The 54,649-nt window shown below is 56.1% G+C and carries 60 protein-coding genes (2 of these 60 running past the window's edge); 40 read left to right on the top strand and 20 right to left on the bottom strand.

Annotated features, from left to right (window positions below):
* From MKI83_RS00825 to MKI83_RS00805, 5 genes are all read left to right on the top strand, one after another.
* Positions 1 to 791, top strand: partial view of a zinc transporter ZntB gene (locus MKI83_RS00825; protein ID WP_241582762.1) — the 3' portion only. It extends 202 nt beyond the left edge of the window; the window shows 791 of its 993 coding nt (coding positions 203-993); its start codon lies off the left edge, out of view; the stop codon is at positions 789 to 791.
* 79 nt (positions 792 to 870) lie between these two features.
* Complete coding sequence (locus tag MKI83_RS00820; RefSeq protein ID WP_241582760.1) at positions 871 to 1,113, top strand: CrfX protein; 243 nt, start codon at positions 871 to 873, stop codon at positions 1,111 to 1,113.
* A 6-nt stretch (positions 1,114 to 1,119) separates the two neighbouring features.
* Positions 1,120 to 1,944: a mechanosensitive ion channel family protein gene (locus MKI83_RS00815; RefSeq protein ID WP_241582758.1), complete on the top strand. Its 825-nt coding sequence runs from the start codon at positions 1,120 to 1,122 to the stop codon at positions 1,942 to 1,944.
* Between the two features lie 100 nt (positions 1,945 to 2,044).
* Entirely contained in the window at positions 2,045 to 2,638 is a 594-nt protein-coding gene (sigX, locus tag MKI83_RS00810) for an RNA polymerase sigma factor SigX (protein WP_241582757.1), read from the top strand.
* 79 nt (positions 2,639 to 2,717) lie between these two features.
* Positions 2,718 to 3,767 carry an OmpA family protein gene (locus MKI83_RS00805; protein WP_241582756.1) on the top strand — a complete coding sequence of 350 codons (1,050 nt, stop codon included), beginning with the start codon at positions 2,718 to 2,720 and terminating at the stop codon, positions 3,765 to 3,767.
* 87 nt (positions 3,768 to 3,854) lie between these two features.
* Here the strand turns inward: MKI83_RS00805 and MKI83_RS00800 are convergent, their stop codons facing one another.
* The gene (locus MKI83_RS00800) at positions 3,855 to 4,436 is read right to left on the bottom strand and encodes a heme-binding beta-barrel domain-containing protein (protein ID WP_241582755.1); all 582 of its coding nucleotides are present in this window, start codon (positions 4,434 to 4,436) and stop codon (positions 3,855 to 3,857) included.
* Between the two features lie 17 nt (positions 4,437 to 4,453).
* The gene (locus MKI83_RS00795) at positions 4,454 to 5,782 is read right to left on the bottom strand and encodes a deoxyguanosinetriphosphate triphosphohydrolase (RefSeq protein WP_241582754.1); all 1,329 of its coding nucleotides are present in this window, start codon (positions 5,780 to 5,782) and stop codon (positions 4,454 to 4,456) included.
* A gap of 379 nt (positions 5,783 to 6,161) precedes the next feature.
* Between MKI83_RS00795 and MKI83_RS00790 the strand changes: the two genes are divergently transcribed.
* Positions 6,162 to 7,370, top strand: a complete 1,209-nt coding sequence (locus tag MKI83_RS00790; RefSeq protein ID WP_241582753.1) for an ammonium transporter — start codon at positions 6,162 to 6,164, stop codon at positions 7,368 to 7,370.
* A gap of 60 nt (positions 7,371 to 7,430) precedes the next feature.
* On the opposite strand, the gene MKI83_RS00785 is transcribed toward MKI83_RS00790, so the two are convergent.
* Both MKI83_RS00785 and MKI83_RS00780 read right to left on the bottom strand, forming a co-directional pair.
* On the bottom strand, positions 7,431 to 8,678 hold the full coding sequence (locus MKI83_RS00785) for an OprD family porin (protein ID WP_241582752.1): 1,248 nt from the start codon (positions 8,676 to 8,678) through the stop codon (positions 7,431 to 7,433).
* A gap of 137 nt (positions 8,679 to 8,815) precedes the next feature.
* Positions 8,816 to 9,646: a TatD family hydrolase gene (locus MKI83_RS00780; RefSeq protein WP_241582751.1), complete on the bottom strand. Its 831-nt coding sequence runs from the start codon at positions 9,644 to 9,646 to the stop codon at positions 8,816 to 8,818.
* Positions 9,647 to 9,755: 109 nt separating this feature from the next.
* Here MKI83_RS00780 and MKI83_RS00775 point away from each other — a divergent pair, with 109 nt between their 5' ends.
* Positions 9,756 to 11,159, top strand: a complete 1,404-nt coding sequence (locus MKI83_RS00775; protein ID WP_241582750.1) for an MltF family protein — start codon at positions 9,756 to 9,758, stop codon at positions 11,157 to 11,159.
* A gap of 20 nt (positions 11,160 to 11,179) precedes the next feature.
* On the opposite strand, the gene MKI83_RS00770 is transcribed toward MKI83_RS00775, so the two are convergent.
* Positions 11,180 to 12,571: a phosphate ABC transporter substrate-binding/OmpA family protein gene (locus MKI83_RS00770; RefSeq protein WP_241582748.1), complete on the bottom strand. Its 1,392-nt coding sequence runs from the start codon at positions 12,569 to 12,571 to the stop codon at positions 11,180 to 11,182.
* A gap of 154 nt (positions 12,572 to 12,725) precedes the next feature.
* Positions 12,726 to 13,007 (bottom strand): pyrimidine/purine nucleoside phosphorylase, encoded by a 282-nt coding sequence (gene ppnP, locus MKI83_RS00765; protein ID WP_241582746.1) that lies wholly within the window; start codon positions 13,005 to 13,007, stop codon positions 12,726 to 12,728.
* A 24-nt stretch (positions 13,008 to 13,031) separates the two neighbouring features.
* Between ppnP and MKI83_RS00760 the strand changes: the two genes are divergently transcribed.
* Complete coding sequence (locus MKI83_RS00760) at positions 13,032 to 14,033, top strand: NAD(P)-dependent oxidoreductase (RefSeq protein WP_306423215.1); 1,002 nt, start codon at positions 13,032 to 13,034, stop codon at positions 14,031 to 14,033.
* A 77-nt stretch (positions 14,034 to 14,110) separates the two neighbouring features.
* Here MKI83_RS00760 and MKI83_RS00755 read toward each other — a convergent pair whose 3' ends face one another.
* Complete coding sequence (locus MKI83_RS00755; protein WP_241582742.1) at positions 14,111 to 14,449, bottom strand: DMT family protein; 339 nt, start codon at positions 14,447 to 14,449, stop codon at positions 14,111 to 14,113.
* Between the two features lie 102 nt (positions 14,450 to 14,551).
* Between MKI83_RS00755 and MKI83_RS00750 the strand changes: the two genes are divergently transcribed.
* Genes MKI83_RS00750 through MKI83_RS00735 form a run of 4 tightly spaced genes read left to right on the top strand, consistent with a single transcriptional unit; the run spans position 14,552 to position 18,097 of the window.
* Complete coding sequence (locus tag MKI83_RS00750; RefSeq protein WP_241582740.1) at positions 14,552 to 16,798, top strand: alpha-glucosidase; 2,247 nt, start codon at positions 14,552 to 14,554, stop codon at positions 16,796 to 16,798.
* Positions 16,799 to 16,814: 16 nt separating this feature from the next.
* On the top strand, positions 16,815 to 17,069 hold the full coding sequence (locus MKI83_RS00745; protein WP_241582739.1) for a YkgJ family cysteine cluster protein: 255 nt from the start codon (positions 16,815 to 16,817) through the stop codon (positions 17,067 to 17,069).
* Positions 17,069 to 17,443, top strand: coding sequence for a DUF4345 family protein (locus MKI83_RS00740; protein WP_241582738.1), 375 nt, complete (start codon positions 17,069 to 17,071; stop codon positions 17,441 to 17,443). Before MKI83_RS00745 ends, MKI83_RS00740 begins: the two co-directional genes overlap by 1 nt.
* A 39-nt stretch (positions 17,444 to 17,482) precedes the next feature.
* Positions 17,483 to 18,097, top strand: coding sequence for an START domain-containing protein (locus MKI83_RS00735; protein WP_241582737.1), 615 nt, complete (start codon positions 17,483 to 17,485; stop codon positions 18,095 to 18,097).
* Between the two features lie 59 nt (positions 18,098 to 18,156).
* Here MKI83_RS00735 and MKI83_RS00730 read toward each other — a convergent pair whose 3' ends face one another.
* Together MKI83_RS00730 and MKI83_RS00725 are read right to left on the bottom strand one after the other, a co-directional pair.
* Positions 18,157 to 19,236, bottom strand: coding sequence for a 3-deoxy-7-phosphoheptulonate synthase (locus MKI83_RS00730; RefSeq protein ID WP_241582736.1), 1,080 nt, complete (start codon positions 19,234 to 19,236; stop codon positions 18,157 to 18,159).
* 124 nt (positions 19,237 to 19,360) lie between these two features.
* Positions 19,361 to 19,786 carry a PilZ domain-containing protein gene (locus MKI83_RS00725; RefSeq protein ID WP_241582735.1) on the bottom strand — a complete coding sequence of 142 codons (426 nt, stop codon included), beginning with the start codon at positions 19,784 to 19,786 and terminating at the stop codon, positions 19,361 to 19,363.
* A gap of 159 nt (positions 19,787 to 19,945) precedes the next feature.
* Here MKI83_RS00725 and MKI83_RS00720 point away from each other — a divergent pair, with 159 nt between their 5' ends.
* The 4 genes from MKI83_RS00720 (at position 19,946) to cysB (ending at position 23,432) form a co-directional block, all read left to right on the top strand.
* On the top strand, positions 19,946 to 20,899 hold the full coding sequence (locus tag MKI83_RS00720) for a putative 2-dehydropantoate 2-reductase (RefSeq protein ID WP_241582734.1): 954 nt from the start codon (positions 19,946 to 19,948) through the stop codon (positions 20,897 to 20,899).
* Between the two features lie 2 nt (positions 20,900 to 20,901).
* Positions 20,902 to 21,801 (top strand): 5'-nucleotidase, encoded by a 900-nt coding sequence (locus MKI83_RS00715; protein WP_241582733.1) that lies wholly within the window; start codon positions 20,902 to 20,904, stop codon positions 21,799 to 21,801.
* Positions 21,802 to 21,862: 61 nt separating this feature from the next.
* A complete protein-coding gene (locus MKI83_RS00710) occupies positions 21,863 to 22,354 on the top strand; it encodes a universal stress protein (protein ID WP_241582732.1) in 492 nt (163 codons plus the stop codon).
* A gap of 103 nt (positions 22,355 to 22,457) precedes the next feature.
* Positions 22,458 to 23,432, top strand: coding sequence for an HTH-type transcriptional regulator CysB (gene cysB, locus MKI83_RS00705; RefSeq protein WP_241582731.1), 975 nt, complete (start codon positions 22,458 to 22,460; stop codon positions 23,430 to 23,432).
* Here the strand turns inward: cysB and MKI83_RS00700 are convergent.
* Positions 23,426 to 24,205 carry a substrate-binding periplasmic protein gene (locus MKI83_RS00700; protein WP_370867329.1) on the bottom strand — a complete coding sequence of 260 codons (780 nt, stop codon included), beginning with the start codon at positions 24,203 to 24,205 and terminating at the stop codon, positions 23,426 to 23,428. The genes cysB and MKI83_RS00700 overlap by 7 nt on opposite strands.
* A gap of 256 nt (positions 24,206 to 24,461) precedes the next feature.
* Between MKI83_RS00700 and MKI83_RS00695 the strand changes: the two genes are divergently transcribed.
* On the top strand, positions 24,462 to 25,283 hold the full coding sequence (locus MKI83_RS00695; protein WP_241582729.1) for a nitrate- and nitrite sensing domain-containing protein: 822 nt from the start codon (positions 24,462 to 24,464) through the stop codon (positions 25,281 to 25,283).
* A gap of 73 nt (positions 25,284 to 25,356) precedes the next feature.
* Here the strand turns inward: MKI83_RS00695 and MKI83_RS00690 are convergent, their stop codons facing one another.
* Entirely contained in the window at positions 25,357 to 25,935 is a 579-nt protein-coding gene (locus tag MKI83_RS00690) for a Maf family protein (RefSeq protein ID WP_241582728.1), read from the bottom strand.
* 110 nt (positions 25,936 to 26,045) lie between these two features.
* On the opposite strand from MKI83_RS00690, the gene MKI83_RS00685 reads away from it, so the two are divergent.
* From MKI83_RS00685 to MKI83_RS00625, 13 genes are all read left to right on the top strand, one after another.
* Positions 26,046 to 26,576: a YceD family protein gene (locus MKI83_RS00685; RefSeq protein WP_241582727.1), complete on the top strand. Its 531-nt coding sequence runs from the start codon at positions 26,046 to 26,048 to the stop codon at positions 26,574 to 26,576.
* A 12-nt stretch (positions 26,577 to 26,588) separates the two neighbouring features.
* The gene (gene rpmF, locus MKI83_RS00680; RefSeq protein ID WP_241582726.1) at positions 26,589 to 26,771 is read left to right on the top strand and encodes a 50S ribosomal protein L32; all 183 of its coding nucleotides are present in this window, start codon (positions 26,589 to 26,591) and stop codon (positions 26,769 to 26,771) included.
* Between the two features lie 3 nt (positions 26,772 to 26,774).
* Entirely contained in the window at positions 26,775 to 27,782 is a 1,008-nt protein-coding gene (gene plsX, locus MKI83_RS00675; RefSeq protein ID WP_241582725.1) for a phosphate acyltransferase PlsX, read from the top strand.
* A 103-nt stretch (positions 27,783 to 27,885) separates the two neighbouring features.
* Positions 27,886 to 28,827, top strand: a complete 942-nt coding sequence (gene fabD, locus MKI83_RS00670; RefSeq protein WP_241582724.1) for an ACP S-malonyltransferase — start codon at positions 27,886 to 27,888, stop codon at positions 28,825 to 28,827.
* A gap of 14 nt (positions 28,828 to 28,841) precedes the next feature.
* On the top strand, positions 28,842 to 29,585 hold the full coding sequence (gene fabG, locus MKI83_RS00665) for a 3-oxoacyl-ACP reductase FabG (RefSeq protein WP_241582723.1): 744 nt from the start codon (positions 28,842 to 28,844) through the stop codon (positions 29,583 to 29,585).
* Between the two features lie 196 nt (positions 29,586 to 29,781).
* Positions 29,782 to 30,021, top strand: coding sequence for an acyl carrier protein (gene acpP / locus MKI83_RS00660; protein WP_071871718.1), 240 nt, complete (start codon positions 29,782 to 29,784; stop codon positions 30,019 to 30,021).
* Positions 30,022 to 30,126: 105 nt separating this feature from the next.
* Positions 30,127 to 31,368 (top strand): beta-ketoacyl-ACP synthase II, encoded by a 1,242-nt coding sequence (gene fabF, locus MKI83_RS00655; RefSeq protein WP_241582722.1) that lies wholly within the window; start codon positions 30,127 to 30,129, stop codon positions 31,366 to 31,368.
* Positions 31,365 to 32,183 (top strand): aminodeoxychorismate lyase, encoded by an 819-nt coding sequence (pabC, locus tag MKI83_RS00650; RefSeq protein WP_241582721.1) that lies wholly within the window; start codon positions 31,365 to 31,367, stop codon positions 32,181 to 32,183. The genes fabF and pabC overlap by 4 nt, the downstream gene beginning before the upstream one ends.
* A gap of 9 nt (positions 32,184 to 32,192) precedes the next feature.
* On the top strand, positions 32,193 to 33,221 hold the full coding sequence (mltG, locus tag MKI83_RS00645) for an endolytic transglycosylase MltG (protein ID WP_241583136.1): 1,029 nt from the start codon (positions 32,193 to 32,195) through the stop codon (positions 33,219 to 33,221).
* Positions 33,222 to 33,223: 2 nt separating this feature from the next.
* Positions 33,224 to 33,859 (top strand): dTMP kinase, encoded by a 636-nt coding sequence (gene tmk / locus MKI83_RS00640; protein WP_241582719.1) that lies wholly within the window; start codon positions 33,224 to 33,226, stop codon positions 33,857 to 33,859.
* The gene (locus MKI83_RS00635) at positions 33,859 to 34,839 is read left to right on the top strand and encodes a DNA polymerase III subunit delta' (RefSeq protein WP_241582717.1); all 981 of its coding nucleotides are present in this window, start codon (positions 33,859 to 33,861) and stop codon (positions 34,837 to 34,839) included. Before tmk ends, MKI83_RS00635 begins: the two co-directional genes overlap by 1 nt.
* Before the next feature lie 71 nt (positions 34,840 to 34,910).
* A complete protein-coding gene (locus MKI83_RS00630; RefSeq protein WP_241582715.1) occupies positions 34,911 to 35,267 on the top strand; it encodes a PilZ domain-containing protein in 357 nt (118 codons plus the stop codon).
* A 9-nt stretch (positions 35,268 to 35,276) separates the two neighbouring features.
* Entirely contained in the window at positions 35,277 to 36,056 is a 780-nt protein-coding gene (locus MKI83_RS00625) for a TatD family hydrolase (protein WP_241582714.1), read from the top strand.
* An 18-nt stretch (positions 36,057 to 36,074) separates the two neighbouring features.
* On the opposite strand, the gene MKI83_RS16965 is transcribed toward MKI83_RS00625, so the two are convergent.
* The 4 genes from MKI83_RS16965 to flgA form a co-directional block, all read right to left on the bottom strand.
* Positions 36,075 to 36,818 (bottom strand): flagellar brake protein, encoded by a 744-nt coding sequence (locus tag MKI83_RS16965; protein WP_241582713.1) that lies wholly within the window; start codon positions 36,816 to 36,818, stop codon positions 36,075 to 36,077.
* A gap of 71 nt (positions 36,819 to 36,889) precedes the next feature.
* Positions 36,890 to 37,351 (bottom strand): flagella synthesis protein FlgN, encoded by a 462-nt coding sequence (locus MKI83_RS00615; protein ID WP_241582712.1) that lies wholly within the window; start codon positions 37,349 to 37,351, stop codon positions 36,890 to 36,892.
* Between the two features lie 25 nt (positions 37,352 to 37,376).
* Entirely contained in the window at positions 37,377 to 37,700 is a 324-nt protein-coding gene (flgM, locus tag MKI83_RS00610; protein WP_241582711.1) for a flagellar biosynthesis anti-sigma factor FlgM, read from the bottom strand.
* 151 nt (positions 37,701 to 37,851) lie between these two features.
* The gene (flgA, locus tag MKI83_RS00605; protein ID WP_241582710.1) at positions 37,852 to 38,556 is read right to left on the bottom strand and encodes a flagellar basal body P-ring formation chaperone FlgA; all 705 of its coding nucleotides are present in this window, start codon (positions 38,554 to 38,556) and stop codon (positions 37,852 to 37,854) included.
* Between the two features lie 120 nt (positions 38,557 to 38,676).
* On the opposite strand from flgA, the gene MKI83_RS00600 reads away from it, so the two are divergent.
* A complete protein-coding gene (locus MKI83_RS00600; protein WP_241582709.1) occupies positions 38,677 to 39,609 on the top strand; it encodes a chemotaxis protein CheV in 933 nt (310 codons plus the stop codon).
* A gap of 39 nt (positions 39,610 to 39,648) precedes the next feature.
* A complete protein-coding gene (locus MKI83_RS00595) occupies positions 39,649 to 40,482 on the top strand; it encodes a CheR family methyltransferase (protein WP_241582707.1) in 834 nt (277 codons plus the stop codon).
* A 76-nt stretch (positions 40,483 to 40,558) separates the two neighbouring features.
* On the opposite strand, the gene fabB is transcribed toward MKI83_RS00595, so the two are convergent.
* The 5 genes from fabB to MKI83_RS00570 form a co-directional block, all read right to left on the bottom strand.
* Positions 40,559 to 41,776, bottom strand: a complete 1,218-nt coding sequence (gene fabB, locus MKI83_RS00590) for a beta-ketoacyl-ACP synthase I (protein ID WP_241582704.1) — start codon at positions 41,774 to 41,776, stop codon at positions 40,559 to 40,561.
* A gap of 10 nt (positions 41,777 to 41,786) precedes the next feature.
* Positions 41,787 to 42,302, bottom strand: coding sequence for a 3-hydroxyacyl-[acyl-carrier-protein] dehydratase FabA (gene fabA, locus MKI83_RS00585; protein ID WP_241582703.1), 516 nt, complete (start codon positions 42,300 to 42,302; stop codon positions 41,787 to 41,789).
* A gap of 115 nt (positions 42,303 to 42,417) precedes the next feature.
* Positions 42,418 to 44,358 carry an ATP-binding protein gene (locus tag MKI83_RS00580; protein ID WP_241582701.1) on the bottom strand — a complete coding sequence of 647 codons (1,941 nt, stop codon included), beginning with the start codon at positions 44,356 to 44,358 and terminating at the stop codon, positions 42,418 to 42,420.
* Positions 44,355 to 45,272, bottom strand: a complete 918-nt coding sequence (locus MKI83_RS00575; protein ID WP_241582699.1) for an ABC transporter substrate-binding protein — start codon at positions 45,270 to 45,272, stop codon at positions 44,355 to 44,357. Before MKI83_RS00575 ends, MKI83_RS00580 begins: the two co-directional genes overlap by 4 nt.
* A 2-nt stretch (positions 45,273 to 45,274) precedes the next feature.
* Positions 45,275 to 47,392, bottom strand: coding sequence for a TonB-dependent receptor plug domain-containing protein (locus tag MKI83_RS00570; RefSeq protein WP_241582697.1), 2,118 nt, complete (start codon positions 47,390 to 47,392; stop codon positions 45,275 to 45,277).
* Positions 47,393 to 47,635: 243 nt separating this feature from the next.
* Between MKI83_RS00570 and MKI83_RS00565 the strand changes: the two genes are divergently transcribed.
* The 8 genes from MKI83_RS00565 to MKI83_RS00530 form a co-directional block, all read left to right on the top strand.
* Entirely contained in the window at positions 47,636 to 48,664 is a 1,029-nt protein-coding gene (locus MKI83_RS00565; RefSeq protein WP_241582695.1) for an NAD(P)H-dependent glycerol-3-phosphate dehydrogenase, read from the top strand.
* Positions 48,665 to 48,679: 15 nt separating this feature from the next.
* Positions 48,680 to 49,027 carry a DUF4389 domain-containing protein gene (locus MKI83_RS00560; protein ID WP_241582694.1) on the top strand — a complete coding sequence of 116 codons (348 nt, stop codon included), beginning with the start codon at positions 48,680 to 48,682 and terminating at the stop codon, positions 49,025 to 49,027.
* Entirely contained in the window at positions 49,024 to 49,497 is a 474-nt protein-coding gene (gene sixA / locus MKI83_RS00555; RefSeq protein ID WP_241582693.1) for a phosphohistidine phosphatase SixA, read from the top strand. Before MKI83_RS00560 ends, sixA begins: the two co-directional genes overlap by 4 nt.
* 170 nt (positions 49,498 to 49,667) lie before the next feature.
* Positions 49,668 to 51,344, top strand: a complete 1,677-nt coding sequence (locus MKI83_RS00550) for an AMP-binding protein (protein WP_241582692.1) — start codon at positions 49,668 to 49,670, stop codon at positions 51,342 to 51,344.
* Positions 51,345 to 51,460: 116 nt separating this feature from the next.
* Positions 51,461 to 52,273 carry an alpha/beta fold hydrolase gene (locus tag MKI83_RS00545; protein WP_241582691.1) on the top strand — a complete coding sequence of 271 codons (813 nt, stop codon included), beginning with the start codon at positions 51,461 to 51,463 and terminating at the stop codon, positions 52,271 to 52,273.
* Positions 52,263 to 53,141: an alpha/beta hydrolase gene (locus tag MKI83_RS00540; RefSeq protein ID WP_241582690.1), complete on the top strand. Its 879-nt coding sequence runs from the start codon at positions 52,263 to 52,265 to the stop codon at positions 53,139 to 53,141. The genes MKI83_RS00545 and MKI83_RS00540 overlap by 11 nt, the downstream gene beginning before the upstream one ends.
* A gap of 56 nt (positions 53,142 to 53,197) precedes the next feature.
* Positions 53,198 to 53,860, top strand: a complete 663-nt coding sequence (locus MKI83_RS00535; RefSeq protein ID WP_241582689.1) for a glutathione S-transferase family protein — start codon at positions 53,198 to 53,200, stop codon at positions 53,858 to 53,860.
* Positions 53,861 to 53,910: 50 nt separating this feature from the next.
* On the top strand, positions 53,911 to 54,649 hold the 5' portion of the coding sequence (locus MKI83_RS00530) for a DUF4892 domain-containing protein (RefSeq protein ID WP_241582688.1). 59 nt of this gene lie beyond the right edge of the window; only the first 739 of its 798 coding nucleotides appear in the window; its start codon is at positions 53,911 to 53,913; its stop codon lies beyond the right edge, outside the window.

Raw genomic sequence — 54,649 nt, 5'->3', positions numbered from 1 at the left:
GTGATCTGTTGTTGGAAGAAAACACCCGCCCGCGCTTGGTGCGGGTGGGCAGTGATGCGCTGTTGGTGTTTTTGCGTGGGGTCAATCTAAACCCAGGCGCTGACATGGAAGACATGGTCAGCTTGCGCATTTATGTGGATCGCCACCGCTTGCTGACGCTGCGCCATCGTCCGTTAAAAGCGGCGGTCGATACGCGCGAAATGCTATTGGCGGGCAAAGGCGCGCGCTCATTGGCTGAGTTGTTGCTGGATTTGGCTGAAAACCTCAATCAGCGCATCGATCAAAGCTTGCTCGAGGTCTCGGATCAGGTGGATGAACTCGAGGCGCGAGCTGATGAGGAGGCGGTCAGTTTTCATCAGTGCTCCTTAGCGCTGCATCGTCGGCGAGTCGCGGCGTTACGCCGCTTTTTGGGCCCGCAGCGCGATATCTTCAATCAACTGCACGAGCTAGGTGCCGATTGGTTTGATAGCACTCAGAGTAAACGCTGGAATGAGCTGCACAACGACTTAACCCGTCATGTGGAGGAGCTCGACCTGCTGCGCGAACGCATCGGCTTTCTGCAGGAGCTGCAACAGCGCTTCATGGCCGAGAAGATGAACCGCACGTTATATGTGCTAGGGATCGTTACCGCGCTGTTCTTGCCGCTCGGTTTTGTCACGGGTCTGCTGGGGATTAACGTTGGCGGTATGCCTGGCGCACAAAGTCCGTGGGGCTTTTGGATTGCACTGGGCATCATGCTGACGCTCAGTACCGTACAGCTGTTGGTGTTTAGGCGCTTACGCTGGATTTGATCGCTGCAAAAACCGTTAAAGGTGTGACGCGCTAGGCGTTAGCTGCGTCAGAATCGCGGATTTAAACGAGGAAAACTGGGTGGATCCTTTCGAATCATCGCTGCGCGAATTACTGGGCAAGGACACTGAGTCGGTCGAAGTTGAAGACCGCCGCCTTGATCGCGTGTTGCGAAAAGCCAACCGTCAGAGTGGCTTTGCGGATTTGTTGGAAATGCTAGGTCATGCGATTGAGGCTTTGTTTATCGGCTTCTCGCGTGCCTCGACCCAAATGAACACTGCGCGCGAGCAAAAGAATCGCGCCGAACAAGCTTCTAAGGAGTAAGCGGCAATGCCGTTGGATATCTGGACGCAAGGCCTTGTATCAGCCATGACCACCCTGTGGGGCAAGATTGCCGCCTTTATCCCTAACTTGCTGGGCGCTGTGGTGCTGGTGATTTTGGGCTTTGTGGTGGCCAAGTTGCTGGATGCCTTAATCACCAAAGTGCTGGCAAAGTTAGGCTTAGATCGCCTGATGACTGGCTCCGGTGTGGATAAGCTGCTCAAGCGCATTGGCGTAGGTATTCCGGTTTCAGCACTAACGGGCAAAGTGATTTACTGGTTTATCGTGCTGGTGTTTGCGGTTTCTGCGGTCGAAGTGCTGGGGCTTGATCGTGTCTCCAATATGCTGGACAGCGTGGTGCTGTACCTGCCCAAGCTGTTTTCCGCGGTGTTGCTGATGCTGGGCGGTACCTTATTGGCACATTTTGCTTACAACGTCTCTAAAGGTGCCGCTGAGGGGATAGGCCTAGATTACGCCCATGCGATGGGGCGGTTGTCCCAAGGCTTAGTACTAATCATCACAATCTCCGTGGCCATCAGCCAGTTACAAATTAAAACCGAACTGCTGAATTTGGTGATTGCGATCGTCTTGGTCACCTTCGGTCTGGCAGCCGCTTTGTCGATCGGTTTGGGCAGTCGCCAAGTGGCCAGTCAAATCCTTGCCGGTATCTATATTCGTGAGCTGTATGAGGTCGGTGAAGAAATTACCTTGGATGCAGTTTGCGGTGAAATTGAAGAAATCGGCACAGTAAAAACCGTGTTGTTGTTGGCCTCAGGAGAGCGACTAACTATACCCAACCGCCTGTTGTTAGAAGGTTGTGTAAAAAGCCGCTGAAGTGTGTTGCAAAAGCAGCCATAATTCCCTAATTTACGCCGCCAATAACACCCAAGGTGCTTTTGGTGGCGCTAATTCGCCAGCAGACAAGTAGAGCGTCTTGAAGAAGTCTCACCCACTTTCTCTGCGATACAACCCTCGTGATCTTACCGATGAGGAGTTGGTCGAGCGGGCCAACGCAGAGCTTGTCCATGTGACAACCGCTTATGAAGAGTTGATGCGTCGTTACCAGCGTGTCCTTTTCAGTGTCTGTGTGCGCTATCTTGGCAATGAGCGCGATGCTGACGACGTGTGTCAAGAAGTCATGCTGAAGGTGTTTCATGGCTTGAAGCACTTTGAAGGCAAGTCCAAATTCAAGACTTGGCTGTACAGCATCACGTACAACGAGTGCATCACCCAGTACCGCAAAGAGCGGCGTAAAAAACGTTTGGTGGAAGCGCTGACCTTAGAGGTCACTGACGATGAGCCAACAGAAGAAAGCGCCCCGTTATCCATGGAGCGCGGCGGACTGGATAGATGGTTAGATCAGGTCAACCCGATTGACCGCGAGATTTTAGTGTTGCGTTTTGTCGCTGAGCTCGAGTTCCAAGAGATCGCAGACATTATGCACATGGGGTTAAGTGCCACTAAAATGCGCTACAAGCGCGCACTTGACCGCTTACGCGATAAGTTTGCAACGCAAACGGCCAGCTAGGAGCTGCGCCCGCTGAGCAAGCTTAAGTGTGATGGCCTTACATGTGGTGAGGCTGTTTTTTACTTGAGAGGGGATACACATGAAACTGAAAAGCACCCTTGGCCTGGTAATCGGCTCGCTGATCGCCATGTCTACTTTGCCGGCTCTGGCTCAGGGCCAGGGCGCAGTGGAGATGGACGTTTTTGCTAAGCGTTACTTCACCGACAGTTCACGCGATACCACTGACGGTAACCTGTACGGCGGCAGCATTGGCTACTTCCTGACCGAAGACCTGTCTCTGAACCTGAGCCACGGCGTTTACAAGAGCCTGGACTCTAACGACAGCCTGGTTGGCGAGTCGGACAAAGAGAAAGTCAACGGCCACCTGACCGGTCTGGATGCGGTTTACCACTTTGGTACTCCGGGCCCGCGCGCCCTGCGTCCTTACGTTTCTACCGGCTTTGCCCACCAAGAGCTGGATAACACCTACACTCGCGGTCAAGACACCACCACCATGTTCAACTTGGGTGCTGGCGTTAAGTACTACCTGAGCGAAAACGTACTGCTGAAGACCGGCGTGGACGTGATGCACGGTCTGGACAACGGTCAGACTGAGTGGATGGCTGGCGTAGGTCTGGGTGTTAACCTGGGCGGCAGCAAGCCAGCTCCGGCGCCAGCACCGGTTGAAGTGTGCAGCGACTCGGACAACGATGGCGTGTGTGACAGCGTTGATAAGTGCCCTGACACCCCGGCTAACGTGACTGTGGACGCCGATGGCTGCCCAGCCGTTGCTGAAGTGATCCGTGTTGAGCTGGACGTTAAGTTCGACTTCGACAAGTCTGTGGTTAAGCCGGAAAGCTACGAAGACATCCAGAGCCTGGCTGACTTCATGAAGCAGTACCCGCAAACCACTACCACTGTTGAAGGTCACACTGACGCCGTGGGTAGCGATGCTTACAACCAGCAGCTGTCTGAAAGCCGCGCTAATGCTGTGCGTGATGTTCTGGTTAACCAGTACGGCGTAGAAGCTGAGCGTGTAGGCGCTGTCGGTCACGGCGAAGCACAACCTGTTGCGGATAACGCTAGCAACGAAGGTCGTGCGCTGAACCGTCGTGTTGAAGCTGAGGTAGAAGCTCAAGCCAAGCAGTAATGGCCTGAGTCGCGGCGGGCGTTAAGCCGCCGCAACAAAAAACCCGCAGCCTGAGCTGCGGGTTTTTTTATGCTTTGTATTTATTGTTTAGTCTTCGGCGCGCGTTAGCCGATTGATGTCGGTGTGCTCAAAGGTGCGGCCATAAATTTCTAGCACGGTGGTTTGTTTGTAGATCAGGCTGTCGCCCTGCAGGGTGAATGTGCGCTCAAACGATACCGTACGCGCCTTATCGCGCAGAAAGGGCGACTGAGCGATTGGCCAGTCGGCATCTCCAAGCGCAGCCTTAACGTGCAAAATGGTGCTGTCTTGCCCGTCGCTTGAGCCTTCCTCGGCGCTTCCGCCGGCGGTGATGCTAATGCCGCGTGGAATGGCAAAGCAGTTCATCAGCAGTTGATTGTCGTCGTCCCAGATCCAGTAGCCTGATTCATCGTGGAAGATTTTGTCGTTGCTTTTGCGGCTGACGAGCTGCCGATAATGCACGGCGACCAGTTCCTGCTCTTCGGCGTTATCAACATCATCGGCGCTGCTGAAGGTGATGATTTCGTAATACGGGCTGCGCTCTTCGCCGTCCGGCTCGGGGGATTTATCAACGCCTTTGTCGCCAATCCAAGTGCCGAGTAGGCCGGTTAGGGGGCCAAAGTCGATAGCGTCGGTGGGGGTGTCACTCATTGGCTGTCTCTCTTGAGTTAAAGGGTGTTGTTGCCAACCAGACCTTGCGCCATGTGTGCGGCGTAGCTGTCGGTCATGCCGGCGATGAAGTCAATCACGCGTAGTAGCGCGGTGTAAGGGTCGGCACCTGGCTGAGGGGCATTATTGCCCATTAAGTCGAGGGTGCGGCGATGGCGAAAGCTCAGCTCTTCGCTGCGTGATTGCGCTAGGCTGGCTGTGGTAAAGGCTTCGAGCAATACCTCTAGGGTGCGGTAGGCGCCAATCTCGTGCAGGGTTTTGCGCTTGTCTTGGAAAATTTTCTGGCGGGCTAACTCTTTGGCTTTGAGGACACAGCGCTTGGCGCGTTCATGCATGTGCTCGACTAAGTCGCCTTTAAGTTCGCCGTTGAGTAGAGCGGGTTGTTGCGCCACGAAAGCGTCGGCGGCGGCATTGGTTAAATGCTCGATGGCTTTGCCACGCAGAATCGCCAGTTTGCGGCGGATCGAATCATGCTCGCCGAGTTGACGGTAAGTTTGCGGCAGGTCATCACCGACCAGGTCCAGCAGTAATGCTTCGACTTCGGGATAGTCCAGTAGCTCCATTTCTAGACCATCTTCAAGGTCAATCAGGCCGTAGCAGATGTCATCGGCGGCCTCCATCAAGTACACCAAGGGGTGGCGTGCCCAGCGATTAGGGGCCACTTCGGGTAGGCCTAGGCGTTCAGCAACCTGTTTAAGCAGAGGTAGCTCGGATTGATAGCAGCCGAATTTGTGCTTCTTGTAGCCTTGGGTGTCCGCGTGGCTGGCCGTCCACGGATACTTCAGATACGTGCCGAGGGTGGCGTAAGTCAGGCGCATGCCACCGTCGAACTGGTGGTACTCCAGCTGCGTCAGCACGCGAAAGCCTTGCGCATTGCCTTCGAAGTGCAGCAAGTCATCACGCTCGTGCTCAGCCAGTTGATCGAGCAGGCCTTGGCGGTGCGCCTGCTGGAACCAGTTGCGGATGGCATCTTCGCCCGAGTGGCCATAGGGCGGGTTGCCAATGTCATGGGCCAAACAGGCTGATTGCACGATAACGCCCAGATCAGCCGGCGAGCACCAGCTGGGCATGTCGTTGCGTAAGATCTCACCGACTCGCATGCCCAACGAGCGACCAACGCAGCCCACTTCAAGGCTGTGGGTGAGGCGGGTGTGGATGTGGTCATTGCTGGCCACGGGGTGTACTTGGGTTTTGCGGCCAAGCCGGCGAAATGCGCCGGAGAAAATCACACGGTCGTGGTCTTTATGAAACGGGGTGCGGCCGAGTTCTTCGCTGCCTTGCGAGGCTTTGCCCAAGCGTTCGCGGCAGAGCAGGGTAGTCCAGTCCAAGTGTCCTCCTAAGTTGGCCGAGCTTTACGCAAGCTTAGCGGCTTGTGGCGCGCGGATAAATCATCGAAACCACTTTGTTATTGCGCTAAATAGGTGCGCACTGGCCTTTGCCGGCATGCTTTGTGCTTGATCGTGGTGCTTGCTGTGGAAAAGTGCGTGCACTGAGTCGGTGCTTGATCTGCAGCGAAGTATAGAAAACCTATAAAACAGTTGATTAACAAGGCTTTGTGGGGCTGGAGTGCAGCGCTGACTGTGCTCCAGATAGGCGAAACGCGGGTGTCGCGGTTGCTGGCTTTGCATAATTGATGCACCTAAAGGGTGCTTTGATTGAGTTGGTGATGCTTCCTGGTGCGCAAAGCAATTGCGGGGAACAAACGTAATGGAAAACTTGCACAGTGCTGTGGAAACCCTGGTCCACGGCTCGAACACGCTGTTTATCTTGATGGGCGCGATCATGGTGCTGGCCATGCACGCTGGTTTTGCTTTCTTGGAAGTGGGCACTGTTCGCCTGAAAAACCAAGTGAACGCGCTGTCAAAGATCATCAGTGATTTTGCTGTTTCAACCTTGGCCTACTTCTTTATCGGTTACTGGGTGGCGTATGGCGTGACCTTTATGGCGCCTGCTGCTGAGCTGACCGGTGAAAACGGTTATGCCTTGGTGAAGTTCTTCTTTTTGCTGACCTTTGCGGCGGCAATTCCGGCGATTATCTCCGGCGGCATCGCCGAGCGGGCACGCTTCGTTCCGCAGTTGGTGGCAACGGCGCTGGTGGTGGCTTTTGTTTATCCCTTCTTTGAAGGCATGATTTGGAACGGCAACTACGGCTTCCAAGGCTGGCTTGAAGCGCAGTTTGGTGCCGGCTTCCATGATTTTGCCGGCTCTGTTGTGGTGCATGCGGTGGGTGGCTGGCTGGCCCTTGGCGCGGTGCTGATGCTGGGGCAGCGCAATGGCCGTTATCGCGATGGTCGTGTGGTGGCTTTTGCGCCGTCGAACATTCCGTTCTTGGCGCTGGGCTCATGGATCCTCATTGTCGGCTGGTTTGGCTTTAACGTGATGAGCGCGCAAACCGTTGAGGCAATCAGCGGCTTGGTGGCCGTGAACTCGTTGATGGCCATGGTCGGCGGCACCATTGCCGCGCTGGTGGTGGGCCGTAATGACCCGGGCTTCTTACACAACGGCCCGTTGGCTGGCCTAGTTGCCGTGTGTGCCGGTTCAGACTTAATGCACCCTGTTGGTGCGTTGGCGACAGGTTTGGTGGCCGGTGCCTTGTTTGTGTTTACCTTCACCCTGACTCAGAACCGTTGGAAGATCGACGATGTGCTGGGTGTATGGCCGCTGCATGGCCTGTGCGGCGTGTGGGGCGGCATTGCCTGTGGCATCTTCGGTCAAGAGGCGTTAGGTGGTTTGGGCGGTGTTAGCTTTGCCAGCCAGTTGGTCGGTTCGGCAGCGGGCGTGGCGATTGCTTTGGTCGGTGGTTTGCTGATTTACGGCGGCTTGAAAGCGGTTGTTGGCATTCGCTTGGATCAAGAGCAAGAGTTCAACGGTGCTGATTTGTCGATTCACAAGATCGGTGCGATCAGCGACGACTAATGCCTCATCGCTAACCAAAAGCCCGGCCTTGTGTGCCGGGCTTTTTCTTGGTGTGTCGCTTTACAGTAAGGGCACGGTGTAGGAGACGATCAAGCGGTTTTCATCCAAGTCGCCGGCGGCGTCCGAGCGCACCATAGCGTTGCGCCAACGGAAACCGAGGTTCTTGAAGGTGCCTTCTTGAATGGTGTAGCTCACGTCGATGTCACGCTCCCACTCTTGCGCATCATTCTTCGTGCTGGTGCTGAAGTTGTCACCGCTGACATAGCGCACAAAGGCAGCCAAGCCGGGCACGCCGTAGTTGGCAAAGTTGATGTCGTAACGCGCTTGCCAGGACTGCTCGTCAGCACGGGTGAAATCCAGAATTTGAATGTAGTTGACGATGTAGGGATCGGTTTCTTGCAGAAACGGGAAGGGGTTCTTGCCGTCGCTGTCTTGATAGCCCACGGTGAATTTATGAGCGCCGGTGGCGGCGCTGAGGTTCACTGAGGTCAGTTCGTTATCAATCTTGCCGCCGAGCTTGTTGCCGTTGTCGCTGGAGTCAAACCAAGCGAGGTTTAGGCCAAAGTTCCAGTCGCCCACAGCTTGGTTGTGTATCAGGTTGAGCATGGATTGATCGTAGATGTCTTCCAGCTCGCCGTACCAAGCGCCCACTTTGGTGGTGCTGGTGATGGCGTAATCGCCGCCGGCAAAGTTGTAGCGATCGCTGCCTTTGCTGGTTTTGTAGTTGCTGGCGCGGATGTCTTCTAGGTTGGTCGAGTCGCGGAAGTTGACTTCGCGCAGTTGACCGCCGTTGAGGCTCAGGCCGTCGACTTCCATCGAACTCAGCAGGCCACCGGTAAAAAATTGCGGCAACAGGCGTGAATCACCGGAGGAAACGATGGGTAACTTGGGCATCAAGCCGCCCACTTTGAGTTCGGTTTTCGACAGTTTCGCTTTCACCGCGCCGGTCGCTTCTGAGTAGGCCCCTGGGCCTTCGTCGCCGTAGCTGTTTGGCAGCAGGTTAGAGCCGGCACGTTCGTCACTGCTATCGAGCTTCAAACCGAGCCCTGCGTACACATCCAAGCCAAAGCCAACGGTGCCTTCGGTGTAGCCCGATTCGGCTTTGAAGATAAAGCCTTGCGCCCATTCTTCACGCTTGGATTGCTTGTTAGAGGCTACGTCGCGAAAGTCACGGTTAAAGTAGAAGTTGCGCAGTTGCACGCTGGCTTTGCTGTCTTTAATAAAGTCGGCCTGAGCTAGGCTAGGCAGCAACACGCCTGCACTTAAAGCGCCAAGGACAATAGCGCGTGCCAAGGGGGATCGTTGCATCTTGTTGTTCTCCTCGATCTTGCTGTGCGGTGCGCTCAACGTGAGCGCAGTGATTGGCGCAGCCACTAAAGCATGACTGCTCAGTCACAGGCATTTAGACCTTTGGTTGAGAACAGGGTGGGCAGCGGTCGACCCGCTTAGTGTTCGGGCGTTGCTTCCCTCAGTGGCAAGGCGGCAAAGCCAAACAATTGCTGTGCCGCTTGCGTGGTGTGCGCCGCCAGCGCTGGTGCGGTTTCGCCGCGTAAACGGGCGATTTCCTGAGCAATCCACGTCAGGTACTGCGGCTCGTTGCGGTTGCTTTTGGGTTTGGGCCGCAGGCTACGTGGCAGTAGGTAGGGGGCGTCGGTTTCTAGTAACAAACGGCCGCTGGGGATGTTCTTGACCAAGCCTTGCAGGTTTTGCCCGCGGCGTTCGTCGCAAATCCAGCCGGTGATGCCGATGTGTAAATCCAAATCCAGATAGGCGTATAACGCAGCTTTGTCGCCGGTAAAGCAGTGCACGACGGCACCGTTTAGCGCATCGCGGTATTCGCGGACAATGCCGAGCAATCGTTCGCTGGCGTCGCGTTCATGCAAGAACACCGGCTTGCCGAGCTCGGCGGCCAGTTCCAGTTGCGCGTGTAAGGCGTGCTCTTGCTGCGGACGTGGCGAGAAGTCGCGGTTGAAGTCCAGGCCGCATTCACCCACGGCACGCACGCGGCTGTGCTGATGCAGGGTCTTGAGTTCGCTCAGGGTGGTGCTGTGCCAGCTTTTGGCATCATGCGGATGGGCGCCAGCTGTGCACAGCAAACGCTGCGCTGGCGGGTCGAGTTGCTCGGCCAGCGCCAGCACGGCGGCGCTTTCCGTCAGACTGGTGCCGGTTAATAACCATTGCCCGACACCGGCAGCGATGGCGTCAGCCAGTAAAGTGGCGTGACGATCATCAAACTGGCTGTTGCTAAGATTGACGCCAATGTCGATCAGTTGCATGGTGCGCTCCGGCTGTGCGGTAAAAAAGCGCGCGCAGCTTAGCATGGCTGCTGAACTTGTTTGCGGCACCTGAGTCAGAGCGGGTTAGCTTTCTTCATGGATGTTGATAATGCGGTATTTGGGCTGCGCGTTATTGCTGTTGTGCGTTGGGTTATTGCCGCTCGGGCAGGCCTCGGCACGCGTGGTCGAGCCGTTTGACCCGTGGCAGCGTAATGCCAAATGGCGTTTCCGTGATCTGACGGAAATCCGCAAAAGCGGCGAGTTGCGCGTGCTGATCAATCAAAGCCGCAATAGCTCCGGCAAGGTGCGCGGGCAAACCATTGGCGTGGAAAGCCTGCGTGTTGAAGCGTTCGTGGATTTTCTTAATACCGGGCAACCGGCCGCCAAGCAAGTGCGCCTTCGACTGATTCCACTGCCCAAAGATGAGTTGGTAAAGGCGCTACAGCAGCATCGTGGTGACTTTATCGCCCCGGGCGAGCTGCTTGATTTAAAACGCTTACCCGATGAGTTGCGCCCCAGTCGGCCGTACAAGATTCAAGTGCCCTTGGTGTTGGTGAGCCATTACACGACACGTCGTCATCAGCGCTTAGAGCAGTTGGCCGGCAAGGTGGTGGTGTTGCCGCGCGGCAGTATTGCGCCGGCGGCGGTGTCGAGCTTGAACAAACACCTTGCCGAGCTGCAGTTAGAGCCGGTGTCGGTGGACTGGGGTGATCCCTCGCTGGCGGTTGAGGATGTGTTGGAGTTGGTGCATGCCGGCGTTTTGGCCCACACCTGGGTCGAGCTGCCGATTGCGGAGCGTTGGGCGGGCGTTTTAAAGAAGCTGCGTATTGATCCGCAGCTGGCCTTGCCCGGCAGCTACAACATGGTTTGGGTGGCCCCCGAGGTGGCGACGGGTTTGCAAAGCCAGATCGACCGGTTTTTACGTCAATATCAAGCCGCACCGGCACAAGATCAGGCGTTTCGGCAGGTCTACCAGCGTTTGTATCGAGTGCATTATCCGCTGGGACGGCAAGACCGTGGACGGATTGCCAAGATCAAACCGGCGTTACAAAAGGCGGCCAAAGAAACCGGCGTCGATTGGTTGGCGCTCGTGGCGGTGGCCTATAAAGAGTCGAGCTTAAATCCAGCGGCGCGAGGCCAAGGCGGGGCTACGGGTTTGATGCAGGTCACGCCGGTGGCGGCCAAAGCGGTCGGCGTTAGCCAGTACGCCAGCCTTGAGGGCAACGCTTTAGCCGGCGCACGTTATTTGGCGCGCTTAAAGCGTGAGTTTTTTGCCAGCTCGCGGATTCCCGAGCATGAGCGTTTGGCGTTCATGCTGGCGGCTTACAACATGGGCCCGCATCGTTTGCAGGGTTTGCGCGCGCAGGCGCGGCAGCGTGGCTTAAACCCGGATCGCTGGTTTTTTCATGTCGAGCGTATAGCGATGGAACAACTGGGGATGGGCAGCGTCAGTTATGTCAGCAGCGTTAATAAGTACTACTTAACCTTTGATCGTGAGCGTGACAGCTTGTAAGGCTGTCACGCTCAGTTGTCTTAGTAGACCCACACCTCGACACGACGGTTCTTGTTGCGGCCTTCGTCGCCATCATTAGCCGCTACCGGCAGCGCAGCGCCTAAGCCTAGGTAGTCGCGGAACATCACGCCCTGCTTAATCAGCTCACGGCGTACGGCCATGGTACGCAGCTTCGACAGCAGCTCGGCACGGCCTGGGCGGTCAAGTTTTTTCGGATCGCCAAAACCAACCAATACGACATCGCGCTCCAGCTTGTCGGCTTGATACAGATAGTCAAACACGCGCTGAATATCGCGCATGGCCTTGTTGTCGAGTTTGGAGCTGCCTTCGGCAAAGCGGAAGTTAACCGACAAGCGCTGTGCTTGCTGGCTGAGCTCTTGATACGCCGCCGGCATGCGTTTGTTGGTGGCAACGTGCATGGATTGAATGTGTTGGCCAATGAAGCCGTACTGCGTTACCACCGCTTGGCCAGACTGGCTGTTGGCCAATGTCATCAGCGCATGCACCCAAGGGTTGGTGTTACTGGGGCTGTGGTACAAAAACAGGCGGCGCGACAGCGGGTAATCCTCGGTGGCGAGCAGCGTGGGCAGCGGTTGCATCGCTTGTGATTCACCGTCGGCTACGGCCAAGGCTTTGGCTTGGCGGATGTAGGGCAGGCCGATAAAGCCGATAGCATGACGGTCGCGGCTGACGTCGTCGGAGAGCTGGTCACTCGACTCATAGCGCTTGGCTTCTGGCGATAAGGCTTTGCCATTGGCTTTCAGTACTAGCTCGTTAAAGGTGTCAAAGGTGCCGGATTGTTCATCGCGGGCATATACCTTGACCGGGCCGGCGGAGCCGCCTACCTCAGACCAATCGCTGATTTCGCCGGCAAACAGGCGTGCCAGAGTGGCGGTGTCAGTCTGCTGCAGCGGGTTGCTGGGGTGCACGATGATGGCGAGGCCATCGATGGCGATGATGTGCTCGGCCGCTTGGCTTTTTAAGTCGCCTAAATTCAACAGTGCTTGCGCTTCGCTGTCTTTGATCGGACGCGAGGCGGCGGCAATGTCGGTCGTGCCTTCGCTTAAGCCAACAAACCCTGTGCTGGAGCCGTGTGCTGCGAGTTCGGCGAAGATGCTTTGGCCGACGGCGTTGCGGCCTTCGATGCGTTGCTCGTTGGCGACGCTGCCGGGACGGCGAGTGACCTGATTAAAGCCTTGTTGCTTAAACAGGGCCTCGACTAAAGCCGGTGATAGTTCGGAGCCAATGGTGTTAGAGCCTTGGATGCGCAGCACCGGCTGGTTGGGATCGATAATCGGTAGACTGTTGCTCGCAAAACTGCTGACAGGCCATAGATAAAGGGCGGTGGCCAGCAAGAAAAACAGCAGGGCGCAAACAGCGTTGCTAAAGCTCGGAAGGTCGTCGCGTGTCATGTCCATATCCTTGGGCTTGGGATGCGTGCGCGACAATAAGTCGATTGTGTTGCATTTGCGTGACGCTGACGAAAAAGCCGCTCAATAGAGCGGCTGCTTCGCTAACAGGCCGCATAGGAGCGGCCTTAAATCCTGCAGTTGGGCTCGGCGCCGATCAGCAGTATTCGCACAGGTAGGCGGTGTCGACAGCCACTTGCAGTTGGAATTTGCTGTCGCCTGGCACATTAAATTGTGTGCCGGCGGCGAAGGTTTCCCAGCTGTCGCTGCCGGGTAGCTTGACGGTCAAAGCGCCGGCAATCACGTGCATGATTTCAGCTTTGCCGGTGCCGAATTCGTATTCGCCCGGCGCCATCACGCCAACCGTGGCTGGCGTTTGGTTCAGCTCAAAGCCCAGCGACTTAACTTTACCGGCGAAATATTCGTTAACTGTAATCATGTGGGTAACCCTAAGCGTGAAAAAATGGCCGCCAGTATGCCCAAGCTCGCTGTGGGCGTCACTAGGCCGTATGTGAGTCAGGTGCTAGGCTCGCAGCATGATTTTTCCGCATGCGCGCATGCTGTGATTACCTTAAAAAGGATAAGGAGCATCGTTATGACTACCGTTGCATTTATTGGTTTGGGCGTGATGGGTTACCCCATGGCCGGTCACTTACAAAAAGCCGGCTTGTCAGTGTGCGTGTACAACCGTACGGCCAGTAAAGCCGCAGCGTGGGTGGCAGAGTACGGTGGCCGGCAGGCGGCGACGCCCCGCGAGGCCGCGCAAGGCGCCGATGTGGTGTGCGTGTGTGTGGGCAATGATGCGGATTTGCGCAGCGTTGTGTTGGGTGAGCAGGGCGCCTTGGCCGGTATGGCTGCCGGTAGCGTGCTGATTGATCACACCACCGCGTCGGCAGATGTGGCGCGTGAGTTAGCCGTGGCGGCGGCTGAGCGCGAGGTGGGCTTTTTGGATGCGCCGGTATCGGGCGGCCAAGCGGGGGCGCAAAACGGTGCGCTGACCGTGATGGTTGGCGGCGAGCCTGCGTTTTATCAGCGCGCTGAGCCTGTGATCGCCCATTACGCGCGCATGTGCAAGCTGATGGGGCCGGTAGGCAGCGGACAACTGACCAAGATGGTTAATCAGATTTGCATTGGCGGTTTGGTGCAGGCGTTGTCGGAGGGTTTGCACTTTGCACAAAAAGCCGGCCTCGACGCTGAGCTGGCGATGAGCGTGATCGGTAAAGGCGCAGCGCAGTCCTGGCAGCTGGATAATCGCCACAAAACCATGTTGGAAGGCCACTTTGAACACGGCTTTGCCGTGGACTGGATGCGCAAAGACTTCGATATCGTTTTGGCAGAGGCGCGCCGCAATGGCGCACAGCTGCCGGTGACCGCGCTGGTTGATCAGTTTTATGCCGATGTACAAGCCATGGGGGGCGGTCGTTGGGATACTTCCAGTTTGCTGGCACGCCTAAATAAGGCTTAATCCGCAATCCAAGCACAAAGGGTGACGTCATTGGCGACGGCCAAGGGCGTCACTTGTTGAGCAAATCCTAAACAAACTTAGCTGCGAAAAATAAAATACACCGCTGCCACTAAACACAGGCCGGCCCAAAGGTAGTCCAGTTTTAGCGGTTGTTGTAAAAACCACACGCTGAAAGGCACAAATACTGCCAATGTGATCACTTCCTGCATAATTTTCAGCTGACTGACATTGAGCTCGCTAAAGCCAATGCGGTTGGCGGGTACCATGATCAGGTATTCAAAAAACGCGATACTCCAGCTGACGATAATGGCGATCCATAGTGGTTTGCTGTGAAAGCGCAGGTGGCCGTACCAAGCAAAGGTCATGAATACGTTAGACAGGGTGAGCAGCAGGGCGGTTTGTAACCAGACAGGCATAGACGGCGCTCCACAATGAACGGCCGCATTCTAAGCCAAGGCTTGGCCAAGCGCTGCTGTTGGCCAGCGATAAAACAATAACGATCGACAGAAGAGAATGACATGGGACGCGTGATGAAGGCGGTAGTTGCTGTCACTGCAGTAGCAGCGGCGGCATGGGTTGGACACGACAGCTGGCAGTCTTGGCTAAAACGGCCGGTATGGAGTGAGTTGGTCGTGCCCCCCGCGCTGGCCTCGGCGCGCGAATTTACCCTGGGTGATTATCGTCTGGATTGGCGCGGCGCGGGTTTTGTGGTGACCAGTCAAGCTGATCCCAAAAAAGCTTTGTGGGCGGTGCAGGGCGGTTTTTTAGCCGCCGGCAAGGGGCATGCGCAGGTGGAGGAACATCGCGGTGCGCTGTTTGTCGATGAGCGCCGCCAAGTGCTATGCCAAAAGCAATCGTTGGAGTCGTTTACCCAGCAAGGTGAGCGACTCACCCTGCGCGGGCATTTGGAGTGTGATGATGGCAGCGTTAGCGGCTACGCGCTGATTGTGCAGGCCGATGGTCAGCGCGGTTTGCGCCTTGCTGTGGCGGTGGATGATGAGCGCCTCAATCGCCTCTACCTCAGCTGGCAAAGTGAGCCCGATGAAGCCTTCTATGGTTTTGGTGAACAGTTTACCGAGTTCAATCTCAAGCGCTGGCGCTTGCCGATTCTGGTGCAAGAGCAAGGCATTGGCCGCGGTCTAGAGCCGATCACGACTGGGGCCAACCTCAATGCCCGTGCCGGCGGTGACTGGTGGACCAGTTACGCGCCGGTGCCGCATTACTTATCCAGCTACATGCGCAGCTTTTTTAGCGAATCATCGGCGTACCAAGTGTTTGATTTGCGCGCCGATGACAAGGTGCAGTTAGAGGTGCACGCCAGCACGTTGGCGGCGCGTATCTATCAAGGGGCTGATCCGGCGGCGTTAATCGAAGCGCACACCTCCGTGGTGGGGCGTATGCCGCCACTGCCCGACTGGACCCAGCGCGGGGCTATTTTGGGTATGCAAGGCGGCACAGCCCAAGTTCGCAAAGTGCTGGCCGAGTTAAAACAGGTCGACGTGCCGTTGGCTGGGCTTTGGGTGCAAGACTGGGTGGGGCAGCGCACGACCACCTTTGGCAAGCAACTGTGGTGGAGCTGGACGCTTGATCAGCAGCACTACAACGATTGGCCAACCCTGCAAGCTGAGTTGGCAGCGGACAATATCCGCACACTGGCTTACGTTAACCCGTTCTTGGTGGATGTCAGCGAGAAGGGCGCCGATGGCCGCAATCTGTATCAAGAAGCGTTGAAAGCCGATTACTTGGTGAAAGATCACAGCGGCCAGCCGTTGGCGTTGCTCAACACCAGCTTCTCAGCCGGCCTGGTGGACTTAACCAACCCGGCAGCGCGCACTTGGCTTAAGGCGGTGCTGCAAGATGAAATGCTGGCGCAGGGCTTTTCTGGCTGGATGGCCGACTTTGGTGAGGCATTGCCGTTTGAGTCGGTATTGCACTCCGGCGAGTCGGCAGAGTTGGTGCATAACCGCTTCCCTGAGCTGTGGGCCGAGTTAAACCGCGAGGTAGTCGAAGAGCATCCGCGCCGTGACGAGCTGTTTTTCTATACCCGAGCCGCCTATAGCCGCAGCCCGGGTCTGACCACCGCCATGTGGCTGGGCGATCAGTTGGTGACGTGGGACCGCCACGACGGTCTGCACAGTGCGTTGCTGGGCTTATTGTCGGGCGGTTTATCCGGTTTCAGTCTCAATCACAGCGATATCGGCGGCTACACCACCATCAGTCATCCGATCAGTGACTATCACCGCGACGAAGAACTGCTGCTGCGCTGGATGGAGTTTTCTGCCTTCACCGCCTTGTTTCGCACTCACGAGGGCAATCGCCCGGATGACAATGCCCAGCCTTGGGGCACGCCGGAGAGTCAACAACAGTTTGCCCGCATGGCGCAGGTGTACGCCGCACTGGCCGATTATCGGCGCACCTTAATGGCCGAGGCGGCGCGCCGTGGCCTGCCGCTGGTGCGTCCGTTGTGGCTGCATTACCCCAGCGACCCTGCCAGTCATGTGCCCGTGCCAGAAAGCTTCATGCTCGGTAGTGATCTGTTGATTGCACCGGTATTGGCGCCCAGTGTCGAAGGGCTTGATGTGGCTTTGCCGGCTGGGCAGTGGGTACACCTCTGGTCGGGTGAACGTCATCAGGTGAATGCCGGTGATAAAGTGCGCACCGCGGTACCGATGGGTGAGCCTGCGGTGTTCTACCGCGCCGACTCGGAAGCAGGTCGTGCCCTGCGTGAGCAGCTGATTGCCCAAGGCTTGATCAGTCAAAAATGAGGTGTAGGGTTTTGCCATGCAGTGCCGTCTAGGGTGCGGTGCGTGTTGTATCGCACCGTCAATCACATCGCCGATTCCCGGTATGCCTGAGGGCAAGCCGGCGGGTGTGCGCTGCGTGCAGTTGGATGAGCGCAATCTGTGTCGCTTGTTTGGTTCGCCAGAGCGCCCAGCCGTGTGCGCGGGTTTTACCGCCGAGCACTGGGTCTGTGGCGATAGCAATGCGCAAGCCCTGGCGACGTTGACCTTGCTTGAGGGCGCTACGTGCGCGTAGTGCAAGTTTATTTATTGCTCGCCTCGGCGGTGTGTCTGGGCTTGGCCATTATGGGGTTGCTGTTTCCACAGGCTAACGCGCAACTCTTGTTACACGTCACTCTGCCGGATACGGCGCTAGGCGAGTGGCGTGCCCGCAGCGGTGGTGTGCTGTTGGTGCCGGCTTGTTTTTGTTGTTATGCCGCGTTAACCGCGCGCGGACAGGTGAGTGCCGTGCTGATGTTGGTGTTGGTTAGTGGGGGCCTCCTGTGCGCACGGTTGCTGAGTTTATTGCTCGATGGCTGGCCCAGTGCTTGGGGCGCCGGCTTAACCATACTCGAGGCAGGCATCCTATTGCTGGGGCTGCGGTTACTCTTGCGCTGGCCGTTGCACTGAGGCCGGCTAAGATCAAAGAAAACAATAAGGAATGGGAACATGGCAAAGGTTACTCGGCAGGCAATAGCAGTCTTGCTGGCTGGTTGCATCACAGTAAGCGCGCAGGCTGCGGAGCTTAATTGGCAGCTGGCGAAAGATGAGTCGGGCGTTAAGGTGTACTTGGCCAAGGTAGAAGGCTCCAAGTACAAGGCCTACAAGGGCGTGGCGCTGATGAATACCGACCTTGCGCGTCTGCGTGCCCTGCAAGAGGACGTCACGGGCTCGTGCGCGTGGATGCACGAATGCCGTGAGCAAAAGCGGGTTGAGCAAAACGGTGAGAGCGGCGTGGTGTATTCGCGCTTTAACACGCCGTGGCCTGTGACCCCGCGTGATACCTACACCCAAATTGTGACTGAGCAAGGCGCTGATGGCAGCTTGTTACGGCGTTTGACCGGTAAGCCTGACTTCAAGCCTGCTGAATCTGGCTTTGTCAGAGTGAGTAAGCTGGAAGGTTTTTGGCAGTTCACCCCCAAAGGTAACGGCCAAGTTGAGGTGGTTTATCAGGTACACACCGAGCCAGGTGGCAGTGTGCCGTCGTGGTTGGCCAACAGCTTTGTGTTGGATGCGCCGTTCAATACCTTGCTTGAGCTGAAAAAGTTAGCTGAACAGAAGTGATGTTTTAGCCGACATTAAAAAACCGGGCGCCGCCCGGTTTTTTAATGTCGCAAGAGTGCTTACTCGCCGCGCTGGCGCTTGGGTAGCACGTCTTTGAGCTTGGCCGCCATGCCGCGCAGGGTTTTCTCGGTGGTGGCCCAGTCGATACAGGCGTCCGTCACCGATACGCCGTATTGCAGTTGGCTGTGATCTTTGGGGATCGACTGATTGCCCCAGTTCAAGTGGCTTTCCACCATCAGGCCGACGATGGACTGGTTGCCTTCCAAAATTTGGTTGGCCACGTTTTCCATTACCAGCGGCTGCAGGGATGGGTCTTTGTTGGAGTTGGCGTGGCTGCAGTCGATCATGATGTTGGGCATGATCTTGGCCTTGTTCAGCTCTTGCTCGCACAACGCCACGCTAACCGAGTCATAGTTCGGCTTGCCGTTACCGCCGCGCAGTACCACGTGGCCGTAGCGATTGCCTTTGGTGGTGACGATCGATACCTGACCTTCTTGGTTGATCCCCAAGAAGCGGTGAGGGCTTAAGGTGGATTGCAGCGCATTGATCGCTACGGTCAGGCTGCCGTCGGTGCCGTTTTTAAAGCCAACCGCTGAAGACAGACCAGAAGCCATTTCGCGGTGAGTTTGCGACTCGGTGGTGCGTGCACCAATGGCCGACCAGCTGATCAAGTCTTGCAGGTACTGCGGGGAAATCGGGTCCAACGCTTCGGTCGCGGTGGGCAGGCCCATCTCTGCCAGCTCTAGCAGCAATTGGCGACCGATGTGCAAACCGTCTTGGATTTTGAACGAGTCATCCATGTACGGGTCGTTGATCAGGCCTTTCCAGCCGACGGTGGTGCGCGGCTTTTCAAAGTACACGCGCATGACCAAGTACAAGGTGTCTTTTAGCTCGGCAGCCAGTGCTTGCAGGCGGCTGGCGTATTCTTTGGCAGCTTTGACGTCGTGAATTGAGCACGGACCGACCACCACAAACAGACGGTGATCTTTGCCATCGAGAATGTCGCGCACGACTTGGCGGCCTTCGCCGATGGTTTTGCGCGCGCTCTCAGACAAAGGCAGCTCGTGCTTGAGCTGGTCTGGGGTGATTAGGGCTTCGTTGGAGGATACGTTTAAATCGTCGAGCAGTAATTCAGCCATCATGCAACTCATCAGGTCGACCATCTGTGGGCGTCTGAGCCTGACTCAATCGCGCTGTGGTCTGGTGTCTGGGGAGCAAGAACCTTACCCCGAACCTACCTGCGGCGACAATGGCTGCGGCCAGTCAATGCATGGTTTGCGCGCTCATTTGCGGGAAATCGGCGGCGTTTTCCTGAATCCAGCGCTGTGCGGCTTCTTCACCGCTGATGCGCCGCCCCAGTACTTTCTCGAGCGTCCGGCGGTAGGCTTCGATGGCGCATACTTGTTCGATCATGCGGATATGGAAAAAACTGTCCTGATCTTTAAAGCTGATGCCGATTAAGTAGCCGTCGGCGTCCGCTTTGCACCAAGCCACTACGCCGTGGTGCAAGGTATCGCCTTGCGGCAGGGGAATGTGCATATCAATGGTGCTGCCCACCGGGGCTGGCTGCTCACAATGGCAGGCCACGCCGCCAAGGCTGATGTCGTGTAAGGGTTGTTGCTGGCTCGGCTGCTGGGCAATATGCAGCTCAACAGGCATGCAGCTGGGGTGACGAATGTACTGGCGCATGATCCGCTCTCGATCAAGCAGCCTCGGCAACGCATGTTGCCCAAGGCTGATAAAACAACGCGGCAGGTCCGTATGACGCAGCGTAAAACAGCTAATGCTTAGTGTAGTCAACGGCAGCAGCGCGGACTTCTTAACCCGTATTAGACACAGGAGTGACGAATGGATTGGGCAAATGCGCGCATCGGCGTGATTGGCACTGGCGCGATTGGCGCCTATTACGGCGTATTGCTGGCGCGCGCTGGCGCGGATGTGCACTTTCTGTTGCGCAGTGATTTTGCTGCCGCGCAGCGTCAAGGTTTGTTGATTGAGCACGCTCAGCAAGGTGAGCTGCACTTACAGCCGGCGCAGGTGTATCAGCGCGCCAGCGATATGCCGCGCTGTGATGTATTGCTGGTGTGCTGTAAGACCACCGCCAATCAACAGATGTTGCCACTGATTGAACAAGTGGCAGCCCCGGGCGCAGCGGTTGTGCTGATGCAAAACGGCTATGCGGTGGAAGATCAGTTGCGTGCAGGTCTTTCGGCGGATCTGCATCTGCTGGCAGGGCTGTGCTTTATCTGTGTGCACCGCAAAGCGGCGGCCGTGATTTGCCATCAAGCCTATGGCGGGGTGAATCTGGCGTATCACTCAGGGCCTGCTGGCGCAAACGCAGCGGCGGGGCAAGGCTTAGCGCAGGCGCTGTCTGCGCGCTTTGTTGCGGCGGGTATCGACTCGCACGTGTTGCCCGATGTCGCCACGGCGCGTTGGCAAAAATTGGTGTGGAATATCCCCTACAACGGCCTGTCAGTGTTGTTGGATGCCAGCACCGGTGAGCTGATGAAAAACGCTGCCAGTCGTAGCCTGATAGCACGCCTGATGCACGAAGTGGTGCAAGCCGCCAACGCCTGTGGCTGTGACTTGCCTGTCGCCTTGGTGGAGAAAATGCTGGCCGCGACGGACCGTATGCCCGATTACTATCCCAGCATGTACCACGATTACGCCCAGCAGCGCGTCCTAGAGCTTGAAGCGATTTACGCGGCACCCTTGGCAGCGGCACAAGCCAGCGGGGTGAGCATGCCTGCGGTGGCCATGCTGTTGGATTGTTTGCGCTTTAAAACCACGACGGAAGCTTAAGCATGCCGGTTAGCCTTGACGATAAGTTGGTGGTGGCGATCTCCTCACGCGCCTTGTTTAATTTGGACGAAAGCCATGCCGTGTTCGAGCAGCAGGGCATTGAGGCTTACCGGCACTTCCAAATCGCCCATGAAGACGAAGTGCTAGAAAAAGGCGAAGCCTACGCCATGGTGGAAAAACTGCTGCGTATCAATCAGCAGTTAGCCGATGACAAGGTCGAAGTGGTGCTGGTGTCCCGCAATAGCGCCGACACGGGTCTGCGCGCGTTTAACTCGATTCAGCACTACGGGTTGAACATTACCCGTGCGGCGTTTTCCGGTGGTCGCACCCCTCACAGCTATTTGGATGCGTTTAACTGCCACCTGTTTTTATCCACCCATGCTGAAGATGTGCAGCAAGCCTTGGCGGCCGGCTTTGCCGCCGCCACAGTCTTGCCAGGTGGCCCTAAGCAGCGCGCCGATGGCCCGCTGCTGTTAGCCTTTGATGGTGATGCGGTGCTGTTTTCAGATGAGTCTGAGCAGGTGTTTCAGCGTGAAGGCTTAGCGGCCTTCCAAAGCAGCGAGCAGCAAGCGGCTCGGCAGGCGTTAGGTGGCGGGCCGTTTAAACCGTTTCTTAAGGTGCTCAACCGGCTGCAGCAAGAGTTCTCACCACAGGAGTGTCCGATTCGTACCGCGTTGGTCACCGCACGATCCGCGCCTGCTCATGAACGTGTTATTCGCACCCTGCGCGAGTGGGATATTCGCTTGGATGAGTCGTTGTTTTTGGGGGGGCTTAGTAAAACCAAATTCCTGCAGGCCTTTGGGGCTGATTTGTTTTTTGATGATCAGCAGGGGCACTGCGCTGATGCCAGTAGTGTGGTTTCAACCGGCCATGTACCGCACGGCATCAGCAATACTCACTGAGTGTCGCGCCTGAGCGCCTGCTACGCTGAATGATAGGGCGGTTCCAGCCGTAGGAGGCCCTATGATTCGTTCGATCTTGTACGCCACTGATTTAGGTCTGTATGCGCCGTATGTGTTGCAGCACGCGTTGCAACTGGCGCAGGCGCACAATGCCAAGCTGCATGTTGTGCACGCCGTTGAGCCTATGGGCTTGTTTGCTGAGTCGGTGTTGCAAACCTATGTTGATGCCAGTGTGCTCGAACAGCTGCGTGAAAACGGCCTTGGCGTGGTCATGAACAGCATTGAGCAGCGTGTGTTAGAAGCCTTTCGGGAGGATGTCACCGAAGGCATCGAAGACTTAAGCCCTTTGCATGGCGTGCGTGTGGTGCAGGGCGACCCGCCGCAAGTGATTTTGGACGAGGCCGAGCAGCTGGGCGTTGACCTTGTGGTCATCGGCAGCCATAGCCACGGCCACTCGCTGCACTCCTCATTAGGCCGAACCGCCGCGCGTTTATTGCAGCTGTCACAGGTGCCGGTGTATTTGGTGCCGATGCTGCAACACCGCTTGGCGTGAAGTCGTGCATGCTGCCAAAATTCGTCTAGCTTTACTGAATATACAAAGCCTTGGTTATAACGCTGTGGGCATAAACAGCGGGCTGGGGTGTGAGGGCTAGGGAATGAAATTGCAGCAACTGCGCTATATCTGGGAAGTCGCGCATCATGATTTGAATGTCTCTGCCACGGCGCAGAGCCTGTACACCTCGCAGCCGGGTATCAGCAAGCAAATCCGCTTGCTTGAAGACGAGCTAGGGGTCGAAGTGTTCTCGCGCTCGGGTAAACACTTGACGCGCATTACCCCGGCTGGTGAGCGCATTATTCAGACCGCCGGCGAGATTCTGCGCAAAGTCGAAAGCATCAAGCAGATCGCGCAAGAGTTCAGTAATGAGAAAAAAGGCACGCTTTCTATCGCCACCACCCACACCCAAGCGCGTTATGCCTTGCCTCCGGTGATTCGTGGTTTTATCGATCAATACCCTGATGTGGCCTTGCAGATGAATCAAGGCACGCCGATGCAGATTTCTGAAATGGCGGCCGATGGCTCGGTCGATTTTGCCATTGCGACTGAGGCGCTGGAGTTGTTCAGTGATTTGATCATGATGCCGTGCTATCGCTGGAATCGTTGCGTGATTGTGCCGCAGGGGCATCCCTTGGCGCGCTTGCCCAAACTCTCCCTAGAGGCCTTGGCGGAGCATCCCTTGGTGACTTATGTGTTTGGTTTCACCGGTCGCTCAAAGCTGGACGAGGCGTTCACCCAAAAAGGCCTTTCGCCCAAAGTGGTGTTTACCGCAGCCGATGCCGATGTGATCAAAACGTATGTGCGCTTAGGGCTTGGGGTCGGCATTGTGGCGCGTATGGCGGTGGATGAGCAGATTGATAAAGATTTGGTGGTGCTGGACGCCAGCGGCTTGTTCGAGTCCAGCGTGACCAAGATTGGCTTTCGCAAAGGCACCTTCTTGCGCGGTTACATGTACGACTTTATCCGCCTGTTCGCACCCCACCTAACGCGCGAACAGGTCGATGCCGCCGTGCATTGCCACAGTCGTGCCGAGCTGGATGAACTGTTTGCCAACACTGAACTGCCGGTCTACTGAGACTTAGCCTTGGTTTGTTGTTGATGGTAGCGCTTGGCTTGCTGTTGGTATTTGTCCATAAGCTCGGCGCTGTCTTGCGCGCGGATCGTGGCAATGTTTTGCCAAATGCTTTGAGGAATCTCGGGCTGGCTGTTGTACAGGGCGTGTGAAAACACCACGTACCAGTGGTCGCGTTGAAACACCGGCTCAAGCGTCTTGATCTGTTCTTGTAAACCTTGGCGATAGACTTGATGCAGGCCGATGTTGCGTTCAGCCACGTAGCCGTCTAAGCGTTCGATCGCTACTAGGCGTAAGCCAGCCAACGGCAGCAGCGTATGCGGATAGAGCACCTGCATTTCTTCTAAGCGTTTAGTCACCACGTAACCTGGCGGGCCGCCTAGTCCTGTTTTGATTTGTCCAAATCGCTGGCCATCAAAGCTCAACGCGCTGCGCTTGTAGGTGAATACAGGGTACTCAGCTGTCCAAAGGCGAAATTGCTGATCTGCAGGTGCTGTCGGCTTGCCGGACGGCTTTGGAAAAGCGCCCCAAGTGTCTCGCTCTGGCAGCCAAATGGCCGCCAAAATCATATCCACTTGGCCTTTTTCTAACATGCTGATGCAGCGCTTCCAGGGGTGGCGCACTAGATCAATGCTATGACCGGCTTGTCGTGTGGCCCTGGCGGTCATTTCTACTAGAACGCCGGATTCTTCTGGTGCGCCAGCCGGTGATATGAAGGGCAAATAATCAGCATCTTCAATGCAAAGCGTCAGTGCTGAGGCGGACTGCGCACACATAACGCTCAACAAGAGTGCCGCGATGGCTTTCACTCCGACTTTTCCTGCTGTGATCCTAGGTTCCTTAAGGGTAGTTGCACCTTTTTTACGCGTAAAGCTTGGGGCTTTGTCTTTATGCACTGTGCTAGGGCGTTGTTAGGCCATGGACGTGGGCTAAACCGCTGTTTTGCGCGCTGTGCCAGCTGGCATGAAGTCTGCTCTATAGCTATTGGGCCAGGCCGGAGGGGGCTGATGGTCAACGCGCGAGGAGCGGTCGATGCTACAAGGTGTATGGGCAGTGTTGGTGTTGCTAACAGCAGGTTTGGTGTTGGCTTGGTGGTTACGGATAGCGCGCGGCGGGCGAGGTGAGGCGAGTTTGCGTCAGCTACAAAGCTTGATGCGCATCATCAGTTGGGTGCAGCGGCATCGCGGTTTGAGCATGGGCTACTTAAATGGCAAGCATAACGCCAAGCCGCAGCTTAAGTCGGTCGAACAGCAAGTGGATGATGAGAGCAAGATGCTTAGTCGCTTGTTGCAAGATGGCACCGCTTATGAGGTTAAGCGGGCGTGGCGCGAGGCCGCTGTTAGCCTGCAGGGCTTGGCGGCCTTACGAGAAGAGCGAGAAGCATTACTGAGCATGCAGCAGCATACCGACTTGATTGGGCAGCTGTTTGCTTGTGTCGAGAAAACCGCCGATAGCGCAGGGTTGACCAGTGCGGGCAGTCATTTTCAGCGCACTTTGGCGCTGTATTGCTTGCGAACGTTGCCGCAATTGGTGGAAGACTGCGGTCAGTTGCGCGCTTACAGCGCGATTTGCGCACAAACCGGTGAATGCCGCGATGAAGTGCGCGCAGCCATGGTGCAGTTATTAGAGCAAGTGCAGGGGCCTGCGCAAATTCAATTAAAAGACTTGCCCAGTAGCTTTGATGTGCGCCGTCAAATCGGCGACTTGAGCCGCATGGTGCAGCATGAAATTTTAGATGTTGAGTTGGTAGAGATTGCCGTCGAGGCCATTTTTGATCGCGTGAGCTTGGTGATGCAGAGCGTGCAAGTGGTGATCGAGGATGGTTTGGACTTGCTCTACGCCGAAATCGCTTAAGGCAATTTCTCAACATTGCTCCACAGCAAGGCGCCGATCGGCGCCTTGCTTCTATATATAGGTAGCGCTCGATTCACGGGAGCTGCCAGCCCTTGTTGCGCAGCATTGTGCAAAGCTTAATCAGTGGCAGGCCAATCAGGCTGCTTTGGTCGGTGCCTTGAGTGTGCTCGAACAAACTGATGCCGAGGCCTTCTACCTTAAAGCTGCCGGCACAATCTAAGGGCTGCTCTTTGGCGACGTAGCGCTCAATTTCGTCTGTCTTTAAGGCGCGAAACTGCACGCTAAAAGGCACCACAGCGAGTTGATGGCTGCCATCACTGCTATCAAGTAGGCACAGGCTGGTTAGGAAATCGACCCGTTGCCCGCTGCACTCAGATAATTGCAGGCAGGCGCGTTCTGGGGTGTGAGGCTTGCCTAAGATGCGCTTACCCAATACCGCGACTTGATCAGAGCCAATGATCAAGTGCTGCGGGTGCGAGCTCAGCAAGGCACTGGCCTTGGCATGCGCAAGCCGTTCACACAGACGATGCGGGTCTTCTTCAGCAAGCGCTGTTTCATCAATCTCGGGTGCCGCCCAGGTAAAAGGTATTTGCAAGCGCTGTAGCAGTTCTCGACGGTAGGGTGAGGAGGACGCTAGTAATAACGGCAGCATGAGTTATTCCTTATTTGTGGCGATGCGACATTCTAAGCGGCTGATTTATCAGTACAACACGGCGGATTTTCTTTGACACGCGGCCAGTGCCTCCCTAGAATCGCGCGCTTATGTTGACCGCACCTATTCCTTCTCAGGTTGATCCTCGTAAATTGGCCGATCGTGGCGCAGTGATCGAGGGCAGTCTGCCATTGGCTCCCATGTCCCGTTTAACCAGTGCTCTGGTTGATGGCGCAGGGGATGTTCAGGTGCGTCTGGTGTTTGATCGGGACGAGCAGAACTTTATTGTGCTGCAAGGCCACTTCACCGTGCAGGCAAAAATGCACTGTCAACGTTGTTTGGAGCCAGTGACGCTCCCTGTAGAAGCTGATTGCCACTACGCCGTAGTGTGGTCGGAAGAACAAGGTAAAGCACTGCCCAAAGATTATGATGCGCTGGAGCTGGGTGAAGAACCGCTAGTCTTGGCCGAATTGGTTGAAGACGAGTTGATTCTGGCACTGCCCATTGTGCCTATGCACGACAGCGAAAATTGCCAGCATCCGGCGGGTTTTGCAGCCGCGCCCGAGCCGAGCGAGAACGAGGTTAAGCGGTCCAACCCGTTCGACGTACTGGCGCAGTTGAAACGTGACCCCAACGCTTAGGAGTTTTTAATCATGGCAGTTCAACAGAACAAAAAGTCTCGTTCCGCACGTGACATGCGTCGTTCGCACGACGCCCTCGAAAGCAGCGCTCTGTCGGTAGAAAAGAGCACTGGTGAAGTACACCTGCGTCACAATGTAAGCCCGGACGGCTTCTATCGTGGCCGCAAAGTGATCGACAAGGGCTCTGAAGAGTAATCCTTGAGCGCGCACATCGCTATTGATGCAATGAGTGGGGACTTCGGTCCCCACTTGCTTATTCCCGCTTGTTTAGCTGCTCTGGCTGAAGACAGGCACCTCTCGCTGACCCTCGTGGGTGATTCCACCCAGCTGACACGATTGTTGTCTCAACACAACGATTGGGATCGTGCGCGCCTGCATATAAAGCACGCGTCAGAGGTGATTGAGATGGCGGATAAGCCCAGCACCGCACTGCGCAGTAAACCTGACTCCTCAATGCGTGTAGCGCTACAAATGCTGCGCGACCATGAGGTGCAGGCCTGTGTCAGTGCAGGTAACACCGGTGCTTTGATGGCCTTGGCGCGCTTTATTCTTAAGACGCTGCCGGGTATTGATCGGCCGGCGATGATGACGGCCATTCCCACGGTGAGTGGTGAATGCCAGTTGCTCGACCTTGGCGCAAACGTAGACTGCAGCGCCGAGCATTTACTGCAATTTGCGGTGATGGGGTCGCTAGCGGCTGCCTGCTTAGGAGTAGAGCGACCACGTGTGGCTTTGCTCAATATTGGCAGTGAAGCGATCAAGGGTAATCAGCAGGTTAAGTTTGCCGCGAGCTTGTTAGAGCAAGCGGAGCAGCTGAATTACACCGGCTTTATTGAGGGTGATGGCGTTTTTCGAGGCGAAGCCGATGTCGTGGTCTGCGATGGCTTTGTCGGCAATGTGCTACTCAAATCAAGCGAAGGTTTGGCTGGCTTTATTGTTGAACGCATCCGTAATGCCTTTTCCTCAACGCTGTTTGCTCGACTGGTGGGGTGGCTAGCCTTACCGTTCTTGAAGCGCTTACAGCAAGAGTTGTCACCTGCCGCGCACAATGGCGCTAGCTTTCTTGGGCTGCAGGGTGTGGTGGTGAAGAGCCACGGTGGTGCCGATACGGCAGCCTTTTTAAGTGCGATTCGCCGTGCACGTATGGCGGTAGAAGAAAATCTGCCACAAAAGTTACATGGACATTTGGAAGATATGCTGTTGTAAGGTCACTAATGTGACCCTCTTTGGATAGCCTTCATCCAACAGTCAGTTTTCAAGGTCTGAAGCTGGCTTCAGACTATCGTTCACACTCGACATGGAAAGCAGCATGACAACCTCAATCGCTTTCGTATTTCCCGGCCAAGGCTCACAGGCGCTGGGAATGTTGGCCGAACATGCCGCGGCTAACCCGCTGATCCAACAAACCTTCGCTGAAGCCTCTGAAGTGCTTGGCTTTGATCTATGGTCTGTTAGCCAAAACGATGAAGCCAAGCTCAATCAAACCGATACTACTCAGCCAGCTATTTTGACGGCCTCGATTGCATTGTGGCGTGTCTGGCAGGCGCAGTCGGGCGCTCAGCCTGCGCAAGTGGCAGGTCACAGTTTGGGTGAGTATTCCGCCTTAGTGGCTGCCGGCGCTCTGCCGTTTGCGGAAGCGGTGCGTTTGGTGCAGCGTCGTGGTCAGTTAATGCAACAAGCGGTGCCCGCTGGGCAAGGTGGCATGGCCGCGATTCTTGGTTTAGAAGATGACGATGTGCGCGCGGCTTGTGCTGAAGCGGCGCAGGGCGCCGTGGTTGCACCGGTTAACTTTAACGCCCCTGGGCAAGTCGTGATTGCCGGTGCTGCCGAGGCGGTCGCCCGTGCGGTTGAAGCCTGTAAAGCGCGCGGGGCTAAGCGCGCAATGCCGCTCCCCGTGAGCGTGCCGTCGCATTGTGCGCTTATGCAGCCGGCTGCGGAGCAATTCGCCGCTGACCTGGCCGCAGCGAGTTGGGCCATGCCCAATATGCCGTTAGTGCAGAATGTGTCGGCCACGGTGGCGGGTGATATTGCCGCGTTGCGTATGGCGCTGGTTTCGCAGCTCTATAGCCCCGTGCGCTGGGTGGAGTCCGTGCAAGCATTGGCGGCTGGCGGTGCGGAACATGTGGTTGAGTGTGGCCCGGGTAAGGTGTTGAGTGGCTTAAATAAGCGCTGCGTCAAAGGGTTGAATACCTATAACACTGATACCCCGGACGCCTTTGCGGCAACGCTGGCAGCGTTAGCTGCGCTTTAAAAGAGGAATTTTGTATGAGCTTGCAAGGAAAAATTGCCCTGGTTACTGGTGCTAGTCGCGGCATTGGGCGCGCTATTGCGTTGGAACTGGGTGCGCAGGGGGCTGTGGTTATTGGTACGGCAACCACCGATAACGGCGCCGAGCAGATTGCTGCCTATCTGAAAGAGGCAGGTATCGAAGGCGCAGGCCTGTGCTTGAACGTGGCTGATGATGAGTCGGTGGCGCAAACCATCAAGCACGTGCAAGAGCATTTGGGTCAACCGCTGATCTTGGTCAATAACGCTGGCATCACTCGCGATAATCTGATGATGCGCATGAAGGATGATGAGTGGTTTGACGTCATTAATACCAACCTCAATAGCCTCTACCGTATGAGCAAAGCCATGCTGCGCGGCATGACCAAGGCGCGTTGGGGGCGTATTATCAGCATCGGTTCCGTGGTCGGGGCAATGGGTAATGCCGGTCAATGCAATTATGCAGCGGCTAAAGCAGGGTTAGAGGGCTTTACGCGTGCCTTGGCGCGCGAAGTGGGCTCGCGATCCATTACCGTCAACGCGGTGGCTCCCGGCTTTATTGATACCGATATGACGAAAGAATTGTCAGATGCCCAGCGCGAGGCCATGCTTGGCCAGATTCCGTTGGGACGTTTAGGCGATGCGCAAGAGATTGCCAAAGTGGTTGCTTTTTTGGCTTCTGACGGCGCGGCTTATGTGACAGGTGCTACGGTGCCCGTTAACGGCGGCATGTATATGAGCTGATTGTGACTTAACCTGTCAGCGGGTTGTCACAATGGCACATTAGGATCGCTGCAGAATTTGCCGGATGATTGCAGAAATATTCTGCAAATGTGTCATTATCCTGTTTTCTGCAGCCAGCTTGAAAAGCTGAAATTGGTTTCTATAAACTTACTCGCAGCTTGCTGCACGAATTCCGTACCTAGGAGTGAAATACCTTATGAGCACCATCGAAGAACGCGTCAAGAAAATCGTTGCTGAACAACTGGGCGTTAAAGAGGAAGAAGTTACCAACGCTGCTTCCTTTGTCGAGGACCTCGGCGCTGACTCGCTTGACACCGTTGAGCTGGTGATGGCCCTGGAAGAAGAATTCGAAACCGAAATTCCAGACGAAGACGCGGAGAAGATCACCACTGTTCAGGAAGCTATCGATTACGTATTGGCCCACCAAGCCAAGTAAGCGAGCGTCCTGCGCAGCCAAAAGGCCGCACTGTCTTCGGGCGTGCGGCTTTTTTATTGGCTGCTATTTAGTTTTAAGAATGTTGAGTGAGTGCGAGGGAAGACTGTGGCGCGCAGAAGAGTCGTGGTGACGGGCATGGGTATGCTCAGTCCTTTGGGTAACAATGTGGCCTCCAGCTGGGAAGGTATCTTGGCTGGTCGTAGCGGTATTGCTCCCATTGAACATATGGATGTCAGTGCGTTCTCGACGCGCTTTGGCGGCTCGGTTCGGGATTTGGCGGTTGACCAATACCTGTCAGCCAAAGAAGCGCGCAAACAAGACTTGTTTATTCAGTACGGTTTGATTGCCAGTCTGCAGGCTGTTCAGCAGTCAGGTCTGGAAGTGACTGACGCCAATGCCGATCGCATCGGTGTGGTCATGGGCTCAGGCATTGGCGGCTTAAGCAACATTGAAAAGAACTGTGAATCACTGTCAGCCTCTGGGCCGCGCAAAATTTCACCGTTCTTTGTGCCCGGCTCCATCATCAATATGGTTTCTGGCTTCTTGTCGATTCAGTTGGGCTTGAAAGGCCCCAACTATGCCATCGCCACCGCATGTACCACCGGCACACACTGCATTGGCATGGCCGCACGTAACATCGCCTTTGATGAGGCGGATGTGATGATCGCCGGTGGTGCCGAGATGGCGACCACGGGCTTAGGCCTGGGTGGCTTTGGGGCAGCGCGTGCGCTGTCAACGCGCAATGATGAGCCCACTAAGGCGAGCCGGCCTTGGGATCAGGATCGTGATGGCTTTGTGTTGTCTGACGGTGCAGGCGCCTTAGTGCTTGAGGAGTTAGAGCACGCCAAGGCGCGCGGTGCGACCATTTATGCCGAGCTGATTGGTTTCGGCATGAGTGGTGATGCGTATCACATGACCTCGCCGCCGGAAAACGGCGAAGGTGCCGCCCGTTGCATGGCCAGCGCCTTGCGAGATGCCAAGATAAACCCAGAAGAAGTCGGCTATATCAATGCGCATGGCACCTCCACGCCCGCTGGTGATATTGCCGAAATTGGCGCGGTAAAAAGTGTTTTTGGCAGTCACGCCAGTCAATTAGCGATGAGTTCGACCAAGTCGATGACAGGGCACTTGCTGGGTGCGGCCGGCGCGGTTGAAGCAGTCTTTAGCGTATTGGCACTGCGTGACCAGGTTGCTCCGCCGACCATTAACTTGGATAACCCAGGCGCCGGATGTGACTTGAACTTAGTCGCGCATACCGCGCAGCAGCGTCCGCTCGAAGTGGCCATTTCTAACTCGTTTGGGTTTGGCGGCACTAATGGCACCTTGGTTTTCCGGCGGTTTGTTTGAGTTTGATTTGGGTGAATGGCCAGCCGCAGACCACGGTGTCAGTGGTCGATCGCGGTTTGGCTTATGGTGACGGCTTATTTGAAACCATTCGCGTTCAGCAAGGGCAAATGCCTTTGCTGGCGCTGCATTGTGCGCGTCTAGAAGCTGGCTGCCAGCGGCTGCTGATCCCCTTGGATTTGGCGCTGGTACAGGCTGAGTTGCGTGCCTTTGCGCAAACCCTGCAGATGGGCGTGATCAAGTTAATGGTTACGCGTGGCGATGGCATGCGTGGTTATGCACCGCCGGAGCCATCATCACCGCGACGCATTGTGCAGTCAGCTAATCTGCCGCAATACCCGGCTGAACATGCTGAGCGCGGAGTCTCTTTGTTTGCTTGTCAAACCCGCCTGGCGCTGCAGCCAGCGTTGGCAGGCTTGAAGCATCTTAATCGCTTAGAGCAAGTGCTCGCCCGCAGTGAATGGCGCGACCCACAGTATGCCGAAGGCTTAATGCGGGACAGCGACGGCTGGGTGATTGAAGGGGTATTCAGTAATCTCTTTATTGTGCGTGACGGTTGTCTATACACCCCAGAGTTAAATCAGTGCGGTGTCGCTGGGATCATGCGGCAAGCTTTGCTCAGTCAGGCGCCGCAACGGGGTTTGACCGTCAAAGTAGCGCCCATTTCATACGATGCTTTGCTGGCGGCCGATGAAGTGCTGCTGTGCAATAGTCTCTATGGGGTATGGCCAGTGCGGACTTTGTGCGATCGAACGTGGCCAGTTGGTCCTGTCACCCGTAAACTTCAGGCTCTTGCCCAAGAGTTGATGGTTGTCTGAGTGAAGCGTATTGCACGGTGGTTGCTGGCGGCGTTGCTGCTGATCTTGCTTTTGTCAGCTGGTGCTTTGCTCTCGGCGCGTTGGCTGCTTAATCAACCTTTGCAGATTGAAGCTGAAACGGTGGTGCAGGTGCAGGCCGGTGATTTTCCTGCACGGGTATTGCGGCAGCTTGAGCAGCAAAATGTGTTGCAGGGCGCTCGTTGGCTGGGTTTGTACTGGCGTTGGCGCTGGAATAATCCAGCCCTGCATCAGGGCGAATATGCGTTAAAGCCTGATATGAGCGCGCATGACTTGCTCAGCGCTTGGCGTCAGGGCGATGTGTTGAGCTACCGCGTCACCTTGGTGGATGGCTGGACGTTTCGTCAGTTCAGGGCGGCACTCGGCTCAGCAACCAAGTTAGAGAATGATATTGAGTCGCTCTCTGATGCAGCGTTGATGCAGCAACTGGGTGCCGAAGGTGAGCATCCGGAAGGGCGCTTTGCTCCTGATACTTATACTTATACGTGGGGCTTTAAGGCTTCAGATGTCCTTCTTCAGGCCTATAGCGCGCAACAGCAGATTTTGCACGATGCCTGGACGAGTCGCGGCAAAGACTTGCCCTATAAAGAGGCCTATCAAGCGCTGATTATGGCCTCGATCGTTGAGCGTGAAACCGGTGTGCCTGAAGAGCGCGGCGAAATTGCTGGCGTGTTTGTACGGCGCTTGAAGCTCGGCATGTTGTTGCAAACGGATCCAACCGTTATTTATGGCATGGGCGATGCCTACCAAGGGCGCATCACGCGCGCTGATTTGCGTAAGCCAACCGCCTATAACACTTATGTGATCAAGGGTTTGCCGCCCACGCCGATTGCGATGCCGGGCAAGGCCGCGATCATCGCTGCGCTGAATCCTGCCGAGGGTAAGAGCCTCTATTTTGTCGCGCGCGGGGACGGCAGCCATCAGTTTTCTAATTCTTTGGCCGAGCATAATCGTGCTGTGCGTCAGTATCAGTTAAAGCGGCGAGCGGATTACCGTTCTAGCCCTGCAGCAAGGAAATAAGCATGGCCGGGTTGTTCATCACCCTTGAGGGGCCTGAAGGGGCCGGTAAGACCACCAATCGTCAAGTATTGGCTGATGGTTTGGCCGGTCATGGCGTTGAAGTCGTGCTGAGTCGTGAGCCTGGCGGTACCCCGTTGGCCGAGCAGGTTCGTGAGCTGTTGTTAACCCCTCGTGACGAGCCTATGGCCGTCGACGCAGAGCTACTGTTGGTGTTCGCTGGTCGCGCGCAGCATTTGGCCACGGTTATTCGTCCGGCGCTGCAGCGCGGGGCGGTGGTCTTGTGTGATCGCTTTACCGATGCGACCTATGCTTATCAAGGCTCTGGGCGCGGTTTAGACCGTGCGCGGATTGCGCAGCTAGAGCAATTTGTTCAGGGCGAGCTTAGACCGGATATGACCTTGTTGTTTGACTTGCCCATCGAGATTGGCTTGCAGCGCGCTGCCGCGCGCGGTCGTTTAGACCGTTTTGAACAAGAGGCGCAGGCCTTTTTTCAACGCGTCCGCCAAGGTTACTTGGAGCAGGCCCGCGCTGAGCCGACTCGATACCACGTGCTGGATGCCAGTCAGCCGTTGGAGGCCGTTCAAACTCAAGTACGTGCCTTGCTGCCTGCGTTGTTACAGCGTTTGCAGGGGCGCTGATGATGTATCCATGGCAGCAACAGGTGTGGCAGCAGCTCAGTCAGCGGCAACAGCATGCGCATGCCTACTTATTTAAAGGGCAGGGCGGTATTGGTAAGCGGGAGCTCGCTGAGGCGTTTGTCGGTTTGTTGCTTTGCCAGTCTCCGCAGCAGTACCAAGCGTGTGAGCAGTGCAAGGCCTGCTTGTTACGGAAGGCGGGCACGCATCCTGACTTGCAGCGTGTGATGCCGGAAGAGCCGGATAAGCCGATTAAAATTGATCAAGTGCGAGCGTTGGTTGATTTTGTCGCCCAAACCGCCCAGCTGGGCGGGCGCAAGGTGGTGCTGTTGGCGCCTGCTGAGGCGATGAATACCAATGCGGCTAATGCCTTGTTGAAAAGCCTGGAAGAGCCGTCCGGCAATACGGTGCTGGTGCTGCTCAGTGACGCCCCTAGTCGCCTGTTACCGACGGTCCGTAGCCGTTGCCAGCAGCTGCAGTGCCCTTGTCCCTCGCCAGAGCAAAGCTTGGCCTGGCTCAAAGAGCAGCGGCCAGAGGCTGATACGATGCTCATCGCGCAAGCGCTGCACTGGGTTGGCGGTTCGCCACTGCAGGCCTTGAGTCTGCTGAGTGACGAAGGCGTAGCGCAGCGCGCTACCGTGGTCGATGCGGTTAAGGCCTTGTTGAAGGGGCAGCAAACGGCCAGTCAAGTAGCGGAAAGCTGGAACAAATTGGACTTGCTGCGCGTGTTTGATTGGTTTTTTGCTTGGACTCAAGCGCTGCTGCGGCAGCAGTTAGCAGGGCAGGCTGATGAGCAACTTGAGCCCGATATGCATAAGGTGCTCGGTTATCTAGCGCAGCGTAGTGATAGCGCGGACGTGTTGGCGGTGCAGCAATGGCTTTTACAGCAACGCCAAAAAGTATTGGGTAAGGCTAATCTTAATCGTGTGCTGCTTCTCGAAGCCCTGTTGCTACAGTGGGCAAGTTTGGCGGCTAAAGGCTAGAATGCCGCAAGGGATGTAGAAGTTATCTGCGAGATGGCTTCTTTTTGACGATGTGAAGGGTGTCTGAACGAATGAGCTTGCCGCCAAATTTAGGTCCACGTAACGGTATTTTGTCGCTGACAATTAAGGACAAATCGGTCCTCTATGCAGCCTATATGCCGTTCGTTAAGCATGGTGGTTTGTTCATCCCTACGGCGAAGGCCTACAAGCTTGGCGATGAAGTGTTCATGCTGCTGAATCTCATGGACGAGCCAGAAAAAATCCCAGTGGCAGGCAAGGTGATCTGGATTACGCCTAAGGGTGCACAAGGTAACCGCGCTGCCGGTATCGGTGTGCAGTTCAATGAGGGTGATCCCACCGCCCGCAACAAGATCGAGACTTATCTAGCCGGCGCTTTGAAGTCGGACCGCCCCACCCACACGATGTAACGCCTCGCTATGTTGGTTGATTCACACTGTCATCTCGATCGTCTCGATTTAACACCCTATAACGGCTCCCTCGATGCCGCGCTGCAAGCGGCGCGTGATGGCGGGGTTGGTCGTTTTTTGTGTATCGGTGTTAGCGCGGATAATGCAGCTACCGTTAAGCAGTTGGCGCACCAGCATGCGGACGTGTTTGCCAGTGTTGGTATTCATCCGTTGGACTTGCAGCCCGAACAACAACCGAGTCTCGATTGGTTGCTCGCTGAGTTGGACGACCCGCGCGTGGTCGCTATCGGCGAGACAGGGCTCGATTACCATTACGAGCCGCAGATGGCTGCTGACCAGCAGCGAGCCTTTTCGTTGCATCTACAGGCGGCCAAGCAAACCGGTAAGCCCGTGGTCATCCATACCCGCGAGGCTCGTCAAGACACGCTTGAATTGCTGCGCGCCGCCGACTTGCCCAACGCTGGGGTTTTGCATTGCTTTACCGAAGATTGGGCTATGGCTAAAGCGGCTTTGGATATGGGCTATTACATATCGCTCAGCGGCATTGTGACTTTCCGCAATGCTCAAGCGCTGCGTGAAGTGGCATTGCAAGTGCCCGCTGATCGTTTGTTGGTAGAGACCGATGCCCCGTACTTAGCGCCGATCCCTCATCGTGGCAAAAGCAATGAGCCGCGTTATGTTCGCGATGTTGCCGAGTTTCTAGCGCAGTTACGAGGCGTGAGCTTTGACGCGCTGGCTGAGCAAACCACCGCCAACTTCGAACGCTTATTCCCGCTGGCGGCCGTTTAAAGCTCGGCAGTAGAAGCTTTAATCATTCTCGGTACGGCGACTTTCGCGTTGTTGTTGGTAAACAAAGCGCTCAATGGTGCGCTGCTCAAGGCCTTGCAGTTTGTAGAAGCGGATGCCAACAAGGCTGAGATTGCGTTTTTCGTCAAAGTGCACGTGGCGCACTTCCGCATGGCAAGTGACACGTTGCTGGTCTAACGCAATGGTCAGGTGATCGAGCACCGCGCCGGGTAATAACTGGCTTTGTAGATTGCCTTTGAACAGGCAACGACAGCCCGTGGCAGAAATATCGACCAGTAGCCCTGTGGCTTGCACGGCTTTGAGGGAGTCGCTAACGCGCAGTGGTATTTTTTGCGTTTGCTTAAGGCTGACACGAAAAGCGGCGCGGCGCTGATGGTAGGTGATGCTGCTGGGGAGTGGCAGCCAAAAACAAGGTGCGCCCTCGTGCTGCGCATAGACGGCCAAATCAGCCTCATTGCTCCATGTGATGCGCACGCCGTCATGAAATGCCTCAACACTAAACGCTTCACGGGCTTGCATGAGCTTGTCGCCGTCATTGGGCATGAGTTCATCGAGCGCAACGCGGTTGTTGGCTTTATCGATGGCGACCACAAAGGACTGGAACTTACGATTACGCCCATTAAAACGCACGATCAGGGGGTCGTGGCTATCCATTAAGGTGCTGAGATTCGCGACGATCTCTGCTGGGCTGGTTAGCTGTCGAGGTTGTTGAGGACTGTCATCAATCGCAAAAGGGCTGGGCACAGGTCTTTAGACTCCTGACCGTGATGAGTTGGCTTATTAAGCGTAGTGCTGAAATGCTTAAAAACCCAGCGCTAAGCGCTTGAAAGTGGACGATTGCGCGCTATGCCGGCGTTATTGCCATAACGGTTATACAGCGGCGTGTCTTGTCCGCGAAGTACGCCAAGCAATTGGCTGATTGAGTTCTGGTTGGCACGCATTAAGCGACCGTTAACTTCATTGATCGCACGGCAGGTGTGCAGTAGTTCGTCTACGCGGCAGGCCAGTGCAATCAAGGCATCACCTTGTGGTGCGTTTTTGGCGAGCTGCTTCAAGCTATTGAGTGAGGCGGGCAGCCCTTGGCTTTGCAGTAGTTGACTACGTGCGTGACTGCCATCTTCAAGCTGCTTGAGTAAGCTCTGCTTGCTGGCAAGCTGGTCTTGTAAGGCTTCTAGTTGGCGATCTTTGAGGGCGTCCTGTTCGCGTAACAGCAAGGCTTGTAGTTCAAGTGCGTGCTGCTCATCGGCTTGCAGATTGCTCAGTAACTGACCATACATGGCGATCGCCTCTCAAAAACAGCTATTAACGCTGTGCCTCGAAGGCCGTGAGCTTTTGTGCAACGCGTTTGGCGTCGACGCTATAGCTGCCATCAGCGATGGCTGCTTTAAGGCGCTCTACGCGCTCACTGTCCACTTTGGGAAGGTCACGGATACGTGACTCAGCTTGTTTCAAGGTTTGTGCCTGTTGGCTGAGTTGCACTGAATCGCCGGCCGCTTTGCTGGCAGGTGCATCTGCAGCAGGCGCTTTGGCTGCGGTTTTGCTAGCGTCGGCTTCAGTGGCGGCGTTTTTATTGACGCTGCTGTTGCCTGTGCTGCTGGTGTTCAGTCGATTGAAATCAATGACCATGGCTATATGCCTCGAAGCGTTTTAAGTCTGACTGCTTAAGTAATCGGCACTGCTTAAGAGAACTTTAGGCCGAAAACTGTGAAATGTGTCATTTAGTTGGCGAGTTCACGCAGTCAGCGTGTCTTGGTGTCAAACATTACAAGAAGCGTTCCTAGATGGCCACTTTCACTTGATTGGGCCCAGTAACGCGAGCGCGGATGATGCGGCCTGAGGCAACGTTACGCACTCGTATTTGCTGGCCTTTTGCGCCGTCGCTGAGCGCCTCGCCTTGCATTTTGACTATAAAGTCGCCGTTTGTGGCCAGAATAACCACGCGATCGCCGCGCCGTATCAGTTTGCTTGGCTCTAGGTGACTGGTGGTGAGTATTTCATTAATGCCGACCGGCCTGCGCAGTGTTTGACCTGCAGCCTGGTTGAGATCGGTAAGGTAGTTTTGCCGCACTGCGCTGACTTCGGTCTCGCGCAGTACAAGATCCTCAGGCTGCACTTTGCTTTTGCGTGCCATGGGCCTAGCCATGATCACCACTGCGCGATAAAGGTGGACTTCGGCCGGGATGAAAATACGCCAAGGACTGCTGCCGGAGCAGCGAACGCTTAACGTGACGCGGCCGATTGGCGAGCCTTGGCTCTCTTGCTGGATCGTCAACGGTTTGTCGCAATCGGCTAGGCGCAAGCGCGGGTCAACACGAATTGGCTGAATATCTGCCCTTGGATTGTCCGCCTGTGCTTCTATATAAGTTGCAACATGCTCCTCAAGAAAGGCATGGGCTTGGCCGATAATCTGCTCTGATAGCGCAGCTGCCCACAACGGGTAGGGCGTGAGTGATAGGCAGATAAACAAAAGCAGTGGTCGCATGTTTTTCCTTGCCGCCAAAAGACTGTCGATAAAAAGCGGCCTACAATAAAAAAGCAAAGCACGTGCCGCTTAGTGAACTAAGCTGAACGGCAAGAGCCTTTAGAACCACAGGAGCCCCTTATGGCCGGTGTGTTGGACTCAGTAAACCAGCGGACTCAGCTGGTTGGCCAGAACCGACTGGAGTTGTTGCTGTTCCGCCTGGAAGGCCCGCAGCTGTATGGCATTAACGTGTTTAAGGTTAAGGAGGTTTTACAATGCCCCAACCTGACGGTGATGCCTAAGTCGAGTCCCGTGGTGCGCGGGGTGGCCAATATTCGTGGCGGAACGATCCCTATCATGGACTTGTCCATGGCGACGGGGCGTCAGGCACTGGACAACCTAAAAGACAGCTTCGTGATTATCACGGAGTACAATATGAAAGTTCAGGGTTTTCTGGTGCGTTCGGTCGAACGTATCGTCAACATGAACTGGGAAGAGATCCATCCGCCGCCAAAAGGCACTGGGCGCGATCATTATCTGACTGCGGTAACGCGGGTAGATAAGAAGCTGGTTGAGATTATCGACGTGGAGAAGATCCTCGCCGAGGTTTCACCGACCCATGAACAAATTTCTGAGGGTGTGATCACCGCTGATGCGCAGTCGAAGGCTGTCACTAAGCGTATTTTGATCTGTGATGACTCTTCGGTGGCGCGTAAGCAGGTTAAGCGTTGTCTTGAAACCGTTGGCGTGGAAGTTGTTGCTCTGAATGACGGTCGCCAAGCTTACGATTATCTGCGCTCGCTGTTGGCGGAAGGTAAAGATCCTTGCAAGGAGCTGCTCATGATCGTTTCCGACATTGAAATGCCGGAAATGGATGGTTATACGCTGACTGCAGAGATCCGCGCTGACCCCCGCTTAGAGGGACTGCATATTTTGCTGCATACCTCATTGTCAGGGGTGTTTAACCAAGCGATGGTGAAGAAGGTTGGTGCTAATGACTTCTTGGCCAAGTTTAGGCCTGATGATCTAGCCAATCGCGTGATCGAGCGCATTAATGCGAGCGAAGGGGCGTAATGCCCCTTCGAATTTCGACTGACATAAGGTGAAGTGCGCGTGACAGTGTCCAACGCTGATTTTGAGCAGTTTCGAGCTTTCTTAGAGAAAAGTTGCGGCATTGTGCTGGGTAGTAATAAGCAATATTTGGTAACCAGCCGTCTTAATCGTTTAATGCAAGAAAATAAGATTGAAAGCCTTGGTGAGCTGGTTCGCAAAATTGAGCTAATGCCGCGTGGCGGCTTGCGTGAGCAAGTCGTTGACGCCATGACGACCAACGAAACCTTGTGGTTCCGTGATACTTATCCCTTTGAGGTTTTAAAGTCGCGTTTGTTGCCTGAGGTGGCCAAGGCCGCTAATGGCATGCGTTTAAGGATTTGGTCGGCGGCGTGTTCTTCGGGCCAAGAACCTTATTCGTTGTCCATGTCGATCGACGAGTTTGAAAAGAGCAATTTGGGCTTGTTGCGCGGTGGTGTGCAGATAGTCGCGACCGACTTGTCTGGCTCGATGCTCAATGCTGCGAAAGCCGGTGAGTACGATAGCCTAGCGATCGGGCGCGGTCTGTCGCAGGATCGCTTGCAGCGTTATTTCGATAAAAAAGAAGATGGCCGCTGGGGGGTTAAACCGCCGTTAAAGCAGCGTGTTGAGTTCCGTGCTTTAAATTTGCTGGATAGCTATGCATCGTTAGGTAAGTTTGATTTGGTCTTTTGCCGTAACGTGCTGATTTATTTTTCGGCCGAAGTTAAGAAAGAGATTCTGACCAAGATTCATGCAACGCTAAAGCCTGGCGGATATTTGTTTCTTGGCGCTTCCGAGGCGCTCAACGGTTTGCCGGAGTTGTATCAAATGGTGCAGTGCAATCCGGGTATTGTTTATCAGGCCAAGGCTAAATAATTTAGCTGGTCTGGCAGGTAGGTTGATATAAAAAACCGAGCTATAACAAGCTCGGTTTTTTTATCGAACGCTAAAATTAAGCGTTGTATCGACGCAGTACGAGAGTGGCGTTGGTGCCGCCAAAGCCAAAGCTGTTGGACATAATCGTGTCCACACGATGGTTCTCTTGCGTTTCACGCAGAATCGGCAGGTTAGCCGCCTGCTCATCGAGCGTGTCGATGTTGGCTGAGGCGCTGAGGAACTCGCCTTGCATCATCAGTAGACTGTAGATGGCTTCGTGCACGCCAGCGGCCCCGAGTGAGTGGCCTGATAGGCTTTTGGTTGAGCTGATCAACGGCGCATTGTCAGGGAAAATAGCGCGAATCGCTTTAAGCTCGGCCACATCGCCGACAGGGGTAGAGGTGCCGTGGGTGTTGAGGTAGTCAATCTTGCTATCGACGGTGCTCAGTGCTTGTTGCATGCAGCGAATCGCACCTTCGCCGCTGGGGGCGACCATGTCGTAGCCGTCTGAGGTGGCGCCATAACCGATGATTTCGGCATAAATGGTGGCCCCGCGCTTGAGTGCATGCTCAAGCTCTTCAACCACCACGATGCCGCCGCCGCCAGCGATGACAAAACCATCACGGTTGGCGTCGTAAGCGCGTGAGGCTTTTTCTGGGGTGTCGTTGTAGCTTGTGGATAGGGCGCCCATGGCGTCAAACATGCACGACTGCGTCCAGTGCTCTTCTTCGCCGCCGCCGGCAAAGACGATGTCTTGCTTGCCCAGCTGGATCAGCTCCATGGCGTGGCCGATGCAGTGTGCGCTGGTGGCGCAGGCTGAAGAGATGGAGTAGTTCACGCCTTTGATCTTAAAGGGCGTGGCTAAACAGGCGGACACTGTGCTGCCCATAGTGCGCGGCACACGATAAGGGCCAACGCGCTTGACGCCTTTTTCACGCAAGGTGTCGACGGCTTCCATCTGGTTAAAGGTTGACGCGCCGCCAGAGCCTGCAACAAGCCCGGTACGTACGTTAGAAACCTGCTCTTCGCTTAGCTGCGCATCAGCGATGGCTTGCTCCATGGCGAGATAGGCATAAGCAGCGGCGTCCCCCATAAAGCGCTTAACTTTACGGTCAATCAGTTCGTCAAGATTCAAGTCAACACTGCCGGAGACTTGGCTGCGCAGGCCCATTTCTTTGTAGCTTGGATTGGCGCGAATCCCGCTTTTACCTTGGCGCAGGCTGTTGCTCACGCTGTCTTTATCGTTGCCAAGGCAAGAAACAATGCCAAGGCCGGTGATGACTACACGGCGCATGGAGGACTCCTTAGAAATTGTCGGTCGACGTGAAAAGGCCCACTCGCAAGCCTTCCGCACTGTAAATTTCGCGGCCATCAACAGCCACGGTGCCATCGGCGATGGCCAAGATCAGGGTGCGGTTAATCACACGTTTAATATGGATGTTGTAAGTGACTTTTTTAGCGGTGGGCAGAACTTGACCGAAAAATTTCACTTCACCTGAGCCTAGGGCGCGGCCGCGACCGGGATTGCCGAGCCAGCCGAGGTGAAAACCGACCAGTTGCCACATAGCATCAAGGCCTAAGCAGCCGGGCATAACGGGGTCGCCTTCAAAATGACAACCAAAGAACCAAAGGTCTGGGGTGATATCTAGCTCAGCAACAATCTCGCCTTTACCGTATTTACCGCCGGTTTCACTGATGTGGGTGATGCGATCCATCATCAGCATGTTTGGGGCCGGCAGCTGGGCGTTGCCTGGGCCAAACAGTTCACCGCGACTGCAACTGAGCAGTTCTTCTCGGCTGTAGGCTGCTTGCTTGCTCATAAAAGCTCCTTGGTAGTCCCTGTGCTAGGGTGCGCGAAAGTCCGAGCCCCTGAGCGTTGGGGCCGTGATCTAGTCATAGACTGCGGGTGTTTGTCGTGAGTCACAGAAAGCTGAATCATGATTCATCGCTTGCTGGACTATTGGGGTTGTTCATAGGTTTGACGTTTAGCCAATGGGCAATCAGGTCTTGCAGTTCGGCGCGCTTAAAGGGCTTGGCCATATAGTCATCCATGCCGGCGGCTAAGCACTCTTCGCGGTCGCCTTGGAGTGCGTTGGCGGTGAGGGCAATGATAGGGCAGCGGGCCATTGCGCACGGTAATTGGCGAATCAGTCGGGTGGCCTCGTAACCGTCCATATGGGGTAGGCGGCAGTCCATCAAAATCAAATCAAACGACTCTGTACTGGCGCGATGGACAGCTTGGCTGCCATCGTCAACCAGGCTAACGCTATAGCCTAATGACCTTAGCATGGCTTCGATGACGGTTTGATTGACCGGATTGTCTTCGACTAGAAGGATGTGCTGGCCGTGACCTTCATCGCGAATGGCCCGATTGGCAGGCTTGCTGTGGGCTGTTTTGGTGGTGAAGGGCAGTGGAATCTCCAGCATAAAGCTCGAGCCCTGACCTTCTTCGCTGCGGGCTTGTAGGCTGCCGCCCATGTGTTCCGTCAAGGTGCGTGCGATCGCAAGGCCTAGGCCTGTGCCGCCGTAGCGCCGCGAGGTTGACGTGTCGGCCTGTTGGAATGCGTTGAACATGCGGCTTAAGTTTTCCGGCGAGATGCCTATGCCGGTGTCGCGCACTTCGCAGCTTAGCCACAATACGTTGTCATCGAGTTTTTGCCCGCCCACGGTGAGATAAACACCGCCGGCTTCGGTGAACTTGAGGGCATTGCCGATCAGGTTGACCAAGACTTGGCGCAGGCGCGTGGGGTCGCCGCGCACCTCAAGCTGTTTCAGCTCGTCGGCATAGTTCAGCTCAAGGGCCAATCCACGCTGGCTGGCGCTGTGTTGGAAGACCATCACGGCGTTGTGGACTAAGTCGTGCAGGTCAAAAGGGATGCGCTCGATTTCTAACGCGCCCCGTTCAATGCGTGAGAAGTCGAGAATGTCGTTGATGACCTTAAGCAGGTGCTCGGTCGACTCCGTGGCGACTGCGGTGTATTCGCTTTGCTCTTGAGTTTGCTCGGTGGTTTCGAGCAGTTGCAGCATGCCCAGCACACCGTTCATGGGGGTGCGCAATTCATGGCTCATCATGGCGAGAAATTCGCTTTTGGCCTGGTTGGCGGCTTCGGCTTCTTCGCGGGCGCGTACCAGCGCGGCAATGGCGTGTTCTTGTTCGACGCGGCTGTTGGCAAGGTTCTTCGCCAAGGTATTGATATGTTCGGCGACTTGGCCGACTTCGCCCTCATCAAAGCGCGGTAACTGCTGTTGATAGTCGCCGCGATCTAACTCTTGCAGGGTGCTGGCCATCTGCGTCAGCGGCTTGGCTAGGCTCGAGGCTAAGCGCCTAGCGAAAAGATACGTTAGGGCAAGGGCGAACAGCATTAAGGCGGCAGCGCGCAGCAAAATCCCGCGTTGCCGACTCAGATAGGCATCGTTTGAAACACCCACCAGCACTTTGCCGATCGTGGCGCCGTATTGCGTTTGTGGGGCGTCTGGCAGTTCAAAGAGTTGGTTGGCGACGTTGACGTGTTGCGAGCGAATGGGTGCGGTAAAGATCGCTACGTCACGGCTTTCTTGGTCGTATTCGGGCGACGCATGAAACACCAGCATTTGATTGTTGGCGTTGCGAATTTCTACGAAGCGCACTTGGGTCGTGCCCACGGTGGCTTGCAATAGGCTGTCCAGCGCTTGGGTGTTGCCGCTGATCACGCCGTATTCAACGGCGGGCGCCAGCTGATCGGCGAGCATTTGGCCGTTGTTTTCTAGCTCCATACGCAAGTCGCTTAAGCGCTGCTGCATAAAGAAGCCGGTTAGCAAGATGGTCAGGAGTACCGCTGGCCCGAGGCTGATAAATAGGGTGCGGGTATGGATGTCCCAGCTTCTGCGCAAGATCATGGGCTTTCTCCTTGCCGCAGTTGGTTGGCCAGTGTGTCTGGGTCTGCATTGCTGATGCCGAGCGAGCGAGCGACTTGCGGGTTGATGGCAACTTTGAAGTAGCGCGCGTAAGCGCTGCGCGGTCTTTGATCGGCTGCCAAGTTAAGCAGCTCATCCAGTTGTTGCAGCCAATCGGCTTGGTCGCTGTAGGTGCTGGCTAAGCTACCGGCCTGCACATAGCCCGCTTGGGGCCCGATTAGCACGCGTTGTTGGCGGTAGGCACCGAGCAGTAAGGGTTTGATGGTTTGTGCGTTAAACAAGCGTGGGTCATCGAGGGCCAGCAACCACTGGCTATCATCAAGTACGCGCTGCACTTCACTGGAGGGGAACTGACCGTTCCATGCACGACTGCTGAGTTTAAGATCAATAGTGTTCGCCTGTTGGGTGAGGGCTTTCACCATGGCGTGGTTGTCTTGGTGGTAGAGGAGGCCGACGCGGTTGCTGCGGGGCATCAGCAGTTGACCAAGGCGCAGTTGGCGCATGGCTGGTGCTTCCCGCCACAGTAACGTGAGTTGCGGCGGCTGCTCTTGCAATACTGAGCTGGCCTCTTGACGGCTGATCAGCATGGCCAGCGCCGGTTGCTGTGGCTGCTGCGCTAAGTGCCAAGCTAAGCTTTTGCGACCTAGCAAAATCGATTGGCTGTCGGTGCTTGGCGGGAGCTCGGCGTTAGGTTGCGTTAACGCGTTAAGGATGGCGAGCTTGACCGCATCGTGTGGCCGTTTGGCGGCGAGTGCGCGGACAAAATCCTGCACCGCCGGTGAGTCCTGTTCGCTGATGACGTAGAGCGTTTGGGCGCTGAGTGAGCTGCACAGCAAGCTGCTGAGCAGTAGGGCAAAGGCCGCGATCCAGCGCTGACACATCCGTGTGTTGAGCATGCCTAAAAGTCCAGCTCAGCACTGAGCAGCCATTGTGAGCGGCTCTCGTAGTGGTTCTCAGACCATGTGAGCGGTTCGTCATCTAGGCGAAATTGCCACATCAGCGCCAGTTCTAGGCGTTGCCCTTGGGCGAGATTAAAGCGCTTGGCCACGCGCCAGTCGGTGCGGGCAAAGGCATATTCGTTGAGCTGGTCCGCGGCGTAATAGAACACACTGCTGTGCCAGTTGTTTTGCCAATCGCGCATCCAGCCGGCACTGCCGCTGTGGCGGGCGGTAAGGCGGCGATCAATTTTATTACTGGCGCTGTTGTCGATGTAGGCGTAAGTCAGGCGAAGGCGGTCTTCGGTGCTGGCTTGCCAATCTAACTGGCCTTCAGCGCCGTGAAAGCGCGATTGACTATCGTTGCTGGGGTTGAAGTCATCTAGGCGCAGCGGTTCGCTGATTTGTTGATGCAACTCTTCGTAAAAAAGGCGCAGATCAGTACTCAGCTGCCATGGGCTCCAAAAGGCGTTCCAGCCCAACTCGCTGGCATGAATGTGCTCAGGATTTAAACTGCCTTGGGCGCGTGCCACTTGGTAGTAGGTGGCGGTGCTGCTGCCAGCAATCAGCGGTGACATGCCTCGGCCTTGATAAGACCACTCGGCTTTTTGCTCAAACATGTCCGGACGTCTGACCGCTTCGGAATAGACCGCGCGCAGGCTTTGGTCGGGGTGTAGCAGCCAGTTCAACGCGATGCGCGGTGAGAAGCTGCTGCCGGAAAGGTCATCGTGTTCGTGCATGCCGCCAAGGTTGAGCAGCCAGTTGGGGGCAAAACGCCATTCGGCATTGCTGAACAGCCGCCAGCTGTCGTTGGTCACGGTGCCGCCGAGAAAGGTTTGTGACTCGGCACGGTCTTGACGAAGGCCTATGCCGCTGACCAGTGACCAGTCCTCCGACGGCTTCCAGGTGTCTTGCAGTTCAATATCGCCACGCCGTTCATGGGTGCGTGCTTGGGTGGTTCCCGTGCTTTGGTTGCAGACAGCGCTAGGCGCAAACGTACAGTTGGCTAGTACGGTACTGCGGTAAGCGGTGAGTAAGGCGTTTTCGGTAGCGTTGCTGCCGGTCACTAAGGGGTTCTTGACGGCGGCATTGGCGAGGTCTGGGTTGATTTGGTAGAGCTTGCCCAGTGACGGATCAAACAGTGGGATAGGCACTGTGGTGCGCCAATCTTGGTGGCGATTTTGTTGTTGCAGGTAGCCTTGTACTTGCAGTGCGTGCTGGTCGGTTAGCTGGGCTTTCCAGCGCAGGAGGGCAAAATAGTCTTCTGCTTCAACATCGGGATCGGTTAGGCCGAAGTCTTCCAGTGGTCGTTCGTTCTCGCCCTGCTTAGCACCCAGCTGCCACTCCAAGGTTTGTTCGTCGGCTAGGCTGTGCAGCGCGCTGATATTGAAGTACTCGGCACGGCTGCCGTTGTGGTAGGGGCTGCCGTCGGCGCGTTCGTCGAAGCCATCAAACTGGCGTGACCCTACGCTTAGGCGCACGCTGGCATTGCCTTGGTTGAAACCGTGGGAGCCATAAAACTCGCGCACACCGCGCTCCCCGATGGTTGCTTTAGTGCGCGTGCCTAAGCTGTCTTGTGGGTTGCGGGTGAGGATGTTGACTACCGCTTGTAGCGCGTTGGCGCCATAGGTGACGGTGTTGGGGCCGCGAAAGACTTCAATGCGCTCGATATCTTCCAGCGCCACGGGGATGTCGGCCCAGTCCACACTGGCGAGTCCTGGGCGATAGACCGAGCGGCCATCGACCAATACCTGCATACGGCGTGCTTCGGTAATGCTGGTGCCGTGATAATTGACGTTGACTTGGTTGCCGTTGCGGTAGCCGACCTTCATGCCGGGCACGAGGCGCAGAAGCTCCGGAATGGTGCGCGCGCCGGAGGCACGGATCAGTTCACGATCAATCACCGTCACGCTGCCCGGTACCTCGGTGGAGGGTTGGCGCAGACGAGTGGCGGTCAACACTTGTGGAACGTCAGGGCTGGAATGAAATAAGTCGTCCGCCTGCAGGTGAAAGCTGGGTGTCAACAAGCCGCTGGCGACAAGCAGCCCAGTCACCGTCGTAAGACGCATTCCTTGGCGCAAAGACAACTCCTTAGGCGGCTTGATTGATTTGTCAGTATCTTAACCCAAGGTATTGATATTGCCAGTGTTTGACGGGCTGAGCTTGCACACTTTAGTGCTCCATTAGGCTGGAGCTTTGGGCAGCGGTTTAGTTTTGCATCTGCCTAAACAAGCGGCCATAGTGCGCTTTTGTTGTGATGGCGCAGGGATCAGCAGCAGTTTTGCTGCCCGTTTTGCCGGTTATTACCTTGAGAAGAGGCCTTTATGAGTAATCAGCAATCTGTTGCCGTATTAGGTGGTGGCAGCTTTGGCACCGCGCTGGCGAAGGTGCTGGCGGAAAATGGTCGGCAGGTTGATTTTTGGATGCGTGATGCCGCGCAAGCGCAGACGATTAATCAGCAGCGCCAAAACCCGCGCTACATGAAGGATTTGCTGCTGCCTGCGGGTATTCAAGCCAGTACAGACTTGGCGACGGTGCTGGCGGGCAACAGCTTGATTTTTGTTGCTTTGCCTTCGAATGCGCTAAGAGCAGTGCTGGAGCCCGTGGCTGAAGCCATGCGCGGCAAGTATCTGGTCAGTACAACCAAAGGCATTGAACAGCACAGCTTTAAGCTGATGAGCCAAATTATTGAAGACGTCGTCCCCGAGGCGCACATCGGCGTGTTGTCTGGGCCTAATTTGGCCGGTGAGATTGCGGCGAATGCGCTGACTGCGACGGTGATCGCCAGTGAAGATGAAGGCTTGTGCCAAGCGGTGCAGGCGGCGCTGCACGGTCGGACGTTGCGCGTGTATGCCAGTCGTGACCGCTACGGCGCGGAGCTTGGCGGTGCGCTGAAAAATGTCTACGCCATCATGGCCGGCATGGCCGCGGCGCTGGGTATGGGCGAAAACACCAAAAGCATGCTGATTACCCGTGCCTTGGCAGAAATGACCCGCCTTGCGGTGCGTTTGGGTGCCAACCCGATGACGTTTTTGGGCTTGGCGGGCGTGGGGGACTTGATTGTCACCTGCACCTCACCGAAAAGCCGGAACTTTCAAGTTGGCTACGCTTTGGGGCAGGGCACCAGTTTGCAGCAAGCGGTGAGCGAGCTGGGGCAGGTGGCCGAAGGGGTCAACACCTTGCGCGCTTTAAAAGAGAAGGCGGATGAACTCGGCGTTTACATGCCGTTGGTGGCAGGCCTTGAAGCTGTCATTTTTCAAGGGCTGAGTCTGGAACAGGTGATCGCCAAATTGATGAGCGGCGAAGCCAAGACCGATGTCGATTTTATCCCGCTGCAAGGCTTCGCCGAATAAGTTAAGGAGACTGTGATGACTGATCTTGCTAAGCGCCATGCGCGTGAGTCGCTGCTAATCAGGCTGCTGTGGATGGTGCTGTTCTTTATCGCTTGGAATATCGCCGAGCTGTTATTGGGTTTGGTGGTGCTGCTGCAACTGGGATATCGGCTGTTTTATGCTGCGCCGAGTGCCAATTTGCTCAGCTTTGGCGACAGCCTTAGCCAGTACTTGGCACAGATTGGCCGTTTTATGACCTTCAATCGCGACGACAAGCCTTGGCCGGTTTCCGACTGGCCAACCGCGCAACCGCCCGAGGGGGAAGCACCGCACAGCGTGCCGCCGGCGGCGCATCCAGTGCGCGATGAGGAGCCGAAACTATGAAGCTGTGGATCGTGCGTCACGGCGAGGCCGAGGCGCACGCCGCCTCTGACAGCGCGCGAGCCTTAACCGCGCATGGTCAGCAACAGGCTGCCGCCGTGGGCGACTTTCTCCAAGCTGCGCCGACGATTGATCAAGTGTTGGTCAGTCCCTATCGCCGCGCACAGCAAACGTGTGCGGCCATTTTGGCCAGCAGCGGCTTAACGGTTGAGGCGCAAACCGTGACTTGGCTAACGCCTGATGGCAGCGTGGCAGAGGTGATTCGCCAGCTCGAAGCGCTACAAGGTGAGTCACAAGTGTGGGAAGTGCTGTTGGTGAGTCATCAGCCCTTAGTGAGCCAGCTCATCAGTTGGCTGGTCGAGGGGCACGGCCAAGGTCGTTATCCGATGGCGCCGGCCAGCGTGACCTGTATTGAGGGCGACTTTGTGGCGCCAGGCTTGATGCGGGTGCAGCAGGTGCGTCACGCAGACTGACGCCAGTCTGCCGTCATAAAAAGTTATTGCGCTGATCTCTTTGTGTAATCAAAGAGTTAGCCGCGGCGCTGGTTAATCCTGCGATGACCTAGGGTTGCCAGCCAGAAAGCCTCGTGGAATAGTCAACCAAGCACTTGCTTGGTTAGACAATAAAAAACACGGAGCCAGCCATGCCCGATCAGCACGTATTGCCGCTTACTGCCTTTGCCCAACGTTTGGCGGAGCAGCCGCAGCAGACCTACCTCACCCAGCCTTATCCGGGTGGACGACTTGAGCGCTTAAGTTTCACTGAGGTGGATGATCAAGTCAGGCGCGTGGCGGCTTGGTTGCAAAGCCTGCAGTTACCTGCCGGCAGCCGTATCGCGATTATCTCGAAGAATTGCGCGCACTGGCTGATCAGCGATTTGGCGATTTGGATGGCGGGGCATGTCTCGGTGCCACTGTATCCCAATCTAACCGCAGAGTCGGTCCGGCAGGTGCTAGAGCATGCCGAGGCGCAGGTGGCCATCATTGGTAAGCTCGATGCTTGGCCCAGTATGGCGCCGGGCGTGCCGGAGGGCGTCATCACGCTGGCTATGCCGCTAGCGCCAGAAGGTGCCTTTGATCGCACTTGGCAAGATGCTTTGGCCCATGCCCCGCTAAGCGGTGCATGGCAAGGGCAGGCCGAAGACTTGGCCACCATCATTTACACCTCTGGGACGACCGGCGTGCCGAAAGGCGTGATGCATAACTTTGCCAATTTTGCCTTTACCGGCAGTCAGGCCGTGTCCTTGTTTGACGTTAATCGCAATGATCGGGTGCTGTCATATCTGCCGCTGTCGCACGTGGCTGAGCGCGTGTTTGTCGAGCTGGCATCGCTGTATTCGGGGCAGCAGGTGTTTTTTGCCGAAAGTCTCGACACCTTCATGGCCGATTTGCAGCGGGCTAAACCCACGGTGTTTTTTGCCGTGCCACGCATCTGGAGCAAGTTTCAGATGGGCGTCTATGAGCGTGTCTCACCCAAGGCGCTGAATCTTTTACTCAAACTGTCGTTGCTGGGCGCGCGCATGGGCCGCAAGGTGCTGGCGGGATTGGGGCTGAATCACGTGCGTTACGCGGTTTCGGGCGCGGCACCCTTGCCGGATGCGGTGCAGCGTTGGTATGCCTTGCTGGGGCTGGATGTGATTGAAGCCTACGGCATGACGGAAAACTGTGGCTATTCACATATCGGCCGCCCTGATGCGCCGCGTCAAGGCTGGATTGGGCCGAATAACCCAGGCGTAACGGTACGGTTAAGCGATCAGGGTGAGGTGCAGGTTAAAAGTGGCGCCACCATGCTCGGCTACTTTAAAGACCCAGAGCGTACGGCGGAGGTGCTCACGGCGGATGGGTTCTTGCGTACCGGCGATAAGGGCGAACAAAGCGGCGATGGCTATCTGCGTCTGACCGGTCGGATTAAAGACATCTTTAAAACCAGCAAAGGCAAATACGTGGCCCCAGCGCCGATCGAAAATAGACTGGCCGCGCATGAGCGCTTAGAGCAAGTGTGTGTGGCTGGCGATAATCTGCCGCAGGCCTTGGGTCTGTGTGTGTTGTCTGAGATGGCGCGCGAGCAAGCTAACTCTAGCGATGGCCGCAAAGCCCTAGGGCAGAGCCTTGAGCAGTTGTTGGCGCACACCAATAGTCAGCTAGATAAGCACGAACAACTTCACAGCTTGGTGGTGGTGAGTGATGTGTGGGCGGTAGAGAACGGTTTTCTCACGCCAACCCTCAAAATTAAACGCAATGTCGTGGAAGACACCTACCGCGAACACTTTGAGCGCTGGTCGACGCAGGCGAACAAGGTGCAGTGGCACGGGTTTGCCTAGTTTGGTGGCGTATTGGTCAATACTCCGGCTTGTTTGTCGTATTGATCGAAGGTTTGATTGTGATCAAGGCGTACATGCGCTATCAAATCCAAACGATTGTTTGATTTTGGTGGCGTATGCGTGAGTCCATCTTTTTTGCCCATGCTAATGGCTTCCCCAGTGCGAGCTACAACAAGCTGCTGCGCACATTGTCGGCGGCGCACGATGTGCATTGCTTACCGATGCACGGGCATGACCAACGCTTTCCGGTGAGCGATAACTGGACCTGCTTGGTGGATGAACTGCTCCATCACCTGAGCGAGCTGTCGCAGCCCGTCTGGGGCGTGGGGCATTCTTTGGGCGGCGTACTGCATTTGCATGCTGCGCTGCGCGCGCCGGAGCGCTACCGTGGGGTGATCATGCTCGACTCGCCGGTGCTGAGCGCCTTGGACCATTGGGTGATCCGCGCCGCGAAGCGCTTTGGCTTTATCGATCACATCACCCCAGCCGGGCGTACCGTCGGCCGTAAAGCGGTGTTTGCTGATGCGGCTAACGCGCGCGAATACTTTGCCGACAAAACCTTATTCCGCCATTTTGATCGTGAGTGTTTGGATGACTATGTCCAACACGGCTTGCAGCCTGACCAACAAGGGCTGCGCTTGAGTTTTTGCCCAAACACGGAGATTTCTATTTTTCGTACCGTGCCGCATAACCATCCGGCGCCGCTGCGCCAGCTCGACGTGCCCGTCACTGTGGTGCGTGGGCGCAATAGTCGCGTGGTCATGTCGCATCACCTGCGAGAAGTGAAAAAAATCCCCCAAGGGCGTATCCGCAGTATGCCCGGTGGCCACATGTTCCCCTTGGAGCAGCCCGACTTAACCGCCGATTTAGTGCTCGGCGTGATCGCACAGCACGCCTCGCACAAGGACGACACGATTCATGCAAGCTAAATCGCTACAGCTAGACCTGGGTCATATCCAGCTTGCCGCGCTGGCATGGGGCGAGCCGACTAATCCGCCGATGTTATTGCTGCACGGCTGGCTTGATAACGCGGCCAGCTTCACTCATGTCGCCCCGCGCTTAGCCGCAGCAGGGCATTACGTGGTGGCGTTGGATTTGCCCGGGCATGGCTATTCGCAACATCGTCCGGCCGGTTGTGGTTACTGGCTGTGGGATTACGTCAGCGATGTGTTGCTGGCCGCCGACCGCCTAGGTTTTGGCCAGTTTGATCTGCTGGGCCACTCCATGGGCGGCATTATCAGCGTGCTGCTCAGTGCCAGCTTGCCTGAGCGCGTTAAGCGTGTGCTGTTGATTGATGGCTTGCTGCCGTTTACTGCCGAGGCCTGCGAAGCGCCGGATAAGTTGGCGGACTTTTTACGGGCGCAAGAAGCCTTAGCCGGCAAAAGTAAGCCGGTGTACAGCGCCGTTGAACAAGCGGTAAAAGCGCGCATGAAAGGGGTTGGCGCGATCACCGAGCTGGCCGCGCAGTTGCTTTGTGAACGTGGCTTGATGGCCGTTGAGGGCGGCTACACGTGGCGCAGCGATGCGCGGCTGACGCTGCCGTCGCCACTGCGTTTAACCCGTGACCATGCCATGGCTTTTGTGCGTCGCCTGCAAGCGCCGACCCTATTGCTGCTGGCTGAGCAGGGCATGTTGCTGACACCGATGAAAACGCAGCTGGCCAGTCTTGAGGCGGAAACGGCGATTCACATGCGTCATCTGCCCGGTGGCCATCACTTGCATTTAGACAGTGAAGAGGGCGGCATCTTGGTGGTGCAACATCTGTTGGGGTTCTTAGCCGAGCTGCCTGCGCCTTGACTTGCTTAGGGCAGCGGGTGAGTCTGGGCTGAACGTTCTGTCCAGACGAGGTTTGTATGATTGAGTTGTACACCGCTGCCACGCCCAACGGTCACAAAGTATCGATTGCCTTGGAAGAGCTAGGGCTCGAGTACCGCGTGCATGCGCTGGACTTCAGTCAGAAAGAACAAAAAGCGCCCAGCTATCTCAAAATCAATCCTAATGGGCGCATTCCCGCGATTATTGATCGCGCTGCCGATGACTTAACCGTTTTCGAGTCGGGCGCTATTTTGATCTATCTGGCAGAAAAAACCGGCCAGCTGATGCCAAGCGATGTGCGTGGGCGCATGCAAGTGTTGCAGTGGCTGATGTTTCAAATGGGCGGCGTTGGGCCTATGCAGGGCCAAGCCAATGTGTTTTTTCGCTACTTCGAGCAAAAAATCCCAGCCGCCATCGATCGCTATCAGAACGAAACGCGCCGTCTATATGAGGTGCTAGAAAGCCAGTTGCAACAACAGCCCTATTTGGCCGGCGATTACAGCATCGCGGATATTGCCACCTATCCTTGGGTAAGGGTCCATGACTGGTCGGGCGTTAGCGTCGAGGGCTTAAGTGCCTTGCAAGACTGGATGGCGCGCCTTGCTGAACGCCCTGCGGTGCAGCGTGGCTTAGCCGTGCCTGAGCGCGCCAAAGAGAGTGACAAGTTGGTGCAAACCGCACAAAGCATGCTGACGCGTTAACGCGCCTTGTCCGCGCGGGTAAACACAATCAAATACGCAAAGGAGAGCGCATGCGCGCAATTGTTGGTCTAGTCGTCGCCCTGTTGGCGCTGCCATTGGCCGCACAAGAACCCAGTGTGGCAGGGTTTGAACCGTTCCCGCGGGCCGTAGTGCGAGCCGCACAAGCGCCGCAAGAAGTCGATTACACCTTGTACTTGAGTGCACCGCAGCGCATCAGTGGCCAACTGCGCGCGGACCGCGTGGTGCAGCGGGTTGGGCGGTTGCAGCGCATCAGTTGGCAAATACCGAGCGAGCACAGCGCCAAAGAAGCGTTTTTGCAGGCGAAGCAGCAATGGCGTGCGCAGGGCTACAGCTTGCTGTATGCCTGTCGTGGCCGGCGCTGCGGCTCGAGCAACTTGATCGCCAACAGCGTGCTGGATAACGCCAAACTGTATGGGCCCGACGATGGTCAGATGATGGCCGTGCTGCGTGGCAAGTTGGATGATCGCGAGCGTGTGGTGGTGTTGTACGGCATTACGCGCGGTAACCGCCGTGTTTATCTGCATATGGATGAGTTTTTTCCTGCGCAATCGCTGGATGTGCAAGCGCCTGAATCCGGCACTTTGCTGTTGCAGCTCAATGAAGAAGATCAAGTCAGTCTGCCCGATTGGCCTGCTAAGCCTGAACAGCCTTGGCTGAATGCTTTGCAACAAGTGCTGCGGCGGGACTTTGTCTTGCGTTTGGCCTTGTCGGGCCCCAGTGCCGCCGCTTGGCACGAGGCGTTGTTAGCCGCCGGTGTGCCGAGCAGCA

It is taken from the genome of Atopomonas sediminilitoris (genome assembly GCF_022601735.1).
GTDB lineage: Bacteria > Pseudomonadota > Gammaproteobacteria > Pseudomonadales > Pseudomonadaceae > Atopomonas > Atopomonas sediminilitoris.
The sequence above is the reverse complement of the archived record's forward strand: the minus strand, read 5'-3'. Positions and strand labels throughout refer to the sequence as shown.

Bases quoted from the DNA above. Each gene is read 5' to 3' on its own strand.
- MKI83_RS00815 (WP_241582758.1), top strand. From the start codon at position 1,120: ATGCCGTTGGATATCTGGACGCAAGGCCTTGTATCAGCCATGACCACC.
- MKI83_RS00805 (WP_241582756.1), top strand. From the start codon at position 2,718: ATGAAACTGAAAAGCACCCTTGGCCTGGTAATCGGCTCGCTGATCGCC.
- MKI83_RS00800 (WP_241582755.1), bottom strand. From the start codon at position 4,436: ATGAGTGACACCCCCACCGACGCTATCGACTTTGGCCCCCTAACCGGC.
- MKI83_RS00790 (WP_241582753.1), top strand. From the start codon at position 6,162: ATGGAAAACTTGCACAGTGCTGTGGAAACCCTGGTCCACGGCTCGAAC.
- MKI83_RS00785 (WP_241582752.1), bottom strand. From the start codon at position 8,678: ATGCAACGATCCCCCTTGGCACGCGCTATTGTCCTTGGCGCTTTAAGT.
- MKI83_RS00780 (WP_241582751.1), bottom strand. From the start codon at position 9,646: ATGCAACTGATCGACATTGGCGTCAATCTTAGCAACAGCCAGTTTGAT.
- MKI83_RS00775 (WP_241582750.1), top strand. From the start codon at position 9,756: ATGCGGTATTTGGGCTGCGCGTTATTGCTGTTGTGCGTTGGGTTATTG.
- MKI83_RS00770 (WP_241582748.1), bottom strand. From the start codon at position 12,571: ATGACACGCGACGACCTTCCGAGCTTTAGCAACGCTGTTTGCGCCCTG.
- ppnP (WP_241582746.1), bottom strand. From the start codon at position 13,007: ATGATTACAGTTAACGAATATTTCGCCGGTAAAGTTAAGTCGCTGGGC.
- MKI83_RS00760 (WP_306423215.1), top strand. From the start codon at position 13,032: ATGGCCGCCAGTATGCCCAAGCTCGCTGTGGGCGTCACTAGGCCGTAT.
- MKI83_RS00755 (WP_241582742.1), bottom strand. From the start codon at position 14,449: ATGCCTGTCTGGTTACAAACCGCCCTGCTGCTCACCCTGTCTAACGTA.
- MKI83_RS00750 (WP_241582740.1), top strand. From the start codon at position 14,552: ATGGGACGCGTGATGAAGGCGGTAGTTGCTGTCACTGCAGTAGCAGCG.
- MKI83_RS00745 (WP_241582739.1), top strand. From the start codon at position 16,815: ATGCAGTGCCGTCTAGGGTGCGGTGCGTGTTGTATCGCACCGTCAATC.
- MKI83_RS00735 (WP_241582737.1), top strand. From the start codon at position 17,483: ATGGCAAAGGTTACTCGGCAGGCAATAGCAGTCTTGCTGGCTGGTTGC.
- MKI83_RS00730 (WP_241582736.1), bottom strand. From the start codon at position 19,236: ATGGCTGAATTACTGCTCGACGATTTAAACGTATCCTCCAACGAAGCC.
- MKI83_RS00725 (WP_241582735.1), bottom strand. From the start codon at position 19,786: ATGCGCCAGTACATTCGTCACCCCAGCTGCATGCCTGTTGAGCTGCAT.
- MKI83_RS00720 (WP_241582734.1), top strand. From the start codon at position 19,946: ATGGATTGGGCAAATGCGCGCATCGGCGTGATTGGCACTGGCGCGATT.
- MKI83_RS00715 (WP_241582733.1), top strand. From the start codon at position 20,902: ATGCCGGTTAGCCTTGACGATAAGTTGGTGGTGGCGATCTCCTCACGC.
- MKI83_RS00710 (WP_241582732.1), top strand. From the start codon at position 21,863: ATGATTCGTTCGATCTTGTACGCCACTGATTTAGGTCTGTATGCGCCG.
- cysB (WP_241582731.1), top strand. From the start codon at position 22,458: ATGAAATTGCAGCAACTGCGCTATATCTGGGAAGTCGCGCATCATGAT.
- MKI83_RS00700 (WP_370867329.1), bottom strand. From the start codon at position 24,205: ATGTGTGCGCAGTCCGCCTCAGCACTGACGCTTTGCATTGAAGATGCT.
- MKI83_RS00695 (WP_241582729.1), top strand. From the start codon at position 24,462: ATGCTACAAGGTGTATGGGCAGTGTTGGTGTTGCTAACAGCAGGTTTG.
- MKI83_RS00690 (WP_241582728.1), bottom strand. From the start codon at position 25,935: ATGCTGCCGTTATTACTAGCGTCCTCCTCACCCTACCGTCGAGAACTG.
- MKI83_RS00685 (WP_241582727.1), top strand. From the start codon at position 26,046: ATGTTGACCGCACCTATTCCTTCTCAGGTTGATCCTCGTAAATTGGCC.
- rpmF (WP_241582726.1), top strand. From the start codon at position 26,589: ATGGCAGTTCAACAGAACAAAAAGTCTCGTTCCGCACGTGACATGCGT.
- fabD (WP_241582724.1), top strand. From the start codon at position 27,886: ATGACAACCTCAATCGCTTTCGTATTTCCCGGCCAAGGCTCACAGGCG.
- fabG (WP_241582723.1), top strand. From the start codon at position 28,842: ATGAGCTTGCAAGGAAAAATTGCCCTGGTTACTGGTGCTAGTCGCGGC.
- acpP (WP_071871718.1), top strand. From the start codon at position 29,782: ATGAGCACCATCGAAGAACGCGTCAAGAAAATCGTTGCTGAACAACTG.
- tmk (WP_241582719.1), top strand. From the start codon at position 33,224: ATGGCCGGGTTGTTCATCACCCTTGAGGGGCCTGAAGGGGCCGGTAAG.
- MKI83_RS00635 (WP_241582717.1), top strand. From the start codon at position 33,859: ATGATGTATCCATGGCAGCAACAGGTGTGGCAGCAGCTCAGTCAGCGG.
- MKI83_RS00630 (WP_241582715.1), top strand. From the start codon at position 34,911: ATGAGCTTGCCGCCAAATTTAGGTCCACGTAACGGTATTTTGTCGCTG.
- MKI83_RS00625 (WP_241582714.1), top strand. From the start codon at position 35,277: ATGTTGGTTGATTCACACTGTCATCTCGATCGTCTCGATTTAACACCC.
- MKI83_RS00615 (WP_241582712.1), bottom strand. From the start codon at position 37,351: ATGTATGGTCAGTTACTGAGCAATCTGCAAGCCGATGAGCAGCACGCA.
- flgM (WP_241582711.1), bottom strand. From the start codon at position 37,700: ATGGTCATTGATTTCAATCGACTGAACACCAGCAGCACAGGCAACAGC.
- flgA (WP_241582710.1), bottom strand. From the start codon at position 38,556: ATGCGACCACTGCTTTTGTTTATCTGCCTATCACTCACGCCCTACCCG.
- MKI83_RS00600 (WP_241582709.1), top strand. From the start codon at position 38,677: ATGGCCGGTGTGTTGGACTCAGTAAACCAGCGGACTCAGCTGGTTGGC.
- fabB (WP_241582704.1), bottom strand. From the start codon at position 41,776: ATGCGCCGTGTAGTCATCACCGGCCTTGGCATTGTTTCTTGCCTTGGC.
- fabA (WP_241582703.1), bottom strand. From the start codon at position 42,302: ATGAGCAAGCAAGCAGCCTACAGCCGAGAAGAACTGCTCAGTTGCAGT.
- MKI83_RS00580 (WP_241582701.1), bottom strand. From the start codon at position 44,358: ATGATCTTGCGCAGAAGCTGGGACATCCATACCCGCACCCTATTTATC.
- MKI83_RS00575 (WP_241582699.1), bottom strand. From the start codon at position 45,272: ATGCTCAACACACGGATGTGTCAGCGCTGGATCGCGGCCTTTGCCCTA.
- MKI83_RS00565 (WP_241582695.1), top strand. From the start codon at position 47,636: ATGAGTAATCAGCAATCTGTTGCCGTATTAGGTGGTGGCAGCTTTGGC.
- MKI83_RS00560 (WP_241582694.1), top strand. From the start codon at position 48,680: ATGACTGATCTTGCTAAGCGCCATGCGCGTGAGTCGCTGCTAATCAGG.
- sixA (WP_241582693.1), top strand. From the start codon at position 49,024: ATGAAGCTGTGGATCGTGCGTCACGGCGAGGCCGAGGCGCACGCCGCC.
- MKI83_RS00550 (WP_241582692.1), top strand. From the start codon at position 49,668: ATGCCCGATCAGCACGTATTGCCGCTTACTGCCTTTGCCCAACGTTTG.
- MKI83_RS00545 (WP_241582691.1), top strand. From the start codon at position 51,461: ATGCGTGAGTCCATCTTTTTTGCCCATGCTAATGGCTTCCCCAGTGCG.
- MKI83_RS00540 (WP_241582690.1), top strand. From the start codon at position 52,263: ATGCAAGCTAAATCGCTACAGCTAGACCTGGGTCATATCCAGCTTGCC.
- MKI83_RS00535 (WP_241582689.1), top strand. From the start codon at position 53,198: ATGATTGAGTTGTACACCGCTGCCACGCCCAACGGTCACAAAGTATCG.